Annotated in this window: 25 protein-coding genes and 1 pseudogene (1 of these 26 running past the window's edge); 10 read left to right on the top strand and 16 right to left on the bottom strand. The window is 72.7% G+C overall.

Features of this window, described 5'->3' with window-relative positions:
- Positions 1-348, top strand: the 3' portion of a protein-coding gene (locus ACFYW3_RS24535) for a DUF1772 domain-containing protein (protein ID WP_351755313.1). 189 nt of this gene lie to the left of the window's left edge; the window shows 348 of its 537 coding nt (coding positions 190-537); its start codon lies beyond the left edge, outside the window; it ends in the stop codon at positions 346-348.
- Positions 349-435: 87 nt separating this feature from the next.
- On the opposite strand, the gene ACFYW3_RS24530 is transcribed toward ACFYW3_RS24535, so the two are convergent.
- Positions 436-963 carry a DUF1772 domain-containing protein gene (locus ACFYW3_RS24530; RefSeq protein WP_351755310.1) on the bottom strand — a complete coding sequence of 176 codons (528 nt, stop codon included), beginning with the start codon at positions 961-963 and terminating at the stop codon, positions 436-438.
- A 99-nt stretch (positions 964-1062) separates the two neighbouring features.
- Positions 1063-1767 (bottom strand): restriction endonuclease, encoded by a 705-nt coding sequence (locus ACFYW3_RS24525; RefSeq protein WP_351755307.1) that lies wholly within the window; start codon positions 1765-1767, stop codon positions 1063-1065.
- 192 nt (positions 1768-1959) lie between these two features.
- Here ACFYW3_RS24525 and ACFYW3_RS24520 point away from each other — a divergent pair, with 192 nt between their 5' ends.
- Both ACFYW3_RS24520 and ACFYW3_RS24515 read left to right on the top strand, forming a co-directional pair.
- Positions 1960-2124, top strand: coding sequence for a hypothetical protein (locus ACFYW3_RS24520; protein ID WP_389387334.1), 165 nt, complete (start codon positions 1960-1962; stop codon positions 2122-2124).
- 442 nt (positions 2125-2566) lie between these two features.
- Positions 2567-3223 carry a transposase family protein gene (locus tag ACFYW3_RS24515; RefSeq protein ID WP_351755302.1) on the top strand — a complete coding sequence of 219 codons (657 nt, stop codon included), beginning with the start codon at positions 2567-2569 and terminating at the stop codon, positions 3221-3223.
- Between the two features lie 2 nt (positions 3224-3225).
- Here ACFYW3_RS24515 and ACFYW3_RS24510 read toward each other — a convergent pair whose 3' ends face one another.
- From ACFYW3_RS24510 to ACFYW3_RS24495, 4 genes are all read right to left on the bottom strand, one after another.
- The gene (locus ACFYW3_RS24510) at positions 3226-3690 is read right to left on the bottom strand and encodes a hypothetical protein (RefSeq protein WP_351755299.1); all 465 of its coding nucleotides are present in this window, start codon (positions 3688-3690) and stop codon (positions 3226-3228) included.
- A 357-nt stretch (positions 3691-4047) separates the two neighbouring features.
- Entirely contained in the window at positions 4048-4731 is a 684-nt protein-coding gene (locus ACFYW3_RS24505; RefSeq protein ID WP_389387333.1) for a 4'-phosphopantetheinyl transferase, read from the bottom strand.
- A complete protein-coding gene (locus ACFYW3_RS24500) occupies positions 4728-5570 on the bottom strand; it encodes a metallophosphoesterase (RefSeq protein ID WP_351755293.1) in 843 nt (280 codons plus the stop codon). Before ACFYW3_RS24500 ends, ACFYW3_RS24505 begins: the two co-directional genes overlap by 4 nt.
- A complete protein-coding gene (locus ACFYW3_RS24495; RefSeq protein WP_389387332.1) occupies positions 5570-6358 on the bottom strand; it encodes a thioesterase II family protein in 789 nt (262 codons plus the stop codon). The genes ACFYW3_RS24500 and ACFYW3_RS24495 overlap by 1 nt, the downstream gene beginning before the upstream one ends.
- Before the next feature lie 355 nt (positions 6359-6713).
- On the opposite strand from ACFYW3_RS24495, the gene ACFYW3_RS24490 reads away from it, so the two are divergent.
- Positions 6714-8168: an APC family permease gene (locus tag ACFYW3_RS24490; RefSeq protein ID WP_389387331.1), complete on the top strand. Its 1455-nt coding sequence runs from the start codon at positions 6714-6716 to the stop codon at positions 8166-8168.
- 143 nt (positions 8169-8311) lie between these two features.
- On the opposite strand, the gene ACFYW3_RS24485 is transcribed toward ACFYW3_RS24490, so the two are convergent.
- From ACFYW3_RS24485 to ACFYW3_RS24475, 3 genes are all read right to left on the bottom strand, one after another.
- On the bottom strand, positions 8312-8587 hold the full coding sequence (locus ACFYW3_RS24485; protein ID WP_365999409.1) for a hypothetical protein: 276 nt from the start codon (positions 8585-8587) through the stop codon (positions 8312-8314).
- A 13-nt stretch (positions 8588-8600) separates the two neighbouring features.
- A complete protein-coding gene (locus tag ACFYW3_RS24480; protein WP_351755282.1) occupies positions 8601-10193 on the bottom strand; it encodes an acyl-CoA carboxylase subunit beta in 1593 nt (530 codons plus the stop codon).
- Positions 10194-10284: 91 nt separating this feature from the next.
- Positions 10285-11160: an NAD(P)H-binding protein gene (locus ACFYW3_RS24475; RefSeq protein ID WP_389387330.1), complete on the bottom strand. Its 876-nt coding sequence runs from the start codon at positions 11158-11160 to the stop codon at positions 10285-10287.
- Positions 11161-11303: 143 nt separating this feature from the next.
- Between ACFYW3_RS24475 and ACFYW3_RS24470 the strand changes: the two genes are divergently transcribed.
- Positions 11304-12071 carry an SDR family oxidoreductase gene (locus ACFYW3_RS24470; RefSeq protein ID WP_053680598.1) on the top strand — a complete coding sequence of 256 codons (768 nt, stop codon included), beginning with the start codon at positions 11304-11306 and terminating at the stop codon, positions 12069-12071.
- 307 nt (positions 12072-12378) lie between these two features.
- Here ACFYW3_RS24470 and ACFYW3_RS24465 read toward each other — a convergent pair whose 3' ends face one another.
- The 6 genes from ACFYW3_RS24465 to ACFYW3_RS24440 form a co-directional block, all read right to left on the bottom strand.
- Positions 12379-14016, bottom strand: a complete 1638-nt coding sequence (locus ACFYW3_RS24465) for an FAD-binding oxidoreductase (RefSeq protein WP_389387329.1) — start codon at positions 14014-14016, stop codon at positions 12379-12381.
- A 235-nt stretch (positions 14017-14251) separates the two neighbouring features.
- On the bottom strand, positions 14252-16012 hold the full coding sequence (locus tag ACFYW3_RS24460) for a BTAD domain-containing putative transcriptional regulator (RefSeq protein ID WP_389387328.1): 1761 nt from the start codon (positions 16010-16012) through the stop codon (positions 14252-14254).
- 342 nt (positions 16013-16354) lie between these two features.
- Entirely contained in the window at positions 16355-17914 is a 1560-nt protein-coding gene (locus ACFYW3_RS24455) for an aminotransferase class III-fold pyridoxal phosphate-dependent enzyme (RefSeq protein ID WP_351755271.1), read from the bottom strand.
- A 10-nt stretch (positions 17915-17924) separates the two neighbouring features.
- Positions 17925-19571, bottom strand: a complete 1647-nt coding sequence (locus ACFYW3_RS24450; RefSeq protein ID WP_351755268.1) for an MFS transporter — start codon at positions 19569-19571, stop codon at positions 17925-17927.
- Between the two features lie 13 nt (positions 19572-19584).
- Positions 19585-20460, bottom strand: a complete 876-nt coding sequence (locus ACFYW3_RS24445) for an alpha/beta fold hydrolase (protein ID WP_389387327.1) — start codon at positions 20458-20460, stop codon at positions 19585-19587.
- Positions 20457-21821, bottom strand: a complete 1365-nt coding sequence (locus ACFYW3_RS24440) for an FAD-dependent oxidoreductase (protein ID WP_351384963.1) — start codon at positions 21819-21821, stop codon at positions 20457-20459. Before ACFYW3_RS24440 ends, ACFYW3_RS24445 begins: the two co-directional genes overlap by 4 nt.
- 416 nt (positions 21822-22237) lie before the next feature.
- On the opposite strand from ACFYW3_RS24440, the gene ACFYW3_RS24435 reads away from it, so the two are divergent.
- The 3 genes and pseudogenes from ACFYW3_RS24435 to ACFYW3_RS24425 all read left to right on the top strand — a co-directional run bounded on the left by ACFYW3_RS24435 (position 22238) and on the right by ACFYW3_RS24425 (position 53208).
- The gene (locus tag ACFYW3_RS24435) at positions 22238-35890 is read left to right on the top strand and encodes an SDR family NAD(P)-dependent oxidoreductase (protein WP_389387326.1); all 13653 of its coding nucleotides are present in this window, start codon (positions 22238-22240) and stop codon (positions 35888-35890) included.
- 102 nt (positions 35891-35992) lie between these two features.
- Positions 35993-46654, top strand: a pseudogene (locus ACFYW3_RS24430) (SDR family NAD(P)-dependent oxidoreductase); the annotation flags it as partial.
- 41 nt (positions 46655-46695) lie between these two features.
- Positions 46696-53208: a type I polyketide synthase gene (locus ACFYW3_RS24425; protein ID WP_389387325.1), complete on the top strand. Its 6513-nt coding sequence runs from the start codon at positions 46696-46698 to the stop codon at positions 53206-53208.
- Between the two features lie 122 nt (positions 53209-53330).
- On the opposite strand, the gene ACFYW3_RS24420 is transcribed toward ACFYW3_RS24425, so the two are convergent.
- Complete coding sequence (locus tag ACFYW3_RS24420) at positions 53331-54974, bottom strand: FAD-binding oxidoreductase (RefSeq protein WP_389387324.1); 1644 nt, start codon at positions 54972-54974, stop codon at positions 53331-53333.
- 238 nt (positions 54975-55212) lie between these two features.
- Here ACFYW3_RS24420 and ACFYW3_RS24415 point away from each other — a divergent pair, with 238 nt between their 5' ends.
- Together ACFYW3_RS24415 and ACFYW3_RS24410 are read left to right on the top strand one after the other, a co-directional pair.
- A complete protein-coding gene (locus ACFYW3_RS24415) occupies positions 55213-56982 on the top strand; it encodes an acetyl/propionyl/methylcrotonyl-CoA carboxylase subunit alpha (protein ID WP_389387323.1) in 1770 nt (589 codons plus the stop codon).
- A gap of 3 nt (positions 56983-56985) precedes the next feature.
- Positions 56986-57671, top strand: a 686-nt coding sequence (locus ACFYW3_RS24410) for a 2-oxoacid:acceptor oxidoreductase family protein (protein WP_389387322.1), incomplete at its 3' end; no start/stop codon positions are given.

The following is a 57671-nucleotide window of genomic DNA, read 5'->3' as shown; positions in this document are numbered from 1 at the left end:
GTCAACGTCGCCATCCTCAACGGCTGGTTCATGCTGGGCTACCTCGGCGCCCTGGTCTTCACCGGGCTCGCGCTGGGCCTCCACGTGGTGGACGGTCCCGACGGCGCGCTGGTGCCGCTGATCGCGGCGTTCGTCTGCTATGTCCTGGCGATGGTCGTGACGGGTGTGGTGAACATTCCGCTGAACAACGCGTTGGAGAAGGCCGGCCCGGTCGACGGGATCGCCGACCCGGCCGCCGTTCGCCGCGCGTTCGAGAGCCCGTGGGTACGGGCCAACGTGTGGCGCACGCTGCTCTGCACGGCGAGCGCCGGGTTCCTGGCCTGGGCGCTGCTCGTCCAGGGCGCCTGACGGCCGGGCGCCGGCGCTCCACGAGCGGTCGTCGAGCGCCTGACGGCCGGGCGCCCGGCGAAGGGGCGCCGGTCACCGGCCGCTGGTTCAACGGGTCGTGGTGGCCCGGCCGTACAGGATGAGCGCGCGGGTGAGCGCGGTGAGCGCGGCCGTGCACACCACGGTACGGATGATGTTCGTGGTGACCCAGGTGCCCTTGAACTCGTCCACGATCGAGAAGTCGGTCAGTTTCGCCACGTCGCCACCGGCGGCCAGGTCGTTGTTCAGCGGGATGTTGACCGCGAAGGTGATGACCAGGACGACGAGGTAGGCGACGGCTGCCGATGCGACCCACAGGGCGGTGCCGCGACGGCCCGCGCGGAACTCGACGATCGCGGAGGCCACGGCGGCCACCAGGGCGAGCAGGAACACGGTGACGAAGAGGCCGCTGCCGTCGATCGCCGCGTTGAAGGAGCGCATGGCGCTCACGTACGTACGGTCGTCGCCGGCCGCGAGGCCGGGCATCACCGAGACGTCGAAGGCGAAGAACAGGCCGGCCATCAGGCCCACGAGCACGGTCGAGAGCGCGAGAAGAGCCGTGGACACGCGTGTCGCGCCGGCCGGATTCTGTGTCATGGAAGCAGATCCTGGCACTCGACTCCCTTGACTGCCATGGCTTTTGACGGCGTCGGGCTCTGCGATGACCCCGGGTCGGAGGCCGGGGGGCCCGCCCCTTCAGGAGAGCGCGCTGGGCTTCCTGGGTGGTGGAACGGCTCTGAGGAGTTCCCACAGGGGGCGGGAACCGCCGGCCCATTGGGCGAGGAGGTGGCGGTCGACGAGGTGGAGGTGCTGGGACTTGGCGAAGGCGAGCGCGGGTCCGGAGAAGCGGCCGTTGGTGAGCATGACCAGGACATCGCCGCCGTGGACCTGGCGGCCGGTGCCGTTGAGGACCTGGAGGTCCGGGGTGCCGACCGCGGAGCCGGACCAGCCTGCCTTGCGGTGCTTGCACTGGATCACCCAGCGGCGGCCGTACGGGTCGGTGGCCTTCACGTCCGCGCCGTTGTCGCCCCGTCCGCCGACCTTCTGCGCGTCGGCGCAGCCGTCGCGGTGCATGAGGTCCCGCACGGCGAACTCGAAGTCGTTGTAGTGGAGGCCGTCGAGCTGCTCGACGGCGTAGCGCAGCCCCCGGGCCCGGACTTGTTCCCAACGGGCCGCCTCCTGGCGCCGTCGCAGCCAGAGCCATCCGCCGCCGACCGTTGCCACCAGGATCAGGATCAGGACCCACGGGTGGGCGGCCAGCCATGACAGGAGTGCCACGACCAGGCTGAAGGCCACCACCGCGGCCAGGCCGAGCAGCCACAGCTCCTCCGAGCGGCCGCCCTTGCGACGCCGTGCGCTGCCACCGCGCCTGCGCCGCCGTGCGGGCGGGCGCCGGGTCACCGGCCGCTCGCCGTGCGGGGAAGACGAGTGAGCCTCCGCCAACCTGAAGCCGCAGGTCAAAGAGCTGGTGTGGTTGGTCCTCGGGGCGCTCGTGCTGGTCGTGGGCGACTGTCTGAGTAGTAGATCGTCTGGCGGGGACCGGTTTGCTGATTCCTGTTTGCTGTATCCGAGCGGCCTTCTACGATCCGATCCATGTTGGATCCCGAGTTGGTGGAACGGATCACCGCGCGCCGAGCGGAACTGGACGAACTCGAAGAGCAGCTGGCCGAACAGCTGGCGGAAGTGCGGGCCGAGCGGGACGAACTCGCTGTCGCCGAACGTGTCCTTGAGCGGATCGCCAGGCAGCTGGCCGAGTAACGCGCCTCCGCCCGGCCGACACCTGGGCAGGTGGGCGGTCGGGCGGTGATGCTGATCCCGTACCGCGAGTCGGGAGTGGAGCAGGATGCGCTGCCGTGGGACTACCAGCGCATCATCGCCGCCGTGCGGCAGGCAGCGTCGATCGCGGCTGGTTGCGGAAACTCCCCGACGGTCGGTTCACCACCCATCTGTGACCAGGAGCACCGCCGGACGGAGCCCTCGGTGTTGGTGTAACCGGGTTGCTCCCGGCGGCCGTTGGACCTGTGTGACGAGTGTCAGGAATCTTGCCGAGGACATCTGCCCGCTTACCTACCAGTGCCGTCTGTCGCTGTCCACGAGTACCGTCAACCATCTCGCCGACCTGCTGCGGCGCCGTCTGAAAGCGATTCGGTCCAGGTGGCGGATCCTGCCGCCGGGGAAGATCGCGGTGATCGTTTTGGCCGTGCTGCGTCACGATCAGCGCCTGGCCGACATGGCGGGCGGCAACGGCGTGTCCGAGTCCACCGTCCGCCGCCGGCGCGACGAGCTGATCGGGCTGCTCGCCGCCCGGGCCCCGCGCCTGGACCGCGCGCTGAAGAAGGTCGCCAGGCAAGGCGGGGAGGTGGTCCTGATCGACGGCACCCTTATCCGCACCCAGCGCCGCACCGGCAAGGCCGACCGGCGCAACTACTCCGGTAAGCACCGCAGCCACGGCCTGCACTTCCTCGCCCTGACCGACGAGAAGGGCCGTCTGATCTGGATATCCGCCGCCCGGCCCGGCCGCACCCACGACAACACCGCCGCCCGCCACGACCACATCCTGGCCCACCTGCGAGCCGCCGGCCTCGGGGCGCTGGCCGACCTCGGCTTCCGCGGTCTGGACAACGACCTTCTCGACCCCGTGATCGTCACTGGTTACGCCGCCAGCCGCACTCACGAGCTCACCCCGGGCCAGAAGGGAGCCAACCGCGTCCTCGCCGTCGGACGTGCACCGGTCGAGCACGGCTTCGCTCACCTGAAGAACTGGCGGATCCTCACCAAGCTCCGAACCGATCCCGCCCGCGCCACCCAGCTCCTGCGAGCTCTGCTCGTCTTGACGAACCTCGAAGTCAACCGCTGAGGTCAGTAGGCGTTCATGTACCACAACGCGCCACCGAGGAAAATCGGCAGCGTGAAAGCCATCTGGAGCACCCAGGGAACACCTGGTCCCTCGTCGTCAGGCTTGCCGGGGTTCTCCGCACGCCACGTCATGAAGGCACGCATCGCCTTCCAGTGGCCCACGACACCCAGGGCGATGCCCAGGATCCCCCCGCAGTAGACGGGAAGCAGCTCGTTCAGAGACCACTCGTAGTTGGCGCTGAAGGCCACAGTCGCCAGGAACCCTGCCACCGGACCGCACGACACCCAGATCATCTGCCGCCGGTTGACCATCCCAGGGAACAACACGGCGAGATACAGAACCACACTGACCGCGGCGAACAGCCACCACAGCGGAGAGGACTTCTCCAACACCAGAACCCTTTCATCTGCCTTCGCGATCGTGTCCCGAAGGCCCCCCACCTCGCCCGCAACGGCTATCTGTCCCACCGTTGCCGCAGCTCAAGGCCTATAGGACAACCCTAATAGCCCGCGGATGACGAAAATCGGGGGGCGGACGATCTACTTCGCAGGCAGTGGCCCACAACCAGCGTGAGCATCCCGAGAGCCGGTCACACCAGCCCTTTGACCTGCGGCTTCAGGTTGGCGGAGGCTCAGTGGTGGCCGCAGACGGCCCCCGACTTCGGTGCCGTCCGACTTCATGTACGTGGTGATCCAGGGCACGGCCGCATCCCCCTCGATGGTCGCGTTGCGCCTCCCCGCGCAACCTGCTCATGAAAGCACCTGACACTGACACCACGTCACCCATGTTCACCAAGTGCGATCATCCGCTGATACGACCTCACCTCAGGGTGGCGTGCTCTCGCCTCGGGGCACCGTGATCGCGGTGACGATGAGGCCGTCCCGGACCAGCCAGCCGCCGTCGAGGGAGTCGACCCGGACCCCGTCGATCTCGGGGCCGGGCACCAGCAATCTGGCGTGGAAGGTCGACCAGGCCGGGTCGACGGTGATCTCCGCGTCCTGGAAGTCCAGCCAGCGTCCGGTCAGCGGGTACCAGACCTTGTACACGCTCTCCTTGGCGCTGAAGAGCAGCCGCTCCCACTCCACCTCGGGTCGGCGGGTGGCGAGTTCGGGCAGCCAGGCGCGTTCTCCTTCGACGGTCACCAGGTCCGCGACGCCCCGGCTGCGCAGCGGCAGGTTCGGTTCGGCGTCGATGCCGAGCGCGGCCACCTTCCCGGCGGGCGCGACGACGGCCGCCCGGTAGCCCCGGCAGTGGGTCATCGCGCCGACGAATCCGGCGGGCCACCGGGGCGCCCCCTTCGGGTCGCGCAGGATCGGCGCGGGGGCGACACCGAGCTTGCCGAGGGCCTCGCGCGCGCAGCGCCGTACGGTGGCGAACTCCCGTCGGCGGCCGTCCTCGGCGCCCGCGACGAGGAGTTCCTCCTCGGGGTGGAGGTCGGCCAGGGCCCCGGGGTCGTCTGCGAAGGACTCCACGGCGGCCGTGCCCGGGACCAGCAGTTCCTCGATCATGTGCGCTCCGCGAGGATCCGTACGGCGCCCGCCGGGGCGGTGGCGCGTTGCTTCCACTCTCTCGGGTACCCCAGGGAGACCTCGTGGTGGGGGATCCCGTCCTGGTGGATCAGGCGCGGGATGTGCAGGTGTCCGTAGACCACGGCCGCCGCCCGGAAGCGGACGGGCCAGTCCTCGGTGGCCTCGGTTCCGCACCACAGGGCGAACTCGGGGAACCGCAGGACGCGGGTGGGTTCGCGGACCAGCGGATAGTGGTTGACCAGCACGGTCGGCAGGTGGTCCGGGATCTCGGCGAGCCGCGCGGCGGTGTGCGCGACGCGTGCCCGGGACCATGCCTGGCGGCTGGGGTAGGGGTCGGGGTGCAGGTAGAACTCGTCCGTGCAGACGACGCCGGCCCGCTCGGCGATGTCCATGGCCTCCTGCCGGGTGCGGGCTCCGGCGGGCCGGAACGTGTAGTCGTACAGCAGGAAGAGCGGGGCGACGGCGACGGGGCCGCCGGCGCCCTCCCACACCGGGTACGGGTCCTCGGGGGTGATGACGCCCAGGCGGCGGCAGATCCCGACGAGGTGGTCGTAGCGGGCCTGGCCGCGCAGTTGGACCGGGTCGGCGGCGGTGGTCCACAGTTCGTGGTTGCCCGGCGCCCAGATCACCTTGGCGAACCGGTCGCTCAGCAGCCGGAGGGTCTCCTCGAAGTCGACGGTGGACTCGCTGACGTCCCCGGCGAGCAGCAGCCAGTCGTGTTCCGTCTCCGGTCGCAGGCCGTCGACGACCTTCTTGTTCTCGTCGTGGCGGACGTGCAGGTCGCTGATGGCCAGCAGCCTGCCGGGGCCGGTCGGCATCAGGCGGCCCCCAACGCGCTCGCGCCGCTGCGGTGGAGTGCGGCGCGGATGACGGCGGCCACTTGTGGAACGCTGTGGTCGAGGTAGAAGTGCCCGCCGGGCAGGATCCGTACGTCGCTGCCCGCGGCGGTGTGCACCCGCCAGGCGGCGGCGTCCTCGACGGGGACGACGGGGTCGCGGTCGCCGACGAGCACGGTGAAGGGCACGTCGAGGGGGCGGCCGGGCCGCCAGGCGTAGGAACCGATGGCCTTGTAGTCGGCGCGCAGGGGCGGCATGACCATCTCCAGCAGGTCGGGGTCGTCGAAGACCCTCCCGACCGTTCCACCGAGCGTGCGGATCATGGCGATCACCTTCTCGTCGGTGTCCAGCCGGTCGCTGGCGCTGCCGAGCGGGGTCGGGGCGAACCGGCCTGACAGGAACAGCCGCTCGGGGGCGGGCAGTCCGCGCCGGTCGAGTTCGCGGGTCAGCTCGTACGCGAGCACGGCGCCCATGCTGTGCCCGAAGAAAGCGTACGGGCGATCGTCGCCCCGGCGGCCGGGTCCGAGGGCCGAGCCGGCGGCGAGTTCGTCGGCGAGCGCGGTGACGAGCCGGCCGATGTCGTCCACGGCGGGTTCCATCCGGCGGTCCTGACGACCGGGGTACTGCACGGACAGGACGTCGAACTCGGGGGTCAGCTCCTGCGACAGCGCGAGGTAGGCGCTGGCCGCGCCGCCCGCGTGCGGAAAGCAGAACAGGCGCGTGTCGCTGTCGGACGCGGGACCGAACCGCCGGAACCAGTCATTGGCCATGTCTTCTCTCCTTCAACATCCTGTCGAGTCGACTTCCAGGGTCGGTCGAGGCGGTGGACCGCCGGTCGAGAGGCCTTGGACGGGTACTACAGGCACCCCCACAGCCTGGGCGAACGTCGTGCCCGAGCGGGCGGTGGGCCGTGGGTTACCGCGCCGTGAGACGGCGTGGCGAGACTTCGATCCGTTTCTCGCCACTCCCCAACGGAACTCCCCAACGGAACTCCCGACCGGAACCCCCGACGGGAACCCCCGACGGGAACTCCCGACCGAAACTCCCCATCGAACTCCCACCGAGCCCTGAGCGGTCACCTTTCCGCTCCCCTCTCCCCCGCTCCCGCCCTTGGAGGCGCGCCCCATGTCCAGCACGGAAACGGAACCCCGGCGACTGTCCCGGGGCCAGATCGTCGGTCTGGCCGTCGCCAGCATGATTCCCGCGGTGGGTCTCGCCGCGGTGCCCGCCCTGATGTTCGTCTCGGCCGGGAACGGCAGTTGGCTGTCCGCCCTGCTGTCGGCCGCGGTGACCACGTTCGTCGGCCTGTCGGTCGTCACCTTCGCGCGCCGGCACGTCGCCAACGGCTCGCTGTACTCCTACCTTTCGCTGGTCTTCGGCCCGTGGGCCCGGCTGGTGGCGGCCGCCGCGCTGCTGCTCGGCTACGCGGCGATGATCGGGGGCATCACGATGGTGATCGGGGTGTACGTCGGCAGCTTCCTGCTGTCCCGGGGGTTCGCGGCCGGCCTGGAGGTGCCGGCGCAGCTCGCGGTGTACGCGGTGGCGCTGTTGATCGCGGTGTTGTTCGCGCGGCGCGGCGTCGACCTGTCGGTGAAGGCGGCGGTGGTGTTGATGGCCGTGGCGATCCCGGTGGTCGGTGTGGTCGTGGTGGCCGGCGCGGCCACGACCGGGCTGCACCTCGCGGAGCAGTTGTCCTTCGAGGGCGGGTTCTCCTTCAGCGGGGTCTTCCAGGGCATGGCGGCCGGGGCGACGTTCCTGATGGGCTTCGAGAGCTGCGCCGCGCTGGCGCGGGAGACGAAGGATCCCAAGCGGGACGTGCCGTTCGCGGTGTTGGGCATTCCGGTACTGCTCGGGGTCGTGTACCTGGTGGCGACGGTGCTCCAGGTGCCGGGGCTGTTCGCGGCGGCGGACGACCTGGCGGCGGGCATGTCGCCCGCGGCGGCGTTGGCGTTGAACGCGGGGCTGGGCGAGACCTTCGCGAGCGCCACCGACCTGGTGCTGGCGGTGGCGACCTTCGCGGGCCTCATCGGGTTCGTGAACTTCGGGTCGCGGTTCGTGGCGACCCTCTCGGACGACGGCCTGCTGCCGCGCCGGGTGGGGCGCGCGCACCCCGAGCACGGGTCCCCGACCGTCGCCGTGACCGTCCTGGCGGTCATCGGCTTCGCGGTGCTCGCGGTCGCGTTGCTCGCCTACCCGGAGTCGCTGCTGTCGGTGTACTCGGCGTTGGCCACGCTGATCGTCTACCTGTGGGTGTTCCCGTACGTGCTGATCTGCGCGGCGCACGTGGTGCTGCTGGTGCGCGAGCGGGTGGTGAGGCCGCTGTCGTACCTGACGGCGGTGCTCGGGGCGACGGCGATGGGCTGGGTGTACCTCAACGGGTGGGTCAACCCGCCCGCCTCGCCGGTGGACGCCATGTCGTACGTGGCGCTGGTGCTGATCGGGGTGACCGTGCCGGCCCTGGCGTGGGCGCGGCGCGGTGCGCTGCGGTCCGCTCGCGAGTCGTCCGGGGCGCGGGAGGTCCCGGAGGCACGGGTCGAGGCGCCGCCGGCGGAGCGCCTGCCGGACTCGGCGCGCGCCTGACCGCGGAGCACGGCCCGTACGGTCCCGGCCGCCGGCCGGACAGGCCCGAGGCCCCGTCCCACCGTGCGGTGGGGCGGGGCCTCGGGCCGTGCGGGGGTCGATCACGCCGGCCTCGGGCAGTGCGGGGGTCGGTCATGCGCCGCTCAGGCCGTGTTGGCCCAGGTGGGCTGGGCGCCCGCGGCCCAGGACGTGGCCGCGCGGCGGCGGGCCGCGGAGGGCGTCCAGCGGGCCGCGGCCCGCTCCTGTTCCTCCTCGGCCAGCCGGATCGCCTCGGCCGCCCGGGCCCGCATGACCGCCGACAGGGCCACCGCGAGCGCGGCGACCTCCTCGGCGGCCGGTGAGCCGCTGGTGATGCGCCAGGCCTGGGCGGAGAGGAACTCCGACGTGTCCGGCTCGGTGGGGACCGCTCGTACCGCCATCGGGTCTCTCCCTCTACTGGGGCTGGTTGCCGTGCTTGCGGCTGGGCAGGGGGGCGTGCTTGCCGCGCAGTACCGCGAGGGCGCCGATCAGCGCGGCTCGGGTGTCGGCCGGGTCGATGACGTCGTCGACCAGGCCGCGCTCGGCGGCGTAGTACGGGTGCATCAGTTCCTCGCGGTACTCGTCGATGCGCGCCGAGCGGGTGGCCTCGGGGTCGTCGGAGGCGGCGATCTCGCGGCGGAACACCACGTTGGCCGCGCCTTCGGCGCCCATCACGGCGATCTCGTTGATCGGCCAGGCCAGTGCGATGTCGGTGCCGATCGAGCGGGAGTCCATGACGATGTACGCGCCGCCGTAGGCCTTGCGCAGGACGAGCGAGATCCGCGGGACGGTCGCGTTGCAGTACGCGTACAGCAGCTTCGCGCCGTGTCGGATGACGCCGTTGTGCTCCTGGTCGACGCCGGGCAGGAAGCCGGGTACGTCGACCAGGCTGACCAGCGGGATGTTGAAGGCGTCGCAGAGCTGGACGAACCGGGCGGCCTTCTCCGACGACTGGATGTCGAGGACGCCGGCCATGTTCTGCGGCTGGTTGGCGACGATGCCGACGACCTGGCCGCCGAGGCGGGTCAGCGCGCAGATGATGTTCGGCGCCCACCGCTCGTGGACCTCGAAGAACTCACCGTGGTCGGCTATCTCCTCGATGACCTTGTGCATGTCGTACGCCCGGTTGGGGTCGGCCGGCACCAGGTCCAGGAGGGCTTCCGTACGGCGGTCGGCCGGGTCGTCGGCGACTTCCGCCGGGGGCAGTTCCCGGTTGTTGGAGGGCAGGTAGGAGAGCAGGTGCCGGACGTCCTCCAGGCAGTGCTCCTCGTCGTCGTACGCGAAGTGCGCCACGCCCGAGACGGAGGAGTGCACGTCGGCGCCGCCCAGGGCGTCCTGGGTGATCTGCTCGCCGGTGACGGCGGCGACGACGTCGGGGCCGGTGATGAACATCTGCGAGGTGCCGCGCACCATGAAGACGAAGTCGGTGAGGGCCGGCGAGTATGCGGCGCCTCCCGCGCACGGGCCCATGATCACGCTGATCTGCGGGATCACGCCGGAATTGCGCACGTTGCGCTGGAAGATGCCGCCGTATCCGGCGAGGGCGGTGACGCCCTCCTGGATGCGGGCCCCCGCGCCGTCGCACAGGCCGATGATGGGCGCCCCGGCCTTCTCGGCGAGGTCCATCAGTTTGTGGATCTTCTGGGCGTGAGCCTCGCCGAGGGCGCCGCCGAAGATGCGGAAGTCGTGGGCGTACGCGAACACGGGCCGGCCGTCGACCTGGCCGTAGCCCGTGACCACGCCGTCGCTGTGCGGCTTCCGGTCCTCCAGGCCGAACCCGGTCGCACGGTGCCGCCGGAAGGCTTCCACCTCGGTGAACGTGCCCTTGTCGAAGAGGAGTTCCAGGCGGTCGCGGACGGTGAGCTTGCCCTTCTTCCGCTGCGCCTCGGTCGCCTTCTCGCTGGGGCCGGCGATGACCGACTCGCGGAGTTCGGCGAGCTCCGCCACCCTCGACCCCATGGTCGCGGCCGGCGGAGGGCCGGTCGGCGCTTCCTCGACGATGCTCATGCTTGATCCTTTCCAGATCCGAGAGGCGTCTCGTCGTCCTGACAAAACGTGGTAGACCCCTACAGACTGGCCAATGCGACTACACAACCACTCAAGCGCGCCAAGCGCCGGACTCGGCGGCCGCCGCGACGTAGTCGGCGAAGTCGCGCGGCTCCCGGCCCAGGGCGCGCCGCACCCCGTCGGAGACCTTCGCCTCGAAGCCCTGCTGGACCGGGTAGAGGGCCGCGGCCCAGATCGCGGCGTCGGCGGCCGGCACGCCCTGCGCGCCGAGTTCCGCGATGAAGTCCGGGGTGGAGAGCGGCGTGTACGTGGCCTTGCGGCCGGTCGCCGCCCCGATGAGGTCGAGCACCTCGGGCAGGGACACGGCGCGGGGGCCGGAGAGTTCGTACGTCTGCCCGTCGTGGCCGTCCTCGGTCAGGGCGGCGACGGCCACGGCGGCGATGTCCTCGACGTCGATCCAGGTCGCGGCGCCGTCGCCGGCCGGGAGCCGCAACTCGCCCGACAGGACGCCCTCGTTGAAGAAGCCCTCGTCGAAGTTCTGGGCGAACCAGCCCGGGCGCAGCACCGTCCAGGCGAGGCCGGATTCGCGGACGGCCGCCTCGCCGGCGAGGAACGCGTCGCTGGTGGAGGGGTCCTCGCCGTAGTAGCCGGGGGTGTCGACCCCGCGGGCGGAGAGCAGTACGAGGCGGCGGACGCCGGCGTCGGCGGCGCGCCGGGCGAGTTCGCGGGTGCGCGGTTCGGTGTCGTTCTGGACGATGTACACGCCGGACACGCCGTCGAGGGCCGGGCCCCAGGTGGTCTCGTCGAGCCAGTCGAAGCGGGTTTCGCCCGAGCGCGAGGCCGACCTGACCGGGACTCCGCTTTCCGTGAGTCGGCGTACCACCCGGCGGCCGGTCTTTCCGGTGCCGCCGATGACGAGTACGGGATCGGGTGCGGGTGCGGGATTCTGAACCGAATTCTGTGTCATGGGCCGATGGTAATTCGTGGATTCGTTTCCGACACCGGACGATGACCCGCCGGTGAACGGCCGATGAGCGGGGCCGGGCAGCATCACACTTGCGACCTCATCTGCAGCGGCCGCGCCTGGACAAAAGAATTGGGAGTATCCGAATGACTGCCCTCACGAACAAGACTGCTCTGGTCACCGGTGGCAGCCGGGGCATCGGCCGCGCCATCGCCCAGCGCCTGGGCAAGGAGGGTGCGCTCGTCGCGCTCACCTACTCGAGCGACGAGGCCGCCGCGAAGGAGACGGTGAACTCGATCGAGGCCGCGGGCGGCCGTGCCTTCGCCTTCCGCTCCGCTCTCGGTGTCGCCGGTGACGCCGACGCCCTGTGGGCCGCCTTCGACGAGCGGATCGGCGCGCACTCCGACACCGCGGGCCTGGACATCCTGGTGAACAACGCGGGGATCGCGGGCCCGGGTCTGATCCACGAGGTGTCCGAGGCCGACTACGACAAGGTCTTCGCGATCAACGCCAAGGCCCCCTTCTTCATCATCCAGAAGGGCCTGGACCGCCTGCGCGACGGCGGCCGCATCATCAACATCTCCTCCGGCGTCACCAAGGTCGCCTTCCCCGGCATGACCTCCTACGCCGCCAGCAAGGGCGCCATCGAGGTCCTCACCCTCACCCTCGCCCAGACCCTCGGCTCCCGCCAGATCACCGTCAACGCCGTCTCCCCCGGCACCATCGAAACCGACATCCACCCGTGGATGGCCATCCCCGAAGCCAAGGCCCAGGCCGCCGCGTTCTCCGTCTTCAACCGCGTGGGACAGCCGGGCGACGTCGCCGACGTCGTCTCCTTCCTCGCCTCCGACGACGCCCGCTGGGTCACCGGCCAGAACATCGACGTCAGCGGCGGATCCGGCCTCGGCATCTGACCCACCCCCACAACCGACGTCACGTGTTCGACGTCGGGTTTCGGTCCCCACACCGATCGGTCTTCCGTCCGCACACGGAAACCCGGACGCCGCCGCCTCCACCGCACAGGGGGGCGGCGGCGTCCGTCGTGCGCCCGGTTCCGCCGGCGCGTCGCGGTCATTCGGTCGCGGTCATTCGGTCGCGGTCATTCGGTCGCGTCGCGCGCTCGCGGTCACACGTCGAAGGCCCCCGGCCCGAGGGGTCGTCCCTCGGGCCGGGGGCCCGGTCGGTGCGCCGGCCCGTGGATCAGGGCGGTCGGCCCGTGGATCAGGGCAGTCTGATCGACAGGGTGTGGCGGAACACGTTCCGCGGGTCCCACTGGTTCTTCGCCGCCTGCAGGCGGCAGTAGCCGTCCTTGAAGTACAGGTGGTGCCAGGCGATCCCCGAGGTGTTCAGGGTCGAGTCGGCCAGGTCGGCGTCGGCGTAGTTGATGAACGCGCCGTCGTTGACCACGCCCGGGCGGGGGACGCCGCCGGTCGCGGCGTGGACGTCGCGGTAGAACTCCCGGATCCAGGCGAGGTTCGCGGCGTCCTCGGCCGGGGTGGCCCAGAGGTTGACGAACAGCATCTTGATGATCGAGTCGCGCTGTGCGGTGGCGGTCGCCGAGGAGGACGGCAGGTTGGCCGCGGCGCCGTAGCCGGCGATCTCCACGAGGGCCGCGGAGTTGGTGTAGTCGTTGCGCGTGAGGTGCTTGTAGAACGCCTTGATCTGCGCGGGGGGCATGGTCTTGCGCAGGTAGGAGGACTTGGCCTTGAAGCGGCCCTTGCCCTCGAAGCCGGAGCCGCCGAGACCCGGCCAGTGCAGGACGTTGTACAGCCAGTCGACGCGCCGGCGGGTGTCCACCCGGTACGTCAGGCCCGTGCCGGCGACGATGGCGGCGAGGTAGTCGTCGAGGAGTTGGTCGGCGTTGGGCAGGGCCGAGTCGATCTGCGAGCTCATGAGGAACTCGCCGGCCAGCTTGTGCCGCGGCTTGATCGCGCTGAAGAGCTTGGCGTACGGGGAGGTGGCCGAGGAGTTGTCCTCGTGCCACTTCGTGAAGTTGTGCAGCAGCCGGGTGAACGCGGCCTCGGTCATGCCGGTCCAGGAGAAGGCGACCTCGGAGATGATCAGCTCGCGGGGCGCCTTGGGCAGGAACAGGGCCGGGTCGGTGGAGGTGGTGTTGGGGCTGCGGAACCAGTAGCGGGTGACGATGCCGTAGTTGCCGCCGCCCGCGCCGGTGTGCGCCCACCACAGTTCGCGGTTCGGGTCGTTCGCGTCGCGGGTGGCGACGACCTTGCGGGCGACGCCCGCGCTGTCCACGTGCACGACCTCGACGGCGTACAGGTGGTCGACGGTGACTCCGTGGGAGCGGGCCAGCGGACCGTACCCGCCGCCCGGTATGTGACCGCCGACGGAGACCGTCGGGCAGGTGCCACCAGGGATGGTGACGCCCCAGGTGTTGTACAGGGTCTCGTACACGCTGCCGAGCTGGGCGCCGGCCTCGACCGCGACGGCGCGACGGCTCGCGTCGTGGGCCACGGCGGTCATCGCCGAGATGTCGATGAGGACGCGGATGTTGGCGTTGCTCGTGAAGTCCTCGTAGCAGTGGCCTCCGCTGCGGACGGCGAACCGGACCCCGCGGTCGAGGGTCTCCTGCACCGCCTGGACCACCTGGTCCGGCGTGCTCGCGACCAGCACGTGGTCGGGGGTGCCGACCCAGCGGCCGTTGGCCCCCGCGACCAGGCTCGCGTAGCGCGGGTCGGACGGCGCCACCGTGACCAGGGAGGTCGTGGCGATGCCGGCGGCGGCCGTCGGCTCGGCGGCGAACGCCTCGCCCGCCCAGCCGCCCAGTGCGGGCAGAGCCAGGGCCGCGCCGCCGGCGGCCGCGGTGTGTCTCATGAACACCCGGCGGGAAACTCCGGTCATTAGCGTGTACCTCCACGAAGAAATGGTTCTGGAGTCACGGAACTCGACATCACGCCGCACACCGACTGGAGGCGGGGTGGAGTGAATGGCCGTCAATCCCTTTGAAACGCAGATTATCGGCCAGATTCCATCGTGAAGTAATCCGTGACCAATTCCGCTTGTGGAGGTCCGAATCAATTGGTAAGGGCATCGAAAATGCGGGAATCCCGCGCCCCGGATCCGGGGTCGGACGGCTTCAGACCGCCCAGACCCCGGTGGGGGCCGGCCCGCGTTCGCGCAGGACCCCGAGCGACCCTCCGAGCGGGACCTCCAGCGCCTCGCGGGTGGCCTCGCAGAGCTGGATCTCGCCGGCCGGCGAGAGTTCCAGCAGGCACTGGCAGGTGTCCAGCAGCGCGCCGTTGACGGAGGGCGCGGCGGAGGGGTCGTCGGGGCGGAAGCGGACCAGCGCGTTGCCGGTCGCGACGGCGGCGTGCAGGGTCAACCCGTACCAGGGCGAGGGGTTGGGGGCGCCGTCGGTGGCCGGGTCGGTGAGCCGGTCGCGGATGGCCGCCGCCGCGCGGACCGCCCGCAGGGCGCTGTCCTCGTCGCCGTCCGCCCGGAAGAGACCGAGGGAGACGGCGCCGATCGAGGTGACGGCGTCGCCGCCGAAGCGCTCGATGCGGCGGCGGGCGACGGCGTTGACGCTCTCGAACATCTCGTCCATGAACTCGGGCGCGCCGCCGGGTCGTTCCGCGGTGATCCGGGTCTGTACGAGGAGCACGCTGATGCGGCGACGCTCGGTCACCACGGCCCGGGACAGGGGCTGGGGGGTGGGCTGCGACCGTCTGACCGACGCGGCGCGGGGCGAACCCGGGCGCTCGGCCAGCAGCAGGCCGCGGGGGTGGGTGGGCACGGCGGCCAGCATCCGCCGCCGGTCCTCGCGACGGTCCTCGCGCGGGTCCGCGTACCGCTGCTCGTACCGCTCCTCGTACAACTCCTCGCGCGGGTCGTCACGGTGGTCGACGCGCGGGTCGTTTCGGTGGTCGACGCGGCGGTCCTCGCGCAGGTCGTCCCGACGGTCCTCGCGCAGGTCGTCGTCGCGGTCCTCGCGGAGATCGTCACGGAGGTCCCGGTCCTCGTGCCGGCGCTCGGGGCGCTCTTCCCCGGGGGCCGTACCGCGGCCGGCCGGGCGGGTCTCCCGGACGTCCTCGCGCCGGCGCACCTGTCCCCCGGGGACCCCGACCGGGGCCGAGCCGCCGAGGACCACCGCGGCGGGGGCGAGGTTCAACGTCGGGTCGTGGGCCAGGATCGCCTGCTGGAGGCGGCGCAGCTCGTGGCCCGGTTCGAGGCCGAGGTCCTCCACGAGCGTGACCCGGATGCGGTTGTAGACGCCGAGCGCGTCGGCCTGCCGCCCGCAGCGGTAGAGCGCCAGCATCAGTTGCCCGGAGGCGCGCTCGCGCAGCGGTTCCGCCTCGACGGTGGTCTCCAGCTCGCCGAGGACCGCGTAGTGCTGGCCGCAGCGCAGCTTGGCCTCGAAGTAGTCCTCCAGGACGTCGAGGCGGGTGTTCTGCACGGCGATGAGTTCCGGCCACATGGTGCCGGTCTCGACCAGGTCCGACAGGACCGGGCCGCGCCACAACTCCAGTGCCTCGCAGAACCGGTTGGCGGCCTCGTGCGGGGAGCCGCCGGACAGCAGGGCGCGGCCCTGGCGCACGCGCCGGCGGAAGAGGTGGAGGTCCACGTGGTCGGGATCGACGCGGATCATGTAGCCGGGCGCCCGGGTGACGAGCTCGGCGGGCGCCCCGTCGAAGCCGGGGTCGCACTGGTTCAACATGCCGCGCAGTCCCCACACGGCGTTCTGAAGGATCTTCCGCGCCGTGACCGGAGCATTGTCGGTGCTCCAGAGCGCGGCGAGCAGTTGGCTGGTGGGAACGACCTGGTTGGCCTGCAACAGCAGGTATCCCAGTGTGGCGCGCGGCTTGGTGCCACCGAGCGGTACCGGCTGGTCAGCGGACATCACTTCCAGCGGACCCAACATCCGAAAGCGCATATCTCCCCCGGTCCTGCGGCTGATAGCTCATGCTCACTCGACCGGAAGATTACAAACCAACACGCCGGTTTGTCAAAAGGTTAGATGAGCACATCGGGGGGTCAAGAAGGGTCATCCAGACGCCTGCCCAAGAGCCCTCAACCTCGGTAAAACAAAAGGCCAGAGGGCTCGGGAGGGGGGATCCCGGGCCCTCTGGCAGTGGGGTGACCACGGAGGGTCTGCCGCCACTCGGGGGGACTGCTCGCCGGCCACTCAAGGGGTTCGCGACTGATTCTCAACCCCTAAACAGCACGAGCGGTCTGATTTTGATCAGGCGATCGGTGCGAGACTCGCGCCATCCGTGTCCCGGATGATCACGCACACGTCGCGGAGCGCCGCTTCCAGCCGCCCGATCTCCTCGTCCGTCAGGTACACCGACGGCTCGAACCGCAGGGTGTTCACGGCGCTGGAGGTGGGGAACGTCCGGATCCGGTGCGCGCGGAGCATGTGCCCGGCGACGAAGTACCCGAAGAACCCGCTCTGCGCGACCGCCTTGAGCGGCTCGGCCGAGGAGCCCGACTGGTCGTGGAACTCCAACCCCAGCATCAGGCCGCGGCCGCGCACGTCCTTGACCGTCTCGGGGAAGTCGTCCCGGACCGAGCGGAGCATGGCGAGCAGCCGCTCGCCGCGCTCGGCCGCGCGCCGGTAGACCTCGCCGTCGTCGGCCTCCATCAGTTCGAGCACCTTGAGGGCGATCAGACAGGAGAAGCTGTCCTTGGCGAACGTGGAGCTGTGCGCCAGCTCGAACTGGCCGCGGTAGAGCGGCTTGCGCACGAGCATGACGGCGGCCTTGGCGATGCCGCCGCCCAGGCTCTTGGCGAGGGTGTAGTAGTCGCCGCGCAGCCCGAGGTGGGTGGCCGCGAGGAAGCTGCCGGTGCGGCCCATGCCGGTCTGCACCTCGTCGATGACGATCGGGATCCCGGTCTCCGCGCAGACCTCCTGGATCTCGTCGGCGAACTCCCGGCTCAGCTCGTGGATGCCGCCCTCGCCCAGGACGGGCTCCAGGACGAAGGCCACGAAGAGCGGGAAGTCCCGCTCCACGACCTGGACCTGACCGCCCTCGACGACGAGGTCGAGCAGGTGGGCGCGCTCCTCGTCGATGATCTTGCGGATCGTGCCGGGCCGGTCGCGCGGCACGAACCGGGACTGCGCGGCCAGTGCCTTGAACGGCAGCCGGTACCCCTCGTTGTGGGTGAGCTGCACGCTGCCGGCGAGCTTGCCGTGGAAGCCGCCCTCGGGGACGAGGAAGAGCGGGCCGCGCCCGCGCTGCGCCTCGTTGCGGGCGAGGACGTCGGCGACCAGGTCCTCGAAGGACTCGGCGACGGCGGCCGGAACGCTCGCGGCGCCGGCCTCGACCTGTCCGCGCACGTCGGCCAGGTGGGCGGCGATCTCGTCGGAGAGCGCCGTCAGGCGCAGCCCCCGGTCGAGTTCGGCGTGCTTGATGGCGGCCTCGACGGCCTCCGCCCCGCTGTTGGCGAAGATGGCGTAGTACTGCTCGTCGTCCCCGCGTTCGCGCTGGATGATCCGGTTGAGGACCTCGGCGACGTCGTTGGCGTACGGGTGCCTCGAGAACTGCGCGTGGACGGGCGTCTGCGCGTCCAGCAGTTCCTTGGCGTACGCGTTGATCCCGGGGTGGTTGTGCCCCAGCATCAGCGAGCCGTAGCCGCCGACGTAGTCCAGGACGGGGATCTCCCGGCCGTCCTCGTCGCGCAGGTGAAGGGTGTTGCCCTCGCCGCGCACGTACTCGGCGTCCAGACCTCCGGAGGCGAGCACCCCCAGCAGGAAGGGTTCCGCGTACTCGGTCGTGGCCGTGGTGGGTTGGGCGGTCATGTCATCCCCTTCAGGCACGGGTGGTGGACTCTTCGCGGACCGCGGCGGCCGGCCGCGTGCCGGTCTCCGGCTCCGCGGTCCCGGTCTGCTCCGGCTCGGCCGGGGCCTCGGCGGCGGGCGCGCCGATCGCGGGGATGTGGCGCAGCAGGGCGAGGACGATGACGCCCGTGACGACGGCCAGTCCCGCGCTGACCCAGGCGGTGGCCTGGAAGCCGGAGGTGAACGCGTCGCGCGCGGCGGCCACCAACTGGGCGCCGAGGTCGGCGGGGAGGGAGGCGGCGGCGTCGGTGGCGCCACCGACGGTGTCCCGGGCGGCCTCGGCGGCCTCGGCGGGGATCCCGGCCGGGGTGTTGTCGTCGACCGCGCCGCGGTAGACGGCCACGGCGATGGAACCGGTCACCGCGATGCCCAGGGCGAGCCCGAGGTCGTACGCGGTCTGCCCGGTGGCGGCGGCGGAACCGGCCTTCTCCGGCGGGGCCGCGCCGGCGGCCAGGGAGGTGCCGAGGACGCTGATCGGGGCGACACCGAACATGATCACGGCGAGGCCGAGGGCGGCGGGCACGATGCCGTCCTTGTCGGGGCCCGCGATCCCGGTCAGCCAGAAGCCGACCAGGGTGACGACCAGGCCCGCGGTGATGACGAAGGCGGGCCGGATCCGCTTGGCGAACACCGGGGTGAGCTGCGAGCCCAGGATCAGGCCGGCGGCTCCGGGGAGCAGCCAGACACCGGCGGCCAGCGGGCTGAGTTCACCGGCGACCAGCAGGTACTGCGGGACGAGGTACTCGACGCCGTTGAGCGCCATCATGCCGAACAGCAGGGTGAGCAGCGCGCCGGTGAAGGCACGGGTCCGAAACAGCCGCATGTCCAGCAGCGGGGTCTCCAGCGCGTTCTGCCGGCGGACGAAGACCACGGTGAAGACGGCGCCGATCAGCAGGGCGGCCAGGTTGCCCAGGCTCCAGCCGATCTCGGCGAACTTCTTGACGGCGTAGACGATCGGCAGGATCGCGGCCAGGAACAGCACCACGCTGGCGAGGTCGATCCGGCCGGCGTTGGGGTCCTTGTACTCGGGCAGCAGCGCCGGCGCGAGCAGCAGCGGGACGAGCATGACGGGGACGCCCATCAGGAAGACGGAGCCCCACCACCAGGAGTCGAGCAGCACCCCGCCGATGACGGGTCCGACGGCGATGCCGACGGAGAGCGCGGTGACCCAGGTGGCGATGGCGGTGGCCCGCTGCCGGTCGTCCTTGAACATGTGGATGATCAGCGAGAGCGTCGACGGGAGCACGGCGGCGCCGGCCACGCCGAGCAGCGCGCGCGCCACGATCAGCATCTCCGGGCTGGTCGAGTACGCCGCGAGCAGCGAGGAGACGATCACGCCGAGCGAGCCCAGGATCAGGAGCTTGCGGCGGCCGATCCGGTCACCGAGGGTTCCCATGACGACAAGGAATCCGCAGGTCAGGAACCCGTAGATGTCCGTGGTCCACAGCAGCTGCGAGCTGGTGGGCCGCAGGTCGGCCGTCACGTAGGGGGTGGCCAGCCACAGCACGCCCAGGTCGGCCGTCATCAGTGTCACCGGCAGCAGCAGGACCAGCAGTCCGAACCACTCCCGCGGCCCGGCCCGCAACTCCACCGCGGGGGCGGAGGTGTTCGAAGTCATGGTTGTCCCTTCATCAGTTTTCTGTCGGTGTTGCCTGGGGGACCGTGCGGACCCGCCGGATGATCTCGGCGGCGACCGTGTCGGGGTCCTGTTGCGGCTGCCAGTGGGAGGTCTTCTCCAGCGTCACCAGCCGGTAGGGGCCGGTGACGTGCTCCGCGGTCTTCTCGACGGCGAGTTCGCTGACGGCCGTGTCGGTGCGGCTGTAGACGAAGGTCGTCGGGACGGTGACCGGGCCGAAGGCGAGGTCCTCGCCGAGCAGGTTGTTGGCGCGGTACCAGTTCAGGGCCGCGTCCAGTACGCCGGGAGCGGTGTGGGTGGTGACGTACCGGGCGATCTGGGCGTCGGTCAGGACGCCCTCGCCGACCTGGTTGAACCAGCCGTGCAGTTCGACGGCGTCGTCGGCCAGGAAGTGGTCGGCGGCGCCGGCGGAGACGAGGAACTCCACGTACTGGGAGCTGTGTTGCTGCTCCTCGTCGACCCGGTAGGCGTGCTGGTACGCGTCGAGGTGCGGGATGGCGAGCGCGGTGAGCGTGCGCACCCGGTCGGGCCGGCGCGCCGCCAGGTACCAGGCCACGGCCGCGCCCCAGTCGTGACCGACGACATGGGCGTCGGCGACGCCGAGCGCGTCGAGGATGCCGAGCGCGTCGGCGGCGAGGTGTTCGAGGCGGTACGCGTCGACGTCGGTCGGGCGCGCGCCGTCGGAGTAGCCCCGCTGGTCGGGGGCGATGGTGCGCAGCCCGGCGGCGTGCAGCAGGGGCGCGGTCTCGGTCCAGGACTCCTTGTTGTGGGGGAAGCCGTGGAGCAGCAGGACGGGTTCGCCGTCGGCGGGGCCGTCGACGGCCACGTCGAAGGTCAGGTCGAAGGTCAGGTCGTTCGGGGTGATCTTCACGGCTGCTCCTGGACCGCGGCGATGGCGGCCTCGATCTCCGGGTCGTGCAGGACGGCCGGGGAGTCGACGAGGCCGATGACGCGGGAGTACGCGCGGGCCACGGCGTCGTCGCGGGACGCGGCCTCCTGGACCTGGGCGATGAAGGCGTGCGCCAGTTGGACCTCCTCGGTCCGCTCGCCCTCGACCTCGGGGAAGCTGAGGTCGGCGCCGACGGCCATCTCCCAGCAGCCGTCGACGGCGTCGGCGGCGAGGTCCTTGAAGTAGGCGATCGGGTCGGGCCGCCGGGACTCGGCGGTGTGCCGGCGCAGCACGAGCGAGCCGAGCGCGGAGACGGTCATGCCCTGCGCGTAGCTGGGGTTGAAGCTGCACACGGCGTCGCCGATGACCAGCAGGCCGGCCGGGAAGTCGGTCAGGCGCTGGTAGTGGCGGCGCAGGTTGGTCGGGAACTTGTACGCGACGGGCTCGTCCAGCGGCTCGGAGACCTTGAGCACCTCGTGGATGTCGGGCGCGGCCAGCGACTCGATGAAGGCGTGGAAGCCCTCGGGGGTGGTGGCCGGGTGGTCGCCGAGGATGCCGTAGGCGGTGACGATGGAACGGCCGCCGTCGATCTTCTGGCAGATCGCGCCGCGCGGGACGCCCGCGGAGGCGACGGTGTTGATGGAGATGTTGCCCTCGAAGGCCTCGTCGGGGACCCGGTAGTAGCGGGTGGTGTAGCCGAGGCCGATCTTGTGCTTCTCCTCCTCGACGGCGTCGAAGCCGAACTCCTGGAGCCAGACGGAGGTGCGCGAACCGCGGCCGGTGGCGTCCACGACCAGATCGGCCTCCACCACCTCCTCGACGCCGTCGCGGCGCACGACGACCCCGGTGACCTCGCGCCGGTCCTCGCTGGTGACCAGGCGGAGGATGTCGGCCTGCTCCAGGAAGGTCACCTCGGGGAGCGCGAGCACGCGCTCGCGTATGTGGCGCTCCAGGAAGGGACGGCCGGAGGTGAGGGCGAACAGGCCGGAGTGGACCTGCCGCAGGCGCTTGCCGTTGATGATCCAGCGGACGTCGTCGGCCACGTCGCCGAGCTGCGCGCCGGCAGCCTTCATGTCCTCGGTGATGCCGGGGAAGTACTCCTCGACGATCTGCTGGCCGCGGGCGAGCAGACCGTGCAGGTGGTGGCCCTGCGGCAGGCCCCGGCGGAGTTCGTTCGGTCCCGTCAGCTCGTCGCGGTCCACGACGAGCACCTCCGCGAAGTTCTCGGAGAGGGCGCGGGCGGAGAAGAGTCCCGCCATGCTCCCGCCGAGGACGACCGCGCGACCTCCGCGTGCGTTTTCGGCGGATCCGGGGTTGGCCCCTTGGGAAGATGCAGCACTCACAGCGATCAGCTCTCCTTGAATTCGCACGTCACTACAGCGCAGCTGGAGCTCACCGGATCGAATGCGTCCGAATGAAGCGCGTGAGCCCGCATTGACGGTAGCCAGGTGCGTTCCACCGGCCGCTCACTGTGTGGCAATGGCGGGGTCACCAGCCGTTCCCACAGGCCTGGTTACCAGGCCATGACTGTCCACGAGGTCGCTTTCACTAGCCTGTGAACCCAGGCGCATCGAACCCGGGGCGTATTCCTCCGGGCACGTCGAATCGGAGATCGTCGAAATTCCGGCGCATCGAATCCGGGCACGTGGAGCCGGTGGTGTGTGCGGCCGGGGCGTGAATCCCGGCACGTGAATCCGGGCGCATTCGATCCGGGCGCATTTCCTCCGGGCGCGTTGAATCCAAGAAGGGGCAGCCGAGCGTGGTGACCAGTGAGCGGAATCCTGTAGCAGCCGGGGCGCACACCGAGCAGGTGGAGCAGATCGCTGTCGTGGGGCTGTCCTGCCGGCTCCCCGGAGCCGACGGCCCGGCCGCGTTCTGGGAGCTCCTGCGGAGCGGGCGGGGTGCCGTCGACGAGGTGCCGCCGGGCCGTTGGGGCGTACCCGAGGACGCGGCGCCCGATGACGGCCGGCAGCGCGGCGCGTTCCTGGACGGGGTGGACCGGTTCGACGCCCGTTTCTTCGGGATCTCGCCGCGCGAGGCCGCGGCGATGGACCCGCAGCAGCGGCTCGTACTGGAGTTGGCCTGGGAGGCGTTGGAGGACGCGGGCATCGTGCCCGAGGCGCTGCGCGGCAGCCGTACCTCGGTGTTCGTCGGCACCCTGCGCGACGACTACACGAACCTGCTGTACCAGCACGGCACCGAGGCGATCACCCCGCACACGATGACCGGGGTGAACCGCGGTGTCATCGCGAACCGGGTCTCCTACCACCTGGGTCTCCAGGGTCCCAGCCTCACCGTGGACTCCGCGCAGTCCTCCTCGCTCGTCGCGGTGCACCTCGCCTGCGAGAGCCTGCGGGCCGGGGAGTCCGTGCTGGCGCTCGCGGCGGGTGTGAACCTGAACCTGCTGACGGAGAACGCCACCACGGAGGAACGTTTCGGCGCGCTCTCCCCCGACGGGGTCACGTACACCTTCGACTCCCGCGCCAACGGCTTCGTGCCCGGCGAGGGCGGCGGGGTCCTGGTCCTCAAGCCGCTCTCGCTCGCCCTCGCGGACGGCGACCACGTCCACGGCGTGATCCGCGCGAGCGCCGTCAACAACGACGGTGCCACGCCCGGCGGTCTGACCGTGCCGAGCGCGGCCGCGCAGGAGCAGGTGGTGCGCCTGGCCCACGAGCGGGCCGCGCTGGGCGCCGGCGAGCAGGTCCAGTACGTCGAACTGCACGGCACCGGCACGCCCGTCGGCGACCCGATCGAGGCCGCCGCGCTCGGCGCCGCGCTGGGCGCGGACCGGGCGGCCGGGGACCCGCTGCGCGTCGGTTCCGTCAAGACCAACATCGGGCACCTGGAGGGCGCGGCGGGCATCGCGGGCCTGATCAAGACGCTGCTGAGCATCACCCACCGCGAGCTGCCCGCCAGCCTGAACTTCGCGAGCCCGAACCCGGGGATCCCGCTGGACGCGCTGGGGCTGGCGGTGCAGCGCGAGCACTCCGCCTGGCCGCACCCGGAGCGTCCGTTGGCGGCGGGCGTCAGCTCCTTCGGCATGGGCGGCACGAACGCGCACGTCGTGGTCACCGAGGGACCCGCCGTCCCCGCGCCGCAGGAGCCCACCGAGGCCGCCACCGAGGCGCTGCCCTGGGTGCTGTCGGCCCGGTCGCGGGAGGCGCTGCGCGCGCAGGCCGGCCGGCTGGCCGCGTTCGCCGCCGCCGACGGCGCCCCCGACCCGGTGGACACCGCCTTCTCGCTGGCGACCACCCGCACGGCCTTCGAGGAGCGCGCGGTCGTGCTCGGCACGGACCGGTCGGCGCTGGTGGAGGGGCTGCGGGCGCTGGCCGAGGGACGGCCGGGCGCCGGGGTGGTCCGGGGCGCGCCCGCCGCGGGCACGACCGCGTTCCTCTTCACCGGCCAGGGCGCGCAGCGTCCGGGGATGGGCGAGGAACTGTACGCGGCCTTCCCCGCGTTCGCGGAGGCCTTCGACGCGGTCGCCGGGGAACTGGACCCGCTGCTGAAGCGCTCGATCCGCGAGGTCATCGCCTCCGGTGAGGCGCTCGACGAGACGGGGAACACCCAGCCCGCGCTGTTCGCGGTGGAGGTGGCCCTCTACCGGCTCGTGGAGTCCTGGGGTCTGACCCCGTCCCATGTCGCGGGCCACTCCATCGGTGAGCTGGCCGCCGCGCACGTGGCGGGGATCCTGTCCCTGCCGGACGCGGCGAAGCTCGTCGCCGCCCGCGCCACACTCATGCAGGCCCTGCCCACGGGCGGCGCCATGATCGCCGTGCAGGCCACGGAGGCGGAGGTCCTGCCGCTCCTCGAAGGCCTGGAGGACCGGCTGTCGATCGCCGCCGTCAACGGCCCGACCTCCGTCGTCGTCTCCGGCGACGAGGAAGCCGCCCTCAAGGTCGCCGGAAACCTCGCCGAACTGGGCCGCAAGACCAAGCGCCTGACGGTCTCCCACGCCTTCCACTCCCCCCACATGGACGCGATGCTCAAGCCCTTCCACAAGGTGGCGAAGGGCCTCACCTACAACGAGCCGCGGATCCCCGTCGTCTCCACCCTCACCGGCGAACTCGCCTCCGGGGACGACCTGCGCACCCCCTGCTACTGGACCGACCAGGTCCGCGGCGCCGTCCGGTTCGCGGACGCGGTCGCCGCCCTGAGGTCGCTGGGCGCCGACACCTTCCTGGAGATCGGCCCCGACGCCGTCCTCAGCGCCCTCGCCGAGGGCACCCCGACACTCCGTGCGGGGCGCCCCGAGGTGCGGACGCTGCTGACCGCCGTCGCCACCGCGTTCACGCTCGGCGCCAACGTCGATTGGGGTGTGCTGTACGCGGGGACCGGCGCCCGCCGGGTCTCCCTGCCCACGTACGCGTTCCAGCGCCGCCGGCACTGGTTCGACGCCTCCGCGCGCAAGACGGCCCCACTGCCCCTCCCGGGGGCCGACACCGCCGGGGAGCCTGCCGCGGGCCCGCGCGGCGAACTCGGCGCGCGGCTCGCCCGGCTGTCCGAGGCCGAGCGGGACCGCGCCGTCTCCGAGCTGGTCACCTCGCACGTCACGGCGATCCTGGAGTACGGGCCGGACGAGGTGCTGGAGCCTCGGACCCCGTTCCAGAAGCTCGGCTTCAGCTCGATGATGACCACCGAGCTGCGCAAGGCGCTGGCCGAGGCCACCGGCCTGCGGTTGCCCGGCGGGCTGCTGTTCGACCACCCGACGCCGCTGGCGCTCACCTCGTTCATCGGGGCCGAGCTGGCCGGCGCGGCCGTGTCGGCCGAGGAGTTCACCCGTCCCGCCGACGCCGACGAGCCCATCGCGATCGTCGGCATGGCCTGCCGGTTCCCGGGCGGGATCTCCTCCCCCGACGAGCTGTGGAAGCTGGTCGCGGAGGGCGGCGACGCCGTCTCCGGGTTCCCCGTCGACCGCGGCTGGGACGAGGACCTGTACGACGCCGACCCCGACCGCCCGGGCAAGAGCGCGGTGCGGCGCGGCGGGTTCCTGCACGAGGCGGCCGAGTTCGACGCCGGCTTCTTCGGCATCTCGCCGCGCGAGGCCCTCGCGATGGACCCGCAGCAGCGGCTGCTGCTGGAGACCGCCTGGGAGGCCGTCGAGCGCTCCGGGATCCGCCCGGAGTCCCTGCACGGCTCCCGGACCGGTGTGTTCGTCGGGGCGACGGCGCTGGAGTACGGGCCCCGGATGTACGAGGCCCCCGAGAGCGTCCAGGGCTCGGTGCTGACCGGCAGCACCACCAGCGTGATGTCGGGCCGGATCGCCTACCAGTTGGGGCTGCTCGGCCCGGCGGTGACCACCGACACCGCCTGCTCCTCCTCGCTGGTCGCCCTGCACCTCGCGATCCGTTCGCTGCGGTCGGGCGAGACCAACCTGGCCCTGGCGGGCGGCGCGACCGTCATGTCGTCCCCCGGCATGTTCGTGGAGTTCTCCCGCCAGCGCGGGCTCGCCCCCGACGGCCGCTGCAAGTCCTTCGCCGCCGGCGCCGACGGCACCGGCTGGTCCGAGGGCGTGGGCCTGCTGCTCGTCGAGCGGCTCTGCGACGCCGAACGCAACGGACACACCGTCCTCGCGGTGCTGCGCGGCTCCGCCATCAACCAGGACGGCGCCTCCAACGGCCTGACCGCCCCCAGCGGACTCGCGCAGCAGCGGGTCATCCGCCAGGCGCTGGCCGACTCCGGTCTCACCGGCTCGGACGTGGACGCCGTGGAGGCGCACGGCACCGGTACCCGGCTCGGCGACCCGATCGAGGCCGAGGCCGTCATGGCCACCTACGGCAGCGACCGCGAGGGCCTGGCCCCGGTGTTCCTCGGCTCGCTGAAGTCGAACATCGGCCACGCGCAGGCGGCGGCCGGCGTCGGCGGCGTCATCAAGATGGTCCAGGCGATCCGCCACGGCGTGCTGCCCAGGACCCTGCACGTGGACGAGCCGTCCCCGCACGTGGACTGGTCGGCGGGCGCCGTGGAGCTGCTCACCGGGGAACGGGCGTGGCCCGAGACCGGTCGGCCGCGCCGCGCCGCCGTCTCCTCCTTCGGGATCAGTGGGACCAACGCCCACGTCGTCATCGAGCAGGCCCCCGAAGCCGAGCCCGTGCCCGCGCCCTCCGTCGAGGCCCCGGCCGCGCCGGAACTGCCCGCGCCCTGGCTGCTGTCGGCCCGCGACCCGAAGGCGCTGGCCGCGCAGGCCGAACGGCTGCGCGCCCACGTCGCCGCTCCCGACACGGACCTCGCGGACGTCGGGTTGGCGCTCGCGGCCACCCGTACCGCCTTCGAGCGGCGCGCCGTCGTCCTCGCCGAGGACCGCGATGCCCTGCTCGCCGGGCTCGACGCGCTGATCGCGGGCTCCGACGCGCCCACCGTCGTCACCGGCGCCGCCCCGAGCGCCGGCCGGACCGCCTTCCTGTTCACCGGCCAGGGTGCCCAGCGGCTCGGCATGGGCCGTGACCTGTACGCCCGCCACCCCGTCTTCGCCCGCGCCCTCGACGCGGTGTTCGCCGCCTTCGAGGGGCTGCTGGAGCGGCCGTTGCGCGAGGTGCTCTTCGCGGCGGAGGGCAGTTCCGACGCGGCGCTGCTGGACGAGACCACCTACACCCAGCCCGCCCTGTTCGCGGTGGAGACGGCCCTGTTCCGGCTGCTGGAGCACCACGGGGTGGTGCCGGCGCTGCTGGCCGGGCACTCGATCGGCGAGCTGTCCGCCGCGCACGCCGCCGGGGTGCTGACGCTGGCGGACGCCGCGAGGCTGGTGGCCGCCCGCGGCCGGCTGATGCAGTCGGCCCGTCCGGGCGGCGCCATGATCGCCGTCCAGGGCACGGAGGCGGAGATCGTCGCCTCCCTCGCGGGTCTCGAGGACGCGGTGTCCGTCGCCGCCGTCAACGGCCCGTCCTCCGTGGTGATCTCCGGTGACGAGGACGTCGCCGAGGCCGTCGCCGCGCGGTGGCGGGAGCAGGGCCGCAAGGCGAAGCGCCTGACCGTCTCGCACGCCTTCCACTCCCCTCACATGGACGCGATCCTGGAGGAGTTCCGCGCGGTCGCGGCCGACGTCGCCTTCGCGGCGCCGGCGATCCCGATCGTCTCCACCGTCACCGGCGCGATCGCCACCGAGGCCGAACTGACCTCCCCGGACCACTGGGCCGGGCAGATCCGCGCCGCCGTGCGGTTCGTGGACGCCGTCCGCGAGCTGGCCGCGCAGGGCGCGACCCTGTTCGTGGAGGTCGGCCCGGACGCCGTGCTGACCGCCCTGGCGCAGGGCGCGCTGGAGGACACCGGGGCCGTGGCCGTGCCGCTGCTGCGCGCGGGCCGCCCCGAGGCCGACACGCTCACGGCCGGCCTGGCCCGGGTGTGGGCGGCCGGTGGCACCTTCGACGCGGGGACCTTCTTCCCGGGCGCGGCGCCGGCCCCGCTGCCGACGTACGCCTTCCAGCGCGAGCGGTACTGGCTCGCGCCGACCGCCTCCACCGACGCGCGCAGCCTGGGGCTGGACGCCTCGGAGCACCCGTTGCTCTCCACGAGCGTGGAGTTCGCGGACCGCGAGGACGCCCTGTTCACCGGCCGGCTGTCGGTGGGCTCCCACCCGTGGCTCGCGGACCACGCGATCGGCACGACCGTGCTGGTGCCCGCGACGGCGTTCCTGGAGCTGGCCGTCGCGGCCGGCGACCACCTCGGTGTCCCCCGGGTCGAGGAACTGACCCTGGAGGCCCCGCTGCCGCTCGTCGGACGCGAGGCCGTGCGGGTGCAGGTCGCGGTGGGCGCCCCGGACGCGTCCGGGGTACGGCCCTTCTCCGTCCACGCCCGGCCCGACGGCGGCGAGGGCGCGGCCCGGCCGTGGACCCGCCACGCGACGGGCGCCCTCGCGGAGGCCGTCGTACCGGCCGAGGACGCGGACCTGTCCGCGTGGCCGCCGGCCGGCGCGAGCGCCGAGCCGCTGGACGGCGTGTACGAGCGGCTCGCCGCGCTGGGGTACGCGTACGGCCCCGCCTTCCAGGGCCTGACGGCGCTCTGGCGCGCCGGTGAGGACCTGTACGCCGAGGTGCGGCTGCCCGGGGAGCACCGGGAGAGCGCCGGCCGGTTCGGCGTGCACCCGGCGCTGTTCGACTCGGTGCTGCATCCGCTGGTGCTGGACGCGGCCGTGGAGGGCGAGAGCGACCGGATCCGGCTGCCGTTCGCCTGGTCGGGGATCTCCCTGCACGCGGCGGGCGCCGCCGAGCTGCGGGTGCGGATCTCGCCCGCCGGGACCGACACGTACCGTCTGACGCTGGCGGACGGCGCGGGCGCGCCCGTCGCGGACGTGGACGCGCTGACGTTGCGCCCGGTCGCCAAGGAGGCCCTGACCTCGGTCGCGGACGGCGCGAACGACTCGTTGTACGAGGTGCGCTGGCAGCCGGTGGCCGCCGCCCGGGCGGCGGTCGACTGGACCGAGGTGGGCGAGGACCTGGCCCCCGCCGCCGGTGCGACGACCGTCCTGGTGCGGCACGCAGGCTCCGGCGCCGGCGGCGCCGAGGGCGCGCACCTGGCCACCCTGCGGGCACTGGCGCTGGTCAAGGAGTGGCTGGCCGACGAGCGGTTCGCGGACTCCCGGCTGGTGTTCGTCACCGCCGGCGCGGTCGCCGCACTGCCCGGCGAGGACGTCACCGACCTGGACGCGGCCCCGCTGTGGGGGCTGATCCGCTCCGCGCAGTCCGAGCACCCGGACCGGCTCGTGCTCGTCGACACCGACGGCGCGACGGACGACGCGGCGCTCGCCGCGGCCCTCGCCACCGGGGAACCCCAACTCGCGCTCCGCGCCGGCGAGTCGTTCGCCCCCCGACTGGCCCGCGCGGCGGCGATCGCGACCCCCGAGGTGCCCGTCCTGGGGGCCTCGGGAACCGTCCTGGTCACCGGCGGCACCGGCGGCCTCGGCGCGCTCTTCGCCCGCCACCTCGTCACCGGGCACGGGGTCCGGCACCTGCTGCTCAGCAGCCGGCGCGGCCCGGCCACCCCCGGCGCCCGGGAGCTGGCGGCCGAACTGGGCGCGCTCGGCGCCGAGGTGAGGGTGGTCGCGGCGGACGCCGCCGACCGCGCCTCGGTGGCCGCGCTGCTCACGGCCGTGGACGCGCAGCACCCGCTGTCGGCCGTGGTGCACACGGCCGGTGTGCTGGACGACGCGACGATCGAGTCCCTCACCCCGGAGCAGGTGTCCGCGGTGCTGCGGCCCAAGGTGGACGCCGCCTGGAACCTGCACGAGCTCACCCGGGACCTGGACCTGGCGGCGTTCGTCCTGTTCTCCTCGGTGTCGGGTGTCACCGGCACCGCCGGTCAGGGCAACTACGCGGCGGCCAACACCTGGCTGGACGCCCTCGCCGCACACCGCCGCTCCGCCGGCCTGGCCGCGACCTCGCTGGCCTGGGGCCTGTGGGACTCCAGCCACGGCATGGGCGCCGGGCTCACCGACGCCGACCTGGCCCGCTGGGACCGGGCGGGCATGACCCCGCTCACCCCCGCGCAGGGTCTGGCCCTGTTCGACACGGCACTGAACGCCACCGAACCGCTGCTGGTGCCGGTCGCGCTGAACCCGGCCCGGCTGCGCACCGGTTCCGAGACGCCGCCCGCCCTGTACCGGGGGCTGGTGCGCACCCGGACCCGCCGCGCCGGACAGGCCGGGGCGGGCGCGGGCGCCGCGTCGGGCTGGGCCGGGCAGATCGCCGGCCTCCCCGAGGACAGGCGGGCGGAGGCGGTACGAGACCTCGTGCGGTCCACGGTCGCCTCGGTCCTCGGTCACGCGGGCGCCGCGTCCATCGACCCCGAGCGGGCGTTCAGCGAGATCGGCTTCGACTCGATGGCCGGCGTGGACCTGCGCAACCGGCTCGGGTCGGCCACCGGCCTGCGCCTGCCGGCGACGGCGGTGTTCGACCATCCGACGCCGGGCGCGCTGGCCGCGTACCTGCTGTCGAGGGTCTCGGCGGACGACGCGCCGACGAAGGCCGTCCGGGCCCGCGCCAAGGGCGCCTCGGACGAGCCGATCGCCGTCGTCGGGATGGCGTGCCGCTTCCCCGGCGGGGTGCGGTCCCCGCAGGACCTGTGGCGGCTCGTCGCCGACGGGGTGGACGCGGTCAGTCCGTTCCCGGTGAACCGCGGCTGGGACCTGGAGGGCCTGTACGACCCGGACCCCGAGCGGACGGGCACCTCGTACGTCCGTGAGGGCGGCTTCCTGCACGAGGCGGACCTCTTCGACCGGGAGTTCTTCGGGATCTCCCCGCGCGAGGCGACCGCGACCGACCCGCAGCAGCGGCTGCTGCTGGAGACGGCGTGGGAGACCTTCGAGAGCGCGGGCATCGACCCGGCGCTGCTGCGCGGTTCCCACACCGGCGTCTTCACCGGCGCCATGTACGACGACTACGCCTCGCGGCTGCCGTCGGTGCCGGAGGAGTTCGAGGGCTTCCTGCTCGCGGGCAACCTCTCCAGCGTCATCTCCGGCCGGCTGTCCTACACGTACGGGCTGGAGGGTCCGGCGGTCACCGTGGACACGGCCTGCTCCTCCTCGCTGGTGGCCATGCACCTCGCGGCGAACGCGCTGCGCTCCGGTGAGTGCGATCTGGCGCTGGCGGGCGGCGTGACCGTGATGAACGGCCCGAACACCTTCGTGGAGTTCTCCCGCCAGCGGGGCCTGTCGCCCGACGGGCGCTGCAAGTCCTTCGCGGCGGGTGCCGACGGCACCGGCTGGAGCGAGGGTGTCGGTCTGCTGCTCGTGGAGCGGCTCTCCGATGCCAAGCGCAACGGGCACACCGTGCTCGCGGTGATCCGCGGCACGGCCGTCAACCAGGACGGCGCGTCGAACGGTCTGACCGCGCCCAACGGGCCGGCGCAGGAGCGGGTCATCCGCCAGGCTCTGGCCAACGCCGGTTTGAGCTCGGCCGATGTGGACGCCGTGGAGGCGCACGGCACCGGCACCACTCTGGGCGACCCGATCGAGGCACAGGCCCTGTTGGCGACGTACGGGCAGGACCGGCCGGAGGACCGCCCGCTGTACCTCGGGTCCCTGAAGTCGAACATCGGGCACAGCCAGGCCGCGGCCGGCGTCGGCGGTGTCATCAAGATGATCGAGGCGATGCGGCACGGGGTGCTGCCCCGGACCCTGCACGTGGACGAGCCGTCCCCGCACGTGGACTGGGAGGCGGGGTCGCTGGCGCTGCTGACCGAGGAGACCCCCTGGCCCGAGGCGGGCCGCCCGCGCCGCGCGGGCGTGTCCTCCTTCGGCATCAGCGGCACCAACGCGCACGTCATCATCGAGCAGCCCCCGGCGGCGCCGGCCCGGCGCGGTCCCGTCCCGGAGCCGGAGGCGGCCGGTGTGGTGCCGTGGCTGGTGTCCGGCAAGGACGGGAAGGCCGTCGCGGCCCAGGCGGCGCGACTGCACCGCTTCGTCCTCGACCACCCGGAGCTGTCCCCCGCCGACATCGGCTTCTCGCTGGCCACCGGGCGCGCCGTGCTGGAGCACAGCGCGGCCGTGGTCGGCGCGGACCGGGAGACCCTGATCCGGGGTCTGTCCTCGCTGGCGCACGGGGAGTCCGCGTCGAACGTCGTGCGGGGCCGCTCGGCCCGGCCCGGCAAGACCGCGTTCCTCTTCACCGGCCAGGGCAGCCAGCGCCTGGGCATGGGACGCGAGCTGTACGCCGCGAACCCGGTCTTCGCGAAGGCGCTGGACGAGGTGTGCGCCCGGTTCGACTCGGAGCTGGCCCGCCCGATCAAGGACGTGCTGTTCGCCCCGGAACACTCGGCGGACTCGGCGCTGATCGACCAGACCTCCTTCACCCAGGCCGCGCTGTTCGCCATCGAGGTGGCCCTGTACCGGCTGTACGAGCACCACGGCTTCACCCCCGACTATCTGCTCGGCCACTCCATCGGCGAGGTGACCGCCGCCCACCTCGCGGGGGTTCTCGAACTGGGCGACGCCTGCTGCCTGGTCGCCGAACGCGGCCGGCTGATGCAGGCCGCCCGCGAGGGCGGCGCGATGGCCGCGATCCAGGCCGGCGAGGAGGCGGTGCGCGCCTCGATCGCCCCGTACGGCGACGCGGTCGCCATCGCCGGGGTCAACGGCCCCGACGCGATGGTGATCTCCGGTGACTCGGCGGTCGTCGACGAGATCTGCGACGCCTGGCGGGCGAAGGGCGCCCGCACCAAGCGGCTGCCGGTCTCGCACGCCTTCCACTCCCCGCACATGGACGAGGTGTTGGAGGAGTTCCGCGAGGTCGCCGGCGGGCTGACGTTCCACGCGCCGCGCATCCCGGTCGTCTCCAACGTCACCGGCACCCTCGCCACCGACGAGCAGCTGACCTCTCCGGAGTACTGGGCCACCCACATCCGGGAGGCCGTGCGGTTCGCCGACGGCATCCGGTACCTGGAGGCCCAGAGCGTCACCGACTTCCTGGAGTTGGGCCCGGACGGGGTGCTGACGGCGCTGACGCAGGGTTCCCTGGAGCAGGAGGCCGGGGCGCTGGCCCCGGCGCTGCGCCGGGACCGGCCCGAGACGGAGACCGTCGTCGCGGCGATGGCCCTGTTGCGGATGCGGGGGGCGAAGCCGGACTGGTCGAGGCTGTTCCCGGGCGCGCGGACCGTCACCCTGCCGACGTACGCCTTCCGGCACGAGCGGTACTGGCTGGACGCCCCCGAGACCCCGGCCGACGCGGCCGGGCTGGGGCTGGCGGCCACCGGCCACCCGCTACTGGGCGCGGCCGTCGGATCGGCGCACCGCGACGAGTACCTGTTCACCGGGCGGCTCTCGCGCCGCTCCCACGCCTGGCTGACCGAGCACGCGGTGTACGGGACGGTGTTGGTCCCCGGCACCGGGCTGGTGGAGCTGGCGGCCCGGGCGGGCGAGCAGCTCGGGGTCGACCGGGTCGAGGAGCTGATGCTGTCGGCGCCGCTGGTGCTGCCCGAGCAGGGCGGTACGCAGGTCCAGGTCGTGGTCGGCGAGGCCGACGGGTCGGGCCGCCGCACGGTGGAGATCTTCTCCCGGACCGACGACGGCGACCTGGCGGCCGACCGGCCGTGGACGCTCCACGCGAACGGGGTGCTGGCCTCCTCGGCCGGCGCCCCCGCCGGCGAGCCGCTGACGGCCTGGCCGCCGGCCGGCGCGACCGAGGTCTCCCTCGACGGGGTGTACGAGCGGCTCGACGCGCTGGGTTACGCGTACGGCCCCGCCTTCCAGGGGTTGACCCGGCTGTGGACCGCGGGCGACGAGGTGTACGCCGAGGTGCGGCTGCCGGACGCCGGGAGGGCGGACGCGGGACGGTTCCTGCTGCACCCGGCGCTGCTGGACGCGGCGCTGCACCCGCTGCTGCCCGGTGTCGCCTTCGAGTCGGGGCAGGCGCGGTTGCCGTTCTCCTGGTCCGGGGTGAGCGTCCACGCCGTGGGCGCCTCGGTGCTGCGGGTGCGGCTGTCGCTGTCCGGGCGTGACAGCGACACGCTGGCCGCCTCGCTGACGGTGGCCGACGGGGCGGGCGCCCCGGTGGCGACCGTCGAGTCGCTGCTGCTGCGCCCGGTGTCGAAGGAGGCACTGCGCGAGGCCGCGTCGACGGCCCGGGACGGGCTGTTCCGCGTAGCGTGGAACGCCCTGCCGGCCTCCGACCCGGTCACGGGCACCGCGGCGGGCTGGGCCGTGGTCGGTGACCTCGCCGTGCCCGGTGGTCTCCCGTACGCCGATCTGGAGGCGGTGGCGGCGGCCGGGCCGGTGCCCGCCACGGTGGTGCTCGTTCCGGGCGCCGTCGAGGGCGAGCCGGCCGAGGCCGCGCGGGCCGCGTTGCGCGAGACCCTCTCCTCGGCGCAGTTCTGGCTGGGCGACGAGCGGTTCGAGAGTTCCACGCTGGTGGTGGTCACCCGGGGCGCCGTCGCCACGGCGGGCGAGCCCGTCACCGATCTGACGCACGCGGGTGTGTGGGGTCTGCTGCGCGTGGCGCAGACGGAGAACCCGGGGCGGATCGTCCTGGTGGACCTGGACGGCGACACCCTGCCGGCCGCCGCCCTGGCCTCGGGGGAACCGCAGCTCGCGGTGCGCGGGGACCGGCTGTTCGTGCCGCGCCTGGCCCGCACGAGTCAGGACGCGCAGGCGATCACACCGCGTTGGGACCGGGGCACCACCCTGATCACCGGCGCGACCGGCGCACTGGGCGGCGTACTGGCCCGACACCTGGTCACCGAACACGGCGCACGGCACCTGCTGCTCCTCAGCCGACGCGGCATCGACGCCCCGGGCGCCGAGGAGCTGCGTACGGAGCTGACCGGGCTGGGCGCCGAGGTCACCGTGGCGGCCTGTGACGTCACCGATCGGCGGTCGCTGGCCGGGGTGTTGGCGGCGATCCCCGCCGAGCAGCCGCTCACCGGGGTGATCCACACGGCCGGTGTGCTGGACGACACCGTCCTGTCGGACCTGACGCCGGAGCGGCTGGAGAAGGTGCTGGCGCCGAAGGTCGACGCGGCCTGGAACCTCCACGACCTCACCAAGGACCTGGACCTGTCGGCCTTCGTCCTCTACTCCTCCATCGCGGGCCTGATCGGCAACGCCGGCCAGGCCAACTACGCGGCCGGCAACACCTTCCTCGACGCCCTCGCCCAGTACCGCCAGGCCAACAACCTCCCGGCCACCTCACTGGCCTGGGGCCTGTGGGCCCAGGCCAGCACCATCAGCGGCTCACTGGAAGAAGCGGACCTGCGTCGCCTCGCCCGGCTCGGTCTGTTGCCGTTGTCCTCGGCGGACGCCATGGACCTCTTCGACGCGGCCCCCGGCACCGGCGAGGCGGTCCTGGCCGTCACCCGGCTCGCGGTGGAGGCCCTGCGCAAGCAGGGTGACCGTCTGCTGCCGCTGCTGCGGGACCTGGCTCCGGCCGGTCCGCGCCGCGCGGTCGCGGGCTCCGGGTCGGGGGCGGGTACGGACGGTCCCTCGCTGGCGGAGCGCCTGGGCGCCCTGCCGGAGGACGAGCGGCTCGCGGCGCTGACGGATCTCGTGCGCGGCCAGGTCGCCGGGGTGCTCGGGCACGCCGACCACAGCGGCATCGACGCCGACCGCGCCTTCCAGGAACTGGGCTTCGACTCACTGACCGCCGTGGAACTGCGCAACCAGCTCAACGCGGCCACCGGCATGCGGCTGCCCAGCACCCTCGTCTTCGACTACCCGAACCCGGCGGCGCTGGCCGCGCACCTCCGCCGGCAGATCACCGTCGAGGAGGTGTCGGCGGCAACTCCGGTGCTGTCGGACCTCGACCGGTTGAAGTCCGCCATCCATGCCGCGTCCTCGGACCGGGAGGCCTTCGACCAGATCACCGGCCGGCTGCGGGAGCTGTTGGACATCGCCGACTCGGCGGGCGGCGGCAAGGCGGACGAGGCCGAGAACCAGGACCTGGACGGGGCGAGCGACGAGGAACTCTTCGCGCTCCTCGACGACATGGACTGAGCGGCACGGAGCGGCAGACGACCGGTCGGCACGCGTCGGAACACCGTGCGGGCCCGAAATTCATCACCCAGCCACATCACGTCGGGGAGCTGAGATCACGTGGCGAACGAGCAAGAACTCCGGGAGTACCTCAAGCGGGCCATCGCCGATGCCCGGGACGCGAAGAAGCGTCTGCGCGAGGTCGAGGACAAGGCGCAGGAGCCCGTCGCGATCGTCGGGATGGCGTGCCGGTACCCCGGCGGGGTCGCCACCCCCGATGACCTCTGGAAGCTGGTTACCGACGGGGTCGACGCGGTGGGCGGGTTCCCCGTCAACCGCGGCTGGGACCTGGAGGGGTTGTACGACACCGACCCCGACGCGGCGGGCACCTCGTACACCGCCGAGGGCGGTTTCCTGCACGAGGCCGACCGGTTCGACCCCGAGTTCTTCGGAATGTCCCCGCGCGAGGCGCTCGCCGTGGACCCCCAGCAGCGGCTGCTGCTGGAGACCACCTGGGAGGCCTTCGAGCGGGCCGGGATCGACCCGGCCTCGCTGCGGGGCAGCCGTACGGGCGTGTTCACGGGCCTGATGTACAACGACTACGGCTCGCGGGCCGGGCTGCCCGCCGAGGGCAACGAGGGGTACCTGTTCAGCGGCAGCGCGGGCAGCATCGCCTCGGGCCGGCTGGCCTACACCTTCGGGCTGGAGGGGCCGACGGTCACCGTCGACACGGCCTGCTCCTCCTCGCTGGTGGCCATGCACATGGCCGCGAACGCGCTGCGCTCCGGCGAGTGCGACCTCGCGCTCGCCGGCGGCGCGGCCGTGATGTCGACGCCCACCGCGTTCATCGAGTTCTCCCGGCTGCGCGGTCTGTCCGCCGACGGCCGCTGCAAGTCCTTCTCGGAGCACGCGGACGGCACCGGCTGGGCCGAGGGCGTGGGCCTGCTGCTCGTGGAGCGGCTCTCCGACGCGCGGCGCAACGGGCACCCCGTGCTCGCGGTGATCCGCGGCACGGCCGTCAACCAGGACGGCGCGTCGAACGGCCTGACCGCGCCGAACGGGCCGTCCCAGGAGCGGGTCATCCTCCAGGCGTTGGCCAACGCCGGTTTGACCACGGCCGACGTGGACGTGGTCGAGGCGCACGGCACCGGCACCTCGCTCGGCGACCCGATCGAGGCGCAGGCCCTGCTGGCCACCTACGGGCAGGACCGGCCGGAGGACCGCCCGCTGTACCTCGGCTCCCTGAAGTCGAACATCGGGCACAGCCAGGCCGCGGCCGGCGTCGGCGGCATCATCAAGATGGTCCAGGCGATCCGGCACGGGGTACTGCCCAAGACCCTGCACGCGCAGGAGCCCTCGACCCGGATCGACTGGGAGGCGGGCGCGGTCGCACTGCTCCACGAGGCCCGGGAGTGGCCCGAGACCGGTGCTCCGCGCCGGGCCGGCGTGTCCTCCTTCGGGTTCGGCGGGACCAACGCGCACGTGGTCGTCGAGCAGGCCCCGCCCGCCCCGGAGGCGGCGGACACCGAGCCACAGCCGGCCCCGCCGGTGGTGCCGGTGGTGCCCTGGGTGCTGTCCGGCAAGTCGGCTCGGGCCGTGACCGGGCAGGCGGAGCGGCTGCTGGCGTACGTGGAGGCGCACGGGGACCTCGATCCGGCCGAGCTGGGTCGGGCGCTGGTCGGCGGGCGGGCGGCGTTCGAGCACCGGGCGGTGGTCGCGGGCGTCGACCGTGAGGAGCTGGTACGGGGTCTGCGGGCGCTGGCCGAGGACGGCTCGGCCCCGGGGCTGGTGCGGGGTGCGAAGTCCGCCGGGAAGTCGGCGTTCCTGTTCACGGGTCAGGGCGCGCAGCGCGCCGGGATGGGCGAGGAGCTGTACGCCGCCTTCCCCGCCTACGCCACCGCCTTCGACGCCGTCGCCGCCGAACTCGACCAGCACCTGGACCGGCCGATCCGCGAGGTCATCGCCACCGGCGACGGCCTGGACGACACCGGCAACACCCAACCCGCCCTCTTCGCCCTCGAAGTCGCCCTCCACCGACTCCTCGAATCCTGGGGCCTGAGGCCCGACCACCTCGCCGGCCACTCCATCGGCGAACTCACCGCCGCACACATCGCCGGAATCCTCACCCTCCCCGACGCCGCCACACTCGTCGCCGCCCGCGCACGACTCATGCAGGCCCTCCCCACCGGCGGCGCCATGATCGCCCTCCAAGCCACCGAAGCCGAGATACTCCCCCACCTCGAAAACCTCCACGACCGCCTCGCCATCGCCGCCATCAACGGCCCCACATCAGTGGTCGTCTCCGGCGACGAAGACGCGGCGCTGCACCTCGCGGAGCGGTTCGAGACGCAGGGCCGCAAAACCAAGCGGCTCACCGTCTCCCACGCCTTCCACTCCCCCCACATGAACGGAATGCTCAAGGAGTTCAAGGCGGTCGCGGCAGCTCTCACCTACCACGAACCCCGCATCCCCATCGTCTCCACCCTCACCGGCAAACTTGCCACCGGCGACGACCTGCGCACCCCCGACTACTGGACCGACCAGGTCCGAGGCGCCGTCCGCTTCACCGACGCCGTCGCCACCCTCGAAACCCTCGGCACCACCACCTTCACCGAAATCGGCCCCGACGCCGTCCTCACCGCCCTGGTGACGGGAGCCGTCGAGGACCCCGACGCCGCGGTGGCCGCGGCCACCCTGCGGGCGGGCCGCCCCGAGGCCCCGCAACTGGCCTCGGCCGTGGGCCAGGTGTACGCGCGAGGCGGTCGGGTCGACTGGTCCGCGTACTTCGGCGGCCGGCTCGACTCCGCCCTCGACCTGCCGACGTACGCCTTCCAGCGCGAGCGGTACTGGCTCGACGCCGTCGAGGCCGCCGCCGACGCGTCGGGGCTCGGTCTGAGCCCGACCGACCACCCCATCCTCGGGGCGAGCCTGGACCTCGCCGACGGGGAGCAGACCCTCTTCACCAGCCGGTTGTCACTGCGCTCCCACCCCTGGCTGGGGGACCACGCCGTCCTCGGCAGCGTCCTGCTGCCGGGCACCGCCTTCGTGGAACTGGCCGTCCTGGCGGGAGGCCGACTCGGCACCCCGCAGGTGGAGGAACTGACCCTGTCGGCCCCGCTGGTGCTGCCCGAGCACGGCGGGGTGCAGGTTCAGCTCGTGGTCGCGGACGCGGACGGCTCGGGTCGCCGCGGTGTGGACGTGTACTCGCGTCCCGACGGCGAGGAGCCCGCCGAGGCCCGACCGTGGACCCTGAACGCCAGGGGCGTCCTGGCCCCCGCCGCCGACACCGGCGGCGAGGCCCTGTCGGTGTGGCCGCCGGCCGGCGCGACCGAGGTCACCCTGGACGGGGTGTACGAGCGCCTCGCCGCCCAGGACTACGCGTACGGCCCCGCCTTCCAGGGGCTGCGCCGCGTCTGGAAGGGCGACGGGGAGATCTTCGCCGAGCTGGCCCTGCCGGACGCGCGGCGGGCCGACGCCGGACGGTTCCTGCTGCACCCGGCGCTGCTGGACTCGGCGCTGCACCCGCTGCTGCCGGGTGTGGTGGACGACGAGCGGGTGGCGCTGCTGCCGTTCTCCTGGTCCGGGGTGAGCGTGCACGCCACGGGCGCCGCCGCGCTGCGGGTGCGGTTGACGCTCACCGGTCCCGAGGTGGCCTCGCTGACGGTGGCCGACGGGACGGGCGCCCCGGTGGCGACCGTCGAGTCGCTGCTGCTGCGCCCGCTGTCGAAGGAGGCACTGCGCGAGGCGAACTCCACGGCCCGCGACGGGCTGTTCCGGGTCGCCTGGAACACGCTGCCCGCGGCGCGCCCGACGGTGGACACCTCGGGCTGGGCCGTGATCGGCGACCTCACCGTCGAGGGCGCCCGCCGGTACGCCGACCTCGCCTCGGTCGCGGCGGCCGAACCCGTGCCGGGCACGCTCGTCCTCGCGCTGCCGGCCGGCGGCGTCGACACCGACGTGCCGGCCGCCACGCACCGCGCGGTGCGGGAGGCGCTCGCGACGGTCCAGTCCTGGACGGCCGACGAGCGGTTCGCCGACACCACGCTGGTGGTGGTCACCCGGGGCGCCGTCGCCACCGCCGGCGAGCCCGTCACCGATCTGACGCACGCGGGTGTGTGGGGTCTGCTGCGCGTGGCGCAGAGCGAGAACCCGGGGCGGATCGTCCTGGTGGACCTGGACGGCGACACCCTGCCGGCCGCCGCCCTGGCCTCGGGCGAGCCGCAGCTCGCGGTGCGCGGCGAGCGGCTGTTCGTGCCGCGCCTGGCCCGTACGAGTCAGGACGCGCAGGCGATCACACCGCGTTGGGACCGGGGCACCACCCTGATCACCGGCGCGACCGGCGCGCTGGGCGGCGTACTGGCCCGACACCTGGTCACCGAACACGGCGCACGGCACCTGCTGCTCCTCAGCCGACGCGGTACCGAGGCGGCGGGCGCGGCCGAGTTGACGGCCGAACTGACCGGGCTCGGCGCCGAGGTCACCGTGGCCGCCTGTGATGTCGCCGACCGGGAGGCCCTGGCAGGCGTGCTGGCGGCGATCCCCGCCGAGCAGCCGCTCACCGGGGTGATCCACACGGCCGGTGTGCTGGACGACGGTCTGCTCTCCTCGCTCACCCCCGAGCGGCTGGGGAAGGTGCTGGCGCCGAAGGTCGACGCGGCCTGGAACCTCCACGACCTCACCAAGGACCTGGACCTGTCGGCCTTCGTCCTCTACTCCTCCATCGCGGGCCTGATCGGCAACGCCGGCCAGGCCAACTACGCGGCCGGCAACACCTTCCTCGACGCCCTCGCCCAGTACCGCCAGGCCAACAACCTCCCGGCCACCTCACTGGCCTGGGGCCTGTGGGCCCAGGCCAGCACCATCAGCGGCTCACTGGAAGAGGCCGACCTCAGGCGCATCGAGCGCACCGGTCTGCTGCCGCTGTCCTCCGCCGACGCGATGGACCTCTTCGACGCGGCCCCCGGCACCGGCGAGGCGATCCTCGCGGTGACCCGGCTGAACACCGCCGCGCTGCGCAAGCAGACCGACGGCCCGCACCCGCTGTTCCGGGGCCTGGTCACGGCCGCCCCGCGCAAGGCCGCGGCCCGGGCGGCGGGCGAGTCCTCGTTGGCCGACCGGCTGGGCGCGCTCTCCGCGACCGAACGGGACCAGGCGCTGATCGACCTGGTCCGGGCGAGGGTCGCCGGGGTGCTCGGACACGCCGACCACAGCGGCATCGACGCCGAACGCGCCTTCCAGGAACTGGGCTTCGACTCACTGACCGCCGTCGAGCTCCGCAACCAGCTCAACGCGGCCACCGGCATGCGGCTGCCCAGCACCCTCGTCTTCGACTACCCGAACCCGGCGGCCCTGGCCGCGCACCTGTCGGCCGAGCTGTTCGGGGACCGTGAGAACGCCCCCGCCGCCGTGGCCGCCACGGTGCCGGCCGGTTCGGGCGGCGCGCCGGAGCCGATCGCGATCGTCGGCATGGCCTGCCGCTACCCGGGCGGGGTCTCCTCGCCCGCGGACCTGTGGCGGCTGGTCGCGCGGGGCGCGGACGCGATCACCGAGTTCCCTGTCAACCGGGGCTGGGACCTGGAGAACCTGTACCACCCGGACCCCGATCACACGGGTACCACGTACGCCCGGGGCGGTGGCTTCCTGCACGACGCGGACCTGTTCGACCCGGAGTTCTTCGGGATGTCCCCGCGCGAGGCGCTGGCCACCGACCCGCAGCAGCGGCTGCTGTTGGAGACCGCCTGGGAGACCGTGGAGAACGCGGGCATCGTCCCGGCCTCGCTGCGCGGCAGCCGCACGGGCGTGTTCGCCGGTGTGATGTACCACGACTACGGGTCGGCGCTCACGACGATCCCGGAGGACCTGGAGGGCTACCTGGCCAGCGGCAACGCGGGCAGCGTGGCCTCGGGCCGGGTTTCGTACACGCTGGGGCTGGAGGGCCCGGCGGTCACCGTCGACACGGCCTGCTCCTCCTCGCTGGTGGCCATGCACATGGCCGCGAACGCGCTGCGCTCCGGGGAGTGCGACCTCGCGCTCGCCGGTGGTGTCACCGTGATGTCCAGCCCCACCTCGTACGTGGAGTTCTCCCGCCAGCGCGGGCTGTCTCCCGACGGGCGTTGCAAGCCCTTCGCCGCCGGCGCCGACGGCACCGGCTGGAGCGAGGGCGTCGGTCTGCTGCTCGTGGAGCGGCTCTCCGACGCCGAACGCAACGGGCACACCGTGCTCGCGGTCATCCGGGGCTCCGCCATCAACCAGGACGGTGCCTCCAACGGTCTGACCGCCCCCAACGGGCCCTCCCAGGAGCGGGTCATCCGCCAGGCGTTGGCCAACGCCGGTTTGACCACGGCCGATGTGGACGTGGTCGAGGCGCACGGCACGGGCACCACCCTGGGCGACCCGATCGAGGCGCAGGCGCTGCTGGCCACCTACGGCCAGGGGCGTCCGGAGGAGCGACCGCTGTACCTCGGCTCGCTGAAGTCGAACATCGGGCACAGCCAGGCCGCGGCCGGCGTCGGCAGCGTCATCAAGATGATCGAGGCCATGCGCCACGAGGTGCTGCCCAAGACCCTGCACGTGGACGCGCCGTCCGGGCACGTCGACTGGGAGGCGGGCGCGGTCGAGCTGCTCACCGAGGCCCGGGAGTGGCAGACGTACGAGCGTCCGCGCCGTGCGGCCGTCTCCTCCTTCGGCATCAGCGGCACCAACGCGCACGTCATCATCGAACAGCCCGCGGCCCGGCCCGAGCCCCCGGCCGCCGACGGGGACCGGTCACCGCTTCCGGTGGTGCCGTGGACCCTGTCCGGCAAGACGGCGCAGGCCGTGACGGACCAGGCCCGGCGGTTGCTGGAGCTGTTCTCCGGAGCCGGCGCGGACATCAACCCGATCGACAACAACCCGATCGACATCGACCCGATCCACATCGACCCGATCGACGTCGGTGCCTCGCTGGCGGGCGATCGCTCGCTGTTCGAGCACCGGGCGGTGGTCATCGGCACGGACCGGGAGGCCCTGGTGGAGGGCCTGCGGGCGCTCGCTTCGGGCGGATCGGCGCCGGGTGTCGTACGTGACAGCCGGATCGGCGGGAAGTCGGCGTTCCTGTTCACGGGTCAGGGCGCGCAGCGCGCCGGGATGGGCGAGGAGCTGTACGCCGCCTTCCCCGCCTACGCCACCGCCTTCGACGCCGTCGCCGCCGAACTCGACCAGCACCTGGACCGGCCGATCCGCGAGGTCATCGCCTCGGGCACGGACCTGGACGACACCGGCAACACCCAACCCGCCCTGTTCGCCCTCGAAGTCGCCCTCCACCGACTCCTCGAATCCTGGGGCCTGAGGCCCGACCACCTCGCCGGCCACTCCATCGGCGAACTCACCGCCGCACACATCGCCGGAATCCTCACCCTCCCCGACGCCGCCACACTCGTCGCCGCCCGCGCACGACTCATGCAGGCCCTCCCCACCGGCGGCGCCATGATCGCCCTCCAAGCCACCGAAGCCGAGATACTCCCCCACCTCGAAAACCTCCACGACCGCCTCGCCATCGCCGCCATCAACGGCCCCACATCAGTGGTCGTCTCCGGCGACGAAGACGCGGCGCTGGAGGTGGCTTCCCGACTCGCCGCGCAGGGCCGCAAGACCAAGCGGCTCACCGTCTCCCACGCCTTCCACTCCCCCCACATGGACGGAATGCTGGAAGAGTTCCGAAAGGTCGCGGCAGCTCTCACCTACCACGAACCCCGCATCCCCATCGTCTCCACCCTCACCGGCAAACTCGCCACCGGCGACGACCTGCGCACCCCCGACTACTGGACCGACCAGGTCCGCGGCGCCGTCCGCTTCACCGACGCCGTCGCCACCCTCGAAACCCTCGGCACCACCACCTTCACCGAAATCGGCCCCGACGCCGTCCTCACCGCCCTGGCGCAGAACATCGTGACGGACGCGGTTGCCGTGCCGCTGCTGCGGCGGGGTCGCCCCGACGCGGAGACCCTCGTCGCGGGCGTGGGCCGGCTGCACAGCCGCGGCGTCCGCGTCGACTGGGGGGCCTACTTCGCCGGTACGGGCGCCGAGCGGACGGGCCTGCCGACGTACGCCTTCCAGCACGAGGCGTTCTGGTTGAAGGGATCGGGTGCGGCGGTCGACGCCGGGTACGGCCTGAACCCGACCGGGCACCCGTTGCTCGGGGCGGCCGTCACCATCGCCGGCGCCGACCAGGTGCTGTTCACCAGCCGGCTCTCGGTGCGCTCGCACCCGTGGCTGGCCGAGCACGCCGTGTTCGAATCGGCCGTGCTGCCGTCCTCCGCGTTGGTGGAGTTGGCGGTCCGGGCGAGCGACGAACTGGGGCTGGCCGGGCTCGCCGAGCTGGAGTCGAACACCCCGGTGGTGCTGCCCGTACAGGGCGCCCTCCAACTCCAGTTGGGCGTGGGCCCGGTGGACGAGGCCGGGCGGCGTCCCTTCACGGTCCACACGCGCGGTGACGAGGCCGAGGCCGGTTGGACGGCCCATGCGCACGGCGCCTTCGAGACCACCGGCGGGCAGCAGGTGCCCGCCGCGGTGGGCGGTGAGGCCGTCGAGGTCCGGCTGCCCGAGGAACTGCTGCCCGACGCTGCCGCCTACGAGCTGCACCCGGCGCTGTTGGAGGCCGCGCTCGCCGGGGCCGGCGGCGCCGGCGCGGCCGGTTCGACGAGGGTCCCGGCCCGGTGGCAGGGGGTCCGGCTGCACGCGACCGGCGCGACCGCGGTGCGGGTGCGGATCGCCCCGCTCGACGGGGACGCGGAGGGGGCCGTGACCGTACGGCTCTCGGACGCGGAGGAGCAGCCCGTCGCCACGATCGAGCGGCTCGTGTTCCGGGACGTGCCGGACGAGGAGTTCACCGTGCGCGCCGGCGGCAACCTGCCGCTGTTCCGGGTGGACTGGTCGGCCACCGCGCTGCCCGAGCCGGGCAGCCGGGTCCGCTGGGGCGTCCTCGGAGCCGCCGAGGGCGGTTTCGACGGGCCGTCCTTCGAGGAGGTGGCGGCGGTCGGCAAGGCCGCCGAGGCCGGGGCCGCCGTGGACGCGGTGGTGGCCCGGATCGCGCCGGACACCTCGGGTGACGTGGTGGGCGCGGCCCATGCGGCGGCGCGGCAGGCCCTGTCGCTGGCACAGGACTGGCTGGCCGACGACCGGTTGGAGGCGACCCGTCTGGTGGTCCTCACCCGGGGCGCGGTCGACACCGGTTCGGAGGGGGTTCCCGAGCCGGGGTCGGCCACCGTGTGGGGGCTGCTGCGTTCCGCGCAGGCCGAGGCACCGGACAGGATCGTGCTGGTCGACGTCGACCACGCGGACGCCGGCGCGGTGCCGGTGGACGCCCTGTCCGCCGTACTCGCCTCGGGCGAGCCGCAGGCGGCGCTGCGCGGCGGCGAGGTGCTGCTGCCGAGGTTGCGCCGCGTGGTTCCCGAGAGCGAGGGTGCGCCGACCCCGTGGGGTCCGGAGGGCACCGTGCTGATCACCGGTGGTACCGGGGCGCTGGGCGCGCTGTTCGCCCGGCACCTGGTCGCCGAGCACGGCGTGCGGAACCTGCTGCTGGTCAGCCGCAGTGGTGCGGACGCCGCGGGCGCGGCGGAGCTGCGGGCCGAACTCGGGGCGCTCGGCGCCCGGGTGACGCTGTCCCGCGTGGACGTCTCCGACCGGGACGCGCTGGCCGCGGCCCTGGCGGCGATCCCGACGGAACATCCGCTGCGGGGCGTGGTGCATGCCGCGGGTGTCCTCGACAACGGTCTGGTGGCGGCGCTCGGGCCGGACAGTCTGGCGGCCGTGCTGCGTCCGAAGGCGGACGCGGCCTGGCATCTGCACGAGTTGACGCGGGACCTGGGGCTGTCGGCCTTCGTGTTGTTCTCCTCCAGCGTCGGTGTCATCGGTGGCCCTGGTCAGTCCAACTACGCGGCGGCCAACGCCTTCCTGGACGGTCTGGCCGCGCACCGTCGGGCGCTCGGGCTACCGGCGACCTCACTGGCCTGGGGCCTGTGGGACCTGAGTCACGGAATCAACGCGGGCCTGGACGAGAACGACCTGAAGCGGTTCGGCCGCGAGGGCTTCCGGCCGGTCACCCCGCAGGAGGGTGGTGGTCTCTTCGACGCGGCCGCGGCCGGCGGCGGTCCGGCGGTCGTGGTGCTCCCGGTCGACCTGTCCGCGATGCGGGCGCACGGCCTGGTGCCGCCGGTGTTCCGGTCCCTGGTGCGGGTGGCGAACCGGCGCGCGGCCCAGTCCGGCACGGGCTCCGTGGAGCTCCTCGCGACCCGGCTGGCCGGGTTGTCGGCGCTGGAGCGGCACCAGATGGTGCTGGACCTCGTACGCGGTGAAGTGGCCACGGTGCTGGGGCACTCGGGCCAGGACTCGGTGCAGGCCGACCGGGCGTTCCAGGAGATGGGCTTCGACTCGATGACGGCGGTGGAGCTGCGCAACCGTCTGGGTGCGGCGACGGGGGTCAGGCTGTCGGCCACGGTGGTCTTCGACCACCCGACGCCCACCGCCCTCGCGGAGCACGTGCTCGGCGAGGTGGCGCCCGACGGCGCCGGCGACGCGTCGGCGCCCGTGATGGCGGACCTCGACCGGGTGGAGGCGAACCTGACCGCCCTCCTGGAGGACGTCCAGGCGCGCTCCACGGTCTCTGTACGGCTCCAGGCGATCCTGTCCCGGCTGAGCGAGGCGACGGGAACGGCCGCGGGCCCGGACCTGACGAGCACGATCGAATCCGCTTCCGCGGACGACCTCTTCGACTTCATCGACAACCAGCTCGGCCGTTCCGCGAACTGATGGTCCCGACGTACGCAGCTCTGAGGAGAAGTTGATTTCGCATGTCCAATGAGACCAAGTCCAACGAACCGGCAGCGTCCACGGACCAGGCTGTTTCCAAAGAACAGAAGATGGTCGACTACCTCAAGTGGGTGACCACCGACCTTCAGAAGACGAGGCAGCGGGTCGCGGAACTGGAGGCCGGCCAGGACGAGCCGGTCGCCATCGTCGGCATGGCCTGCCGTTTCCCGGGCGGGGTGACCTCTGCGGAGACCCTGTGGAAGCTGGTCATGGACGAGGCCGACGGGATCACCGACTGGCCCGAGGACCGCGGCTGGGACATCGACGCCCTGTACGACCCGGAGCGCGGCAAGCCCGGAAAGTCGTACACGAAGAAGGGCGGGTTCCTTGCGGGCGCGGCCCTCTTCGACCCCGGCTTCTTCGGGATCTCGCCCCGTGAGGCGCTCGCCATGGATCCGCAGCAGCGGGTGCTGTTGGAGACCGCGTGGGAGACCTTCGAGCAGGCGGGCATCGACCCGACCTCGCTGCGGGGCACCCCGGTCGGCGTGTTCGCGGGCGTGGTGGAGCAGAGCTACCTGGGGCTGGAGGGCCCCGAGGAGCTCGAGGGCTACCTGATGACGAGCAAGTTGAGCGCCGTCGCCTCGGGCCGCATCGCGTACTCCTTCGGTTTCGAGGGCCCGGCCGTGTCCGTGGACACGGCGTGCTCCTCCTCGCTGGTGGCGCTGCACCTGGCGGTGCAGTCGGTCCGCAAGGGCGAGTCGTCCATGGCGCTGGCGGGCGGTTCGACGGTGTCGGGCAACCCGAGCGGGTTCGTCGACTTCTCGCGGCAGAACGGGCTGGCCGAGGACGGCCGGATCAAGTCGTTCGCCGCGGCGGCCGACGGGACGGCCTGGTCGGAGGGGGTCGGTCTGCTGCTCGTCGAGAAGCTGTCGGACGCCCGGCGCAACGGCCACGAGGTCCTCGCCGTGATCCGCGGCAGCGCCGTCAACCAGGACGGCGCCTCCAATGGGCTGACCGCCCCCAACGGCCCCTCCCAGGAGCGGGTCATCCACCAGGCGTTGGCCGCCGCGAAGCTGTTCGCGGCCGACGTGGACGCGGTGGAGGCGCACGGCACCGGGACCCGGCTCGGCGACCCGATCGAGGCGCAGGCGCTGCTGGCCACGTACGGGCAGAACCGCCCGGCGGACCGGCCGCTGCACCTGGGCTCGTTGAAGTCGAACATCGGGCACAGCGTCGCGGCGGCCGGCGCGGGCGGCGTCATCAAGATGATCATGGCGATGCGGCACGGGGTCCTGCCCAAGTCCCTGAACATCGACGAGCCGACCCCGATGGTCGACTGGGACGCGGGCGCCGTCTCCCTGCTGACCGAGGCCCGTCCGTGGCCCGCCGGCGGCGCACCGCGCCGCGCCGGCGTCTCCGCGTTCGGCGTCAGTGGCACCAACGCCCACGTCATCCTGGAGGAGCCGCCGACCGAGGAGGCCTCCGACGAGCCGCGGCCGGCCGGCGACGCGCCCGTCCGCGCGCTCCCCTTCCTGCCGTGGACGCTGGGTGCGAAGACCCCCGACGCGCTCGCCGACCAGGCCCGGCGCCTGCTGGAGCTGGTGGAGGCCGACGCCGGCCCTTCCCCGCTGGACGTGGCGTACTCGCTGGCCACGGGCCGCGCGGCGCTGGAGCAGCGCGCGGTGGTCGTCGGCGCCGACCGGGACGCGCTGCTGGAGGGCCTGCGCTCGCTGGCCGCCGGCGCACCGGACGCGAGCGTGGTGCGGGGCGCGAAGGCGGGCGGCCACACGGCGTTCGTCTTCACCGGGCAGGGCGCGCAGCGTGCCGGGATGGGCGAGGAGCTGTACGCGCACTTCCCCGTGTACGCCGAGGCCTTCGACGCGGTCGCCGCCGAGCTGGACAAGCACCTGGACCGGCCGATCCGCGAGGTCATCGCCTCGGGCACGGACCTGGACGAGACGGGCTACACCCAGCCGGCCCTGTTCGCCGTCGAGGTGGCCCTGTACCGCCTCGTCGAGTCCTGGGGGATCACCCCCGACCACCTCGCGGGGCACTCCATCGGCGAGTTGACGGCCGCCCACATCGCGGGCGTCCTCGACCTCGCGGACACCGCGAAGCTGGTGGTCGCCCGGGCGAGGTTGATGCAGGCGCTGCCCACCGGCGGCGCCATGATCGCCGTCCAGGCCACGGAGGCGGAGGTCCTGCCGCTCCTCGAAGGCCTGGAGGACCGGCTGTCGATCGCCGCCGTCAACGGCCCGACCTCCGTCGTCGTCTCCGGCGACGAGGAAGCCGCCCTCAAGGTCGCCGGAAACCTCGCCGAACTGGGCCGCAAGACCAAGCGCCTGACGGTCTCGCACGCCTTCCACTCCCCCCACATGAACGGCATGCTGGAGGAGTTCCGGAAGGTCGCGGCCACCCTCACCTACAACAAGCCGCAACTGCCCGTCATCTCCACCCTCACCGGCAAGCTCGCCACCGGGGACGACCTGCGCACCCCCGGCTACTGGACCGACCAGGTCCGCGGCGCCGTCCGGTTCACCGACGCGGTCCGCACCATGGAGCAGTTCGGTGCGACGACCTTCGTCGAGATCGGCCCCGACGCCGTCCTGGCCGGACTGGTCCGCGACACCCTCACCGACGCGACGGCCGTACCGCTGCTGCGTCGGGGCCGCCCCGACGCCGAGACCCTCGTCGGCGGCCTCGGCCGGCTCCACACGGCGGGCGTTCCCGTCGGGTGGCGGGAGTTCTTCGCCGGCACGGGCGCCCGCCGCGCCGACCTGCCGACGTACGCCTTCCAGCACGAGCGGTACTGGGTCGAGACCAGCGGGATCGTGGCCGACGCCTCCGACCTGGGCCTCGAATCGGCGGACCACCCGCTGCTCGGCGCCGCGGTCACCATCGCCGGCTCCGACCAGGTCCTGTTCACCAGCCGGCTCTCGCTGCGCACCCACCCCTGGCTCGCGGACCACATCGTCCTGGGCCAGATCCTGGTGCCGGCGACCGCGCTGATCGAGATGGCGATCCGCGCCGGCGACGAGCTGGGCAGCACCGTCCTCGACGACCTGTCGATCCTCGGCCCGCTGGCCCTTCCCGAGAAGGGCGGCATCCACCTCCAGGTCAGCGTGGGCTCCGCCGCCGGCGGCGGCCGGCGCGAGCTGGCGATCTACTCGCGGCCCGACAACGCCGACGTGCCGTGGACCCTCAACGCCCGCGGTCACCTCAGCTTCCAGGGCGCCGACGAGCCGTTCGCCCTCACCGAGTGGCCGCCCGCCGACGCCGAGGAGGTCCCGCTGCACGACGCGTACGAGAAGCTCGCCACCCAGGGCTACGTCTACGGCCCGGTCTACCGGGGCCTGGACGCCGTCTGGCGCCGCGACGACGAGGTGTACGCCGAGGTCAGCCTGCCCGACGGCAGCCGCACCAGCCAGGCCGGCTTCGGTCTGCACCCGGCCCTCCTCGAAGTCGCGCTGGCGGCCTCCTGCCTCGCGAGCTACGGCACCGTCCCCGAGGGCGCCGTCTGGATCTCCACCGACTGGAAGGGCGTCCGGCTGTACGCGACCGGCGCCTCCAAGCTCCGCGTACGGCTCTCCCTCGACGCCGACGACGCGCTGGTCGTCCAGCTCGCCGACCAGAGCGGACAGCCCGTCGCCCGGGTCGCGTCGGTCGCCTGCCGGGCCATCGCCGTCGGCGAGGTCTCCAACGCCCTGGCCCGCCGGCGCGACTCCCTCTTCCACGTCGACTGGGCGCCCTACCCGGTCGTCGCCACCGGGGACACCACGCACTGGGCGACCCTGGGCAAGGACGGCTTCGGGGACCGCCGGTTCACCGACGTGGCCCGGGCCGCCCGGGTCATCGGCGCGGGCGAACGCGTCGACGTCGTCCTGGCCCGCCAGGAGACCCCCGACACCGGGGACCGGGCCGCCGACGTGCACACGGCGGCCAGGAACGCGCTGGCCCTCGTACAGAACTGGCTTGCCGAGGAACGCCTCACCGACACCCGACTGGTGGTCCTCACCCGCGGCGGCGTGGCCGCCCGCGACGAGGACGTCACCGACCTGGGCGCGGCCACCGTGTGGGGCCTGCTGCGCTCCGCGCAGTCCGAGAACCCCGGCCGGATCGTGCTCGTCGACCACGACCTCGACCTGGACGACCCCGCCGCCGACCCGTTCGCGGTACTGGCCTCGGTGGTCGCCTCCGGGGAACCGCAGTCGGCCGTCCGCGCCGGACAGGTGCTGATACCGCGCCTGGGCCGGATCTCCGAGTCGGCCGCGGGCCGCACCGGTGGGTGGAACCCCGACGGCACCGTCCTGATCACCGGTGGCACCGGCAGTCTCGGCGCCCTGTTCGCCCGGCACCTGGTCGTCGAGCACGGCGTGCGGAACCTGCTGCTCACCAGCCGGCGCGGTCTCGCCGCCGAGGGGGCGGGCGCCCTCGCGGCCGAACTGACCTCGCTCGGCGCCCGGGTGACCATCGCGGCCTGCGACGTCGCCGACCGGGAGGCGCTGGCCGCCGTACTGGCGGACGTCCCGCGCGCGCACCCGCTGACCGGCGTCCTGCACACCGCCGGCGTCCTGGACGACGGGCTGATCGGATCGCAGACCCCGGAGCGGCTCTCGGCCGTACTGCGACCCAAGGTCGACGCCTCGTGGAACCTGCACGAGCTGACGAAGGACCTGGACCTGTCCGCCTTCGTGCTCTTCTCGTCGATCGCGGCGGTCGTCGGCGGCCCCGGCCAGTCCACGTACTCGGCCGCGAACCACTTCCTCGACGGCCTCGCCCAGCACCGCAAGGCCCGGGGCCTCGCCGCGACCTCGCTGGCCTGGGGCCTGTGGTCGCAGACCAGCGGCATGACCGGTCACCTCGACCAAGCCGACCTCCAGCGCATCGCCCGCAGCGGCTTCCGCCCCGTGGAGTCCGAGCAGGGCCCCGCCCTGTTGGACATCGCGTTGGAGACCGGGCACGCGGCGCTGGTCGCCACCCCGATGGACCTCGCGACCCTGCGGGAGCAGGTCCAGGTGCCGGTGCTGCTGAGCAAGCTGGTCCGCACGCCGGCCCGCCGGACCGCCCAGAACACCGAGGTCACCGCAGAGACCCTGGCGGACCGGCTGGCCGGGCTGACGGCCGAGGAGCAGTCGCGGGCGGTGCTGGAGGTCGTCCTCGCGCAGGTCTCGGCGGTCCTCGGGCACTCCGACACCTCGGCGATCGACACCGGGCAGCCGTTCTCGGCGCTGGGCTTCGACTCGCTCACCTCGGTCGAGCTGCGCAACCAGTTGGGCACCGCCACCGGCCTCAAGCTGCCGCCCACGCTGGTCTTCGACCACCCGACGCCGCTCGCGCTCGCCGCGTTCCTGCACGGCGAGGTCGCCAGCGGTACCGCCGGCCGCAAGGGAACGGACTACGCGGCGGAGATCCGGCTCGCCGACGACATCCGGCCCGCGCAGGAGGTCGTACGGACCGCCGTGGACCCGAAGGAGATCCTGCTGACGGGAGCCAGCGGCTTCCTCGGCGCGTTCCTGCTGCGGGACCTGATGCGCGCCACCACGGGCCGGGTGCGCTGCCTGGTCCGCGGCGAGGACGAGGCCTCGGCCCTGGAGCGGCTGAAGGCCAACGCCCGCTGGTACCGGGTGTGGGACGAGATCGACGAGGACCGGCTGTCGATCGTCCTCGGCGACCTGGCCGAGCCGCGGCTCGGCCTGACCGAGGAGGCGTTCGACGCCCTCGCCCGCACCGTCGACGTGGTCTACCACAACGGCGCCCGGGTGCACTGGCTGCACCCGTACGAGACCCTCAAGGCCTCGAACGTGACGGGCACGGAGGAGGTGCTGCGGCTCGCGGCGCGCCACCGCACCGTCCCGGTGCACTACGTCTCCACCGTCGGTGTCTTCAACGGGGTGCGCGAGCCCGGCGTCCCGCTGAAGGTGACCGACCCGACCGGGCCGGCCGAGGCCCTCGCGAGCGGGTACCTGCGCTCCAAGTGGGTCGCGGAGCAGATCATCGGGCTGGCCCGGGACCGGGGCCTGCCGGTCTCGGTCTACCGCGTCGACGTGATCTCCGGCGACCAGGTCAACGGCGCCTGCCAGACCGCCGACTTCGTGTGGCTGACGCTGAAGGGGCTGGTCCAGTCCCGGAGCATCCCCAAGGGCACCGAGGGCCGCTTCCACCTGCTGCCGGTCGACTACGTCAGCGCGGCGATCACCGGCATCTCGCGGCAGCCCGGTGCGGTCGGCCGTACCTTCCACCTCTTCAACCAGAGTTCCCTGGCCCTGACCCGGTGCGCCGAGTTCCTGCGCGGCCTCGGCTACGAACTCGACGAGGTGAGCTGGGACAACTGGAACACCACGGTGAAGGCGGGCGACAACGCGCTCCTGCCGCTGTTGGACGCCTTCGAGATGATGACGTCCGACACCGACGGCTTCTACCCGCCGATCGACACCACCGAGACGGCGGCGGCCCTGGCCGGGACCGGCGTCGAGATCCCCGTGCTGACGAAGGAGCTGTTCGAGAAGTACGTCGGCTTCTTCGTCGAGGAAGGCCACTTCCCGGCGGCCCCGTGACGGGGCGGCCACGAGAGAGCCCCGCCGGCCCGAGGCCGGCGGGGCTCTCCCCTTGGGTGCGGCGCCGCGCGCGGTGTGAGGGGCGCGGTGCCGCGGTGTGGGGAATCGCTTGTGGGGAATCGTTACGGCAGGCGGATGCCGAGGCGGTGCGAGAAGACGTCCCGCGGGTCCCACTTCGCCTTGGCCCGCTGGAGGCGCGGGTAGTTGTCCTTGAAGTAGAGCCGGTGCCAGGGGACGCCCGAGGTGTTGAGCGTCGGATCGGCGATGTCGGCGTCCGCGTAGTTGATGTAGCAGCCGTCGTTGACCCCACCCGGGCGGGGCACGCCGCCGGTGCTCGCGTACACGTCCGCGTAGGCCTCGCGCACCCAGTTCTGGTGGACCGCGTCGTCCGCCGGGTTCGTCCAGAGGCTGCAGTAGAGCATCTTGGCGACGGAGTCCCGCTGGGCGGTCGCGGTGTCCGCGCTCCCCGTGTCGTTGATCCGGCCGCCGAAGCTGACGAGGGCGATCATCCCGTACGGGCCCGGGTAGTCGGTGCGGGTCAGCTGCCGGTACATCGCCTTGAGCTGGTCCTGCGGCATCGCCTTGCGGACGTACGCCGACTTGGACTTCCAGCGCGGCACGGCGGCCTCGACGAAGCCCGACCACTCGGTGACCGCGTACAGCCACGGCGCCCGGTAGCGGTCGCCGACGGTGTAGCGGACCCCGGTGCCCTCGGAGACGGCCGCGAGGAACCCGTCGAGCACCTGATCGGCGTCCGGCGCCGCCGCGTCGATCTGGGTGCTCATCCGGAAGTAGCCGGCCGCCTTGTGCATCGCCTTGAACTGGCTGTAGAGGAAGCGGCCCGGGGCGTCGGGGCCCGAGTTGTTCTCGTGCCAGACGTTGAAGTTGTGCACGAGCCGGGTGAAGCTCGCCTCGTCCAGGTCCTCCCAGGACCAGCTGACGTCCGACAGGATCACCTCGGAGGGCGCCTTGGGCAGCAGCTTCGTCGGGTCGTCGCCGGTGGCGCCCGGGGAGCGCAGCCAGTACTTGGTGACGATCCCGAAGTTCCCGCCGCCGCCCCCGGTGTGGGCCCACCACAGCTCGCGGTTCGGGTCGTTCGCCTCACGGGTCGCGACCACCTTGCGGGCCCGTCCGTTCTGGTCGACGTGGACGACCTCGACGGCGTACAGGTGGTCCACGGTCAGTCCGCGCGAACGCGACAGCGCGCCGTAGCCGCCGCCGCTGATGTGTCCGCCGGCGCCGACGGTCGGGCAGGTGCCGCCGGGCAGGACGACGCCCCAGCGCTTGTAGAGGGTGCGGTAGACGGTGCCCAGCAGGGCGCCCGGCTCGACGGAGATGGCACGCATCCGCGGGTCGTACGCGATGGAGCCCAGCCCGGCCATGTCGATGACGACCCGGACCTCGGGGTTGGTCGTGAAGTCCTCGTCGCAGTGGCCGCCGCTGCGGACCACGACCTTGAGTTTCCGGTCGACGGCCTCCTGTACCGCGCTGACGACCTGGTCGGCGGAGCCGACGAGCCGGACGTAGTCGGGGGAGCCGACCCAGCGCTGGTTGGAGCCCGATATGAGGCCGCGGTAGCGCGGGTCGGTGCGGGTGACGGTGATCGGGGCGGGGACGGCCGCGCGGGCGGCGGCCTCCCCGGTGCCTTCGACGACGGCCGCCTCGGCGGTTCCCGCGGCCGCCACGACACCCATCGTGGGCACCGCCAGAGCGCCGCCGGTCAGCGCCGCGCCTTTCATGAGCACCCGACGGGACACATCGGTCATGACCGCATACCTCCATGAGACACGAGAGAAGAACCGGAGAAGAGCGCCGGAGCAGAGCCGCGGCACGAGAACCGCGGGAGAACCCGGGGCGCGGCCACCCGACCACAACTCGGTCACCAGGCGTTCTCTGGCGGTCCTCGTGCGGTGATTACCTGCCGGTGGGCCGCCGGCGAGGAGCCGGGGCTACGTTTTCGACCGTCGATGGTTCGAACTGTCACCGAAGTTGAGGAGAGCGTTCGTGCGTAAGGTGCTGATTGCGAACCGCGGCGAGATCGCTGTCCGCGTTGCTCGGGCTTGCCGGGATGCGGGTATCGGGAGTGTGGCTGTCTACGCGGATCCGGATCGGGACGCTCTGCATGTGCGTGTGGCGGATGAGGCGTTCGCGTTGGGTGGTGACACCCCGGCCGCCAGCTATTTGGACATCGCGATGGTTTTGCAGGCGGCGGCGGACTCCGGCGCGGACGCGATCCATCCCGGGTACGGCTTCCTGTCGGAGAACGCCGACTTCGCCCAAGCCGTCCTGGACGCGGGTCTGACGTGGATCGGGCCGCCGCCGCAGGCCATCCGTGACCTCGGCGACAAGGTCGCCGCCCGTCACATCGCCCAACGCGCCGGCGCCCCGCTGGTCGCCGGCACCCCCGACCCGGTCTCCGGGTCCGAGGAGGTCGTGGCCTTCGCGAGGGAACACGGCCTCCCGATCGCGATCAAGGCCGCGTTCGGTGGCGGCGGTCGCGGCCTGAAGGTCGCCCGCACCCTCGAAGAGGTCCCCGAGCTGTACGACTCCGCCGTCCGCGAGGCCGTCGCCGCGTTCGGACGCGGCGAGTGCTTCGTCGAGCGCTACCTCGACAAGCCCCGCCACGTCGAGACCCAGTGCCTGGCCGACACCCACGGCAACGTCGTCGTCGTCTCCACCCGCGACTGCTCGCTCCAGCGCCGCCACCAGAAGCTGGTCGAGGAGGCCCCGGCCCCGTTCCTGACGGACGCCCAGAACGCCGAGCTGTACGCCGCCTCCAAGGCCATCCTGAAGGAAGCCGGCTACGTCGGCGCCGGCACCGTGGAGTTCCTGGTCTCCGCCGACGGCCTGATCTCCTTCCTGGAGGTCAACACCCGCCTCCAGGTCGAACACCCCGTCACCGAGGAGGTCTCCGGCCTCGACCTCGTGCGGGAGATGTTCCGCATCGCCGACGGCGAGGCACTCGGCTACGACGACCCGGTACTGCGCGGGCACTCCTTCGAGTTCCGCATCAACGGCGAGGACCCCGGCCGCGGCTTCCTGCCCGCCCCCGGCACCGTCACCCGCTTCGCACCCCCCTCCGGCCCCGGCGTCCGCCTCGACGCGGGCGTCGAGTCCGGCTCCGTCATCGGCCCCGCCTGGGACTCCCTCCTCGCCAAGCTGATCGTCACCGGCGCCACCCGCGAACAGGCCCTCCAACGCGCCGCCCGCGCACTCGCCGAGTTCGAGATCGAGGGCATGGCCACCGCCCTCCCCTTCCACCGCGCCGTCGTCACCGACCCCGCCTTCGCCCCCGCGGAAGGCCCCTTCACGGTCCACACCCGCTGGATCGAAACCGAGTTCGTCAACGACATCAAAGCCTTCAACGCGGTGCCGGGCGAGGATCCCGAGGCGGAAGAGGGACGCGAATCGCTGGTGGTCGAGGTCGGTGGCCGCCGCCTGGAAGTCTCGCTGCCCGCATCTCTGGGGACGACATTGACCCGGGGCGCGGCCTCCACGGGCGGCGGTACCGCGACCAAGATCAAGCGCCGCGGCAACAAGAGCGTCAAGGCCCCCTCCGGCGACACCCTCGCCTCCCCGATGCAGGGAACCATCGTCAAGATCGCCGTCGAGGACGGCCAGCAGGTCGACGAGGGCGACCTGATCGTCGTTCTCGAGGCCATGAAGATGGAACAGCCCCTCAACGCACACCGCTCCGGCACCATCGTCGGCCTCAAGGCCGAAGTCGGCGCGTCCCTCACCTCCGGTGCCACCATCTGCGAGATCAAGGCCTGAGTGATGACCGAGACTGCCATTCCCCCGGCCGGCGAGAAGGAAGTCCGCCGCCTCGACCGTGTGATCATCCGTTTCGCGGGTGACTCGGGCGACGGCATGCAGCTGACGGGTGACCGTTTCACTTCGGAGACGGCCTCCTTCGGCAACGACCTCTCGACCCTCCCCAACTTCCCCGCCGAGATCCGTGCCCCCGCCGGAACCCTCCCGGGCGTGTCCTCCTTCCAACTGCACTTCGCCGATCACGACATCCTGACCCCGGGCGACGCCCCGGACGTCCTGGTGGCGATGAACCCGGCGGCGCTGAAGGCGAACATCGCGGACGTCCCGCGCGGCGCGGAGATCATCGTCAACACCGACGAGTTCACCAAACGCCCGATGGCCAAGGTCGGCTACGCGACCTCCCCGCTGGAGGACGGCTCGCTGGACGCCTACCGCGTGCACCCGGTCCCGCTCACCACCTTGACGGTGGAGGCGCTGAAGGACTTCGGGCTGTCGCGCAAGGAGGCCGAGCGCAGCAAGAACATGTTCGCGTTGGGTCTGCTGTCGTGGATGTACCACCGCCCGACGGAGGGCACGGAGGCCTTCCTGCGGACCAAGTTCGCGAAGAAGCCGGAGATCGCCGAGGCGAACGTGGCCGCCTTCCGGGCCGGCTGGAACTTCGGCGAGACCACCGAGGACTTCGCGGTCTC

The sequence above is a fragment of the Streptomyces sp. NPDC002602 genome, assembly GCF_042889445.1.
In the GTDB taxonomy this organism is placed as follows: Bacteria; Actinomycetota; Actinomycetes; order Streptomycetales; family Streptomycetaceae; genus Streptomyces.
This window is presented reverse-complemented; position numbering and strand designations above follow the sequence as displayed.

Coding starts and splice junctions, on each gene's coding strand:
- ACFYW3_RS24530 (WP_351755310.1), bottom strand. CDS start 963: ATGACACAGAATCCGGCCGGCGCGACACGCGTGTCCACGGCTCTTCTC.
- ACFYW3_RS24520 (WP_389387334.1), top strand. CDS start 1,960: ATGTTGGATCCCGAGTTGGTGGAACGGATCACCGCGCGCCGAGCGGAA.
- ACFYW3_RS24505 (WP_389387333.1), bottom strand. CDS start 4,731: ATGATCGAGGAACTGCTGGTCCCGGGCACGGCCGCCGTGGAGTCCTTC.
- ACFYW3_RS24500 (WP_351755293.1), bottom strand. CDS start 5,570: ATGCCGACCGGCCCCGGCAGGCTGCTGGCCATCAGCGACCTGCACGTC.
- ACFYW3_RS24495 (WP_389387332.1), bottom strand. CDS start 6,358: ATGGCCAATGACTGGTTCCGGCGGTTCGGTCCCGCGTCCGACAGCGAC.
- ACFYW3_RS24490 (WP_389387331.1), top strand. CDS start 6,714: ATGTCCAGCACGGAAACGGAACCCCGGCGACTGTCCCGGGGCCAGATC.
- ACFYW3_RS24485 (WP_365999409.1), bottom strand. CDS start 8,587: ATGGCGGTACGAGCGGTCCCCACCGAGCCGGACACGTCGGAGTTCCTC.
- ACFYW3_RS24480 (WP_351755282.1), bottom strand. CDS start 10,193: ATGAGCATCGTCGAGGAAGCGCCGACCGGCCCTCCGCCGGCCGCGACC.
- ACFYW3_RS24475 (WP_389387330.1), bottom strand. CDS start 11,160: ATGACACAGAATTCGGTTCAGAATCCCGCACCCGCACCCGATCCCGTA.
- ACFYW3_RS24470 (WP_053680598.1), top strand. CDS start 11,304: ATGACTGCCCTCACGAACAAGACTGCTCTGGTCACCGGTGGCAGCCGG.
- ACFYW3_RS24465 (WP_389387329.1), bottom strand. CDS start 14,016: ATGACCGGAGTTTCCCGCCGGGTGTTCATGAGACACACCGCGGCCGCC.
- ACFYW3_RS24460 (WP_389387328.1), bottom strand. CDS start 16,012: ATGTCCGCTGACCAGCCGGTACCGCTCGGTGGCACCAAGCCGCGCGCC.
- ACFYW3_RS24455 (WP_351755271.1), bottom strand. CDS start 17,914: ATGACCGCCCAACCCACCACGGCCACGACCGAGTACGCGGAACCCTTC.
- ACFYW3_RS24450 (WP_351755268.1), bottom strand. CDS start 19,571: ATGACTTCGAACACCTCCGCCCCCGCGGTGGAGTTGCGGGCCGGGCCG.
- ACFYW3_RS24425 (WP_389387325.1), top strand. CDS start 46,696: ATGTCCAATGAGACCAAGTCCAACGAACCGGCAGCGTCCACGGACCAG.
- ACFYW3_RS24420 (WP_389387324.1), bottom strand. CDS start 54,974: ATGACCGATGTGTCCCGTCGGGTGCTCATGAAAGGCGCGGCGCTGACC.